Source organism: Arthrobacter alkaliphilus, assembly GCF_021483235.1.
Lineage (GTDB): Bacteria > Actinomycetota > Actinomycetes > Actinomycetales > Micrococcaceae > Arthrobacter > Arthrobacter alkaliphilus.
Genome location: NZ_JAKEEC010000033.1, coordinates 1 through 46,335, shown reverse-complemented (window position 1 = coordinate 46,335; position 46,335 = coordinate 1). Strand labels below are relative to the sequence as shown.

The 46,335-nt window shown below is 65.1% G+C and carries 46 protein-coding genes, 1 tRNA gene and 1 pseudogene; 30 read left to right on the top strand and 18 right to left on the bottom strand.

Translation table 11 applies throughout. The features are described from left to right. Positions 1–40 precede the first annotated feature (40 nt). Positions 41–472: pseudogene (locus L0B83_RS17940) on the bottom strand (dehydrogenase); the annotation flags it as partial. Positions 473–588: 116 nt separating this feature from the next. Between L0B83_RS17940 and L0B83_RS17935 the strand changes: the two are divergent. Next, positions 589–678 (top strand) — tRNA-Ser (locus L0B83_RS17935). A 259-nt stretch (positions 679–937) separates the two neighbouring features. Here the strand turns inward: L0B83_RS17935 and L0B83_RS17930 are convergent. Together L0B83_RS17930 and L0B83_RS17925 are read right to left on the bottom strand one after the other, a co-directional pair. Beyond that, a complete protein-coding gene (locus L0B83_RS17930) occupies positions 938–1,822 on the bottom strand; it encodes an NAD(P)-dependent oxidoreductase (protein ID WP_234759913.1) in 885 nt (294 codons plus the stop codon). Between the two features lie 334 nt (positions 1,823–2,156). After that, positions 2,157–2,567 carry a hypothetical protein gene (locus tag L0B83_RS17925; protein WP_234759912.1) on the bottom strand — a complete coding sequence of 137 codons (411 nt, stop codon included), beginning with the start codon at positions 2,565–2,567 and terminating at the stop codon, positions 2,157–2,159. 210 nt (positions 2,568–2,777) lie between these two features. On the opposite strand from L0B83_RS17925, the gene L0B83_RS17920 reads away from it, so the two are divergent. Beyond that, the gene (locus L0B83_RS17920; RefSeq protein ID WP_234759911.1) at positions 2,778–3,197 is read left to right on the top strand and encodes a hypothetical protein; all 420 of its coding nucleotides are present in this window, start codon (positions 2,778–2,780) and stop codon (positions 3,195–3,197) included. 116 nt (positions 3,198–3,313) lie between these two features. After that, positions 3,314–3,838, top strand: coding sequence for a P-loop nucleotide/nucleoside kinase family protein (locus tag L0B83_RS17915; RefSeq protein WP_234759910.1), 525 nt, complete (start codon positions 3,314–3,316; stop codon positions 3,836–3,838). 65 nt (positions 3,839–3,903) lie between these two features. Here the strand turns inward: L0B83_RS17915 and L0B83_RS17910 are convergent, their stop codons facing one another. From L0B83_RS17910 to L0B83_RS17900, 3 genes are all read right to left on the bottom strand, one after another. After that, the gene (locus L0B83_RS17910) at positions 3,904–4,755 is read right to left on the bottom strand and encodes an NAD-dependent epimerase/dehydratase family protein (protein ID WP_234759909.1); all 852 of its coding nucleotides are present in this window, start codon (positions 4,753–4,755) and stop codon (positions 3,904–3,906) included. 246 nt (positions 4,756–5,001) lie between these two features. Further along, positions 5,002–5,547 carry an NAD(P)H-dependent oxidoreductase gene (locus tag L0B83_RS17905; RefSeq protein ID WP_234759908.1) on the bottom strand — a complete coding sequence of 182 codons (546 nt, stop codon included), beginning with the start codon at positions 5,545–5,547 and terminating at the stop codon, positions 5,002–5,004. 15 nt (positions 5,548–5,562) lie between these two features. Beyond that, positions 5,563–6,240: an NADPH-dependent F420 reductase gene (locus L0B83_RS17900; protein ID WP_234759907.1), complete on the bottom strand. Its 678-nt coding sequence runs from the start codon at positions 6,238–6,240 to the stop codon at positions 5,563–5,565. 121 nt (positions 6,241–6,361) lie between these two features. On the opposite strand from L0B83_RS17900, the gene L0B83_RS17895 reads away from it, so the two are divergent. The 3 genes from L0B83_RS17895 to L0B83_RS17885 all read left to right on the top strand — a co-directional run bounded on the left by L0B83_RS17895 (position 6,362) and on the right by L0B83_RS17885 (position 8,664). Then, positions 6,362–6,946 carry a TetR/AcrR family transcriptional regulator gene (locus tag L0B83_RS17895; RefSeq protein WP_234759906.1) on the top strand — a complete coding sequence of 195 codons (585 nt, stop codon included), beginning with the start codon at positions 6,362–6,364 and terminating at the stop codon, positions 6,944–6,946. A gap of 255 nt (positions 6,947–7,201) precedes the next feature. Next, complete coding sequence (gene moaA, locus L0B83_RS17890; RefSeq protein ID WP_234759905.1) at positions 7,202–8,239, top strand: GTP 3',8-cyclase MoaA; 1,038 nt, start codon at positions 7,202–7,204, stop codon at positions 8,237–8,239. 170 nt (positions 8,240–8,409) lie between these two features. Continuing rightward, positions 8,410–8,664 carry a hypothetical protein gene (locus L0B83_RS17885; protein ID WP_234759904.1) on the top strand — a complete coding sequence of 85 codons (255 nt, stop codon included), beginning with the start codon at positions 8,410–8,412 and terminating at the stop codon, positions 8,662–8,664. 16 nt (positions 8,665–8,680) lie between these two features. On the opposite strand, the gene L0B83_RS17880 is transcribed toward L0B83_RS17885, so the two are convergent. Beyond that, positions 8,681–9,148, bottom strand: a complete 468-nt coding sequence (locus L0B83_RS17880; protein ID WP_234759903.1) for a MarR family winged helix-turn-helix transcriptional regulator — start codon at positions 9,146–9,148, stop codon at positions 8,681–8,683. 130 nt (positions 9,149–9,278) lie between these two features. On the opposite strand from L0B83_RS17880, the gene L0B83_RS17875 reads away from it, so the two are divergent. Further along, complete coding sequence (locus tag L0B83_RS17875; RefSeq protein WP_234759902.1) at positions 9,279–9,920, top strand: dihydrofolate reductase family protein; 642 nt, start codon at positions 9,279–9,281, stop codon at positions 9,918–9,920. Between the two features lie 25 nt (positions 9,921–9,945). Here the strand turns inward: L0B83_RS17875 and L0B83_RS17870 are convergent, their stop codons facing one another. Then, a complete protein-coding gene (locus tag L0B83_RS17870; RefSeq protein ID WP_234759901.1) occupies positions 9,946–10,599 on the bottom strand; it encodes a DUF1254 domain-containing protein in 654 nt (217 codons plus the stop codon). Position 10,600: 1 nt separating this feature from the next. Continuing rightward, entirely contained in the window at positions 10,601–11,203 is a 603-nt protein-coding gene (locus L0B83_RS17865; RefSeq protein ID WP_234759900.1) for a DUF1214 domain-containing protein, read from the bottom strand. Between the two features lie 470 nt (positions 11,204–11,673). Here L0B83_RS17865 and L0B83_RS17860 point away from each other — a divergent pair, with 470 nt between their 5' ends. The 9 genes from L0B83_RS17860 to L0B83_RS17820 all read left to right on the top strand — a co-directional run bounded on the left by L0B83_RS17860 (position 11,674) and on the right by L0B83_RS17820 (position 23,332). Continuing rightward, positions 11,674–12,819, top strand: coding sequence for a sulfite oxidase (locus L0B83_RS17860; RefSeq protein ID WP_234759899.1), 1,146 nt, complete (start codon positions 11,674–11,676; stop codon positions 12,817–12,819). A 5-nt stretch (positions 12,820–12,824) separates the two neighbouring features. Continuing rightward, positions 12,825–13,397: an SRPBCC family protein gene (locus tag L0B83_RS17855; protein ID WP_234759898.1), complete on the top strand. Its 573-nt coding sequence runs from the start codon at positions 12,825–12,827 to the stop codon at positions 13,395–13,397. Then, positions 13,390–13,785, top strand: coding sequence for a hypothetical protein (locus tag L0B83_RS17850; protein WP_234759897.1), 396 nt, complete (start codon positions 13,390–13,392; stop codon positions 13,783–13,785). The genes L0B83_RS17855 and L0B83_RS17850 overlap by 8 nt, the downstream gene beginning before the upstream one ends. 42 nt (positions 13,786–13,827) lie before the next feature. After that, the gene (locus tag L0B83_RS17845; RefSeq protein WP_234759896.1) at positions 13,828–15,054 is read left to right on the top strand and encodes a cation:proton antiporter; all 1,227 of its coding nucleotides are present in this window, start codon (positions 13,828–13,830) and stop codon (positions 15,052–15,054) included. A 74-nt stretch (positions 15,055–15,128) separates the two neighbouring features. Further along, positions 15,129–15,752: a hypothetical protein gene (locus L0B83_RS17840; protein WP_234759895.1), complete on the top strand. Its 624-nt coding sequence runs from the start codon at positions 15,129–15,131 to the stop codon at positions 15,750–15,752. 86 nt (positions 15,753–15,838) lie between these two features. Further along, positions 15,839–16,579, top strand: a complete 741-nt coding sequence (locus L0B83_RS17835) for a YcnI family copper-binding membrane protein (protein WP_234759894.1) — start codon at positions 15,839–15,841, stop codon at positions 16,577–16,579. Positions 16,580–16,684: 105 nt separating this feature from the next. Next, positions 16,685–17,341, top strand: a complete 657-nt coding sequence (locus L0B83_RS17830; RefSeq protein ID WP_234759893.1) for a DUF4232 domain-containing protein — start codon at positions 16,685–16,687, stop codon at positions 17,339–17,341. 95 nt (positions 17,342–17,436) lie between these two features. Continuing rightward, positions 17,437–22,440 carry a DNA glycosylase AlkZ-like family protein gene (locus L0B83_RS17825; protein WP_234759892.1) on the top strand — a complete coding sequence of 1,668 codons (5,004 nt, stop codon included), beginning with the start codon at positions 17,437–17,439 and terminating at the stop codon, positions 22,438–22,440. Next, on the top strand, positions 22,433–23,332 hold the full coding sequence (locus L0B83_RS17820; protein WP_234759891.1) for a DNA-formamidopyrimidine glycosylase family protein: 900 nt from the start codon (positions 22,433–22,435) through the stop codon (positions 23,330–23,332). The genes L0B83_RS17825 and L0B83_RS17820 overlap by 8 nt, the downstream gene beginning before the upstream one ends. Positions 23,333–23,427: 95 nt before the next feature. Here the strand turns inward: L0B83_RS17820 and yczE are convergent, their stop codons facing one another. Beyond that, on the bottom strand, positions 23,428–24,048 hold the full coding sequence (yczE, locus tag L0B83_RS17815) for a membrane protein YczE (protein WP_234759890.1): 621 nt from the start codon (positions 24,046–24,048) through the stop codon (positions 23,428–23,430). A gap of 60 nt (positions 24,049–24,108) precedes the next feature. Between yczE and yczR the strand changes: the two genes are divergently transcribed. After that, positions 24,109–25,605: a MocR-like transcription factor YczR gene (gene yczR / locus L0B83_RS17810; protein ID WP_234759889.1), complete on the top strand. Its 1,497-nt coding sequence runs from the start codon at positions 24,109–24,111 to the stop codon at positions 25,603–25,605. 12 nt (positions 25,606–25,617) lie between these two features. Here yczR and L0B83_RS17805 read toward each other — a convergent pair whose 3' ends face one another. Both L0B83_RS17805 and L0B83_RS17800 read right to left on the bottom strand, forming a co-directional pair. Further along, positions 25,618–26,310 (bottom strand): SRPBCC family protein, encoded by a 693-nt coding sequence (locus tag L0B83_RS17805; RefSeq protein ID WP_234759888.1) that lies wholly within the window; start codon positions 26,308–26,310, stop codon positions 25,618–25,620. After that, positions 26,303–26,935, bottom strand: coding sequence for an ArsR/SmtB family transcription factor (locus L0B83_RS17800; RefSeq protein ID WP_234759887.1), 633 nt, complete (start codon positions 26,933–26,935; stop codon positions 26,303–26,305). Before L0B83_RS17800 ends, L0B83_RS17805 begins: the two co-directional genes overlap by 8 nt. A gap of 164 nt (positions 26,936–27,099) precedes the next feature. Here L0B83_RS17800 and L0B83_RS17795 point away from each other — a divergent pair, with 164 nt between their 5' ends. Further along, entirely contained in the window at positions 27,100–28,047 is a 948-nt protein-coding gene (locus L0B83_RS17795; RefSeq protein WP_234759914.1) for an RluA family pseudouridine synthase, read from the top strand. 326 nt (positions 28,048–28,373) lie between these two features. Next, positions 28,374–28,814 carry an SRPBCC family protein gene (locus tag L0B83_RS17790; protein ID WP_234759886.1) on the top strand — a complete coding sequence of 147 codons (441 nt, stop codon included), beginning with the start codon at positions 28,374–28,376 and terminating at the stop codon, positions 28,812–28,814. 14 nt (positions 28,815–28,828) lie between these two features. Here L0B83_RS17790 and L0B83_RS17785 read toward each other — a convergent pair whose 3' ends face one another. Continuing rightward, positions 28,829–29,344, bottom strand: coding sequence for an O-acetyl-ADP-ribose deacetylase (locus tag L0B83_RS17785; protein WP_234759885.1), 516 nt, complete (start codon positions 29,342–29,344; stop codon positions 28,829–28,831). A gap of 57 nt (positions 29,345–29,401) precedes the next feature. Here L0B83_RS17785 and L0B83_RS17780 point away from each other — a divergent pair, with 57 nt between their 5' ends. After that, on the top strand, positions 29,402–30,025 hold the full coding sequence (locus L0B83_RS17780; protein ID WP_234759884.1) for a DedA family protein: 624 nt from the start codon (positions 29,402–29,404) through the stop codon (positions 30,023–30,025). A 19-nt stretch (positions 30,026–30,044) separates the two neighbouring features. Here L0B83_RS17780 and L0B83_RS17775 read toward each other — a convergent pair whose 3' ends face one another. Beyond that, on the bottom strand, positions 30,045–30,350 hold the full coding sequence (locus L0B83_RS17775) for a hypothetical protein (RefSeq protein WP_234759883.1): 306 nt from the start codon (positions 30,348–30,350) through the stop codon (positions 30,045–30,047). Between the two features lie 16 nt (positions 30,351–30,366). After that, a complete protein-coding gene (ppc, locus tag L0B83_RS17770; RefSeq protein WP_234759882.1) occupies positions 30,367–33,165 on the bottom strand; it encodes a phosphoenolpyruvate carboxylase in 2,799 nt (932 codons plus the stop codon). 209 nt (positions 33,166–33,374) lie between these two features. Between ppc and L0B83_RS17765 the strand changes: the two genes are divergently transcribed. Next, on the top strand, positions 33,375–34,211 hold the full coding sequence (locus tag L0B83_RS17765) for a DUF1684 domain-containing protein (RefSeq protein WP_234759881.1): 837 nt from the start codon (positions 33,375–33,377) through the stop codon (positions 34,209–34,211). A 4-nt stretch (positions 34,212–34,215) separates the two neighbouring features. On the opposite strand, the gene L0B83_RS17760 is transcribed toward L0B83_RS17765, so the two are convergent. Both L0B83_RS17760 and L0B83_RS17755 read right to left on the bottom strand, forming a co-directional pair. Then, positions 34,216–35,478: an acyl-CoA dehydrogenase family protein gene (locus L0B83_RS17760; protein WP_234759880.1), complete on the bottom strand. Its 1,263-nt coding sequence runs from the start codon at positions 35,476–35,478 to the stop codon at positions 34,216–34,218. Then, on the bottom strand, positions 35,475–36,266 hold the full coding sequence (locus tag L0B83_RS17755; RefSeq protein ID WP_234759879.1) for an SDR family NAD(P)-dependent oxidoreductase: 792 nt from the start codon (positions 36,264–36,266) through the stop codon (positions 35,475–35,477). Before L0B83_RS17755 ends, L0B83_RS17760 begins: the two co-directional genes overlap by 4 nt. A 110-nt stretch (positions 36,267–36,376) precedes the next feature. Here L0B83_RS17755 and L0B83_RS17750 point away from each other — a divergent pair, with 110 nt between their 5' ends. Further along, complete coding sequence (locus tag L0B83_RS17750) at positions 36,377–37,558, top strand: glycoside hydrolase family 76 protein (protein WP_234759878.1); 1,182 nt, start codon at positions 36,377–36,379, stop codon at positions 37,556–37,558. Positions 37,559–37,604: 46 nt separating this feature from the next. After that, positions 37,605–38,114: a hypothetical protein gene (locus L0B83_RS17745; protein WP_234759877.1), complete on the top strand. Its 510-nt coding sequence runs from the start codon at positions 37,605–37,607 to the stop codon at positions 38,112–38,114. A 7-nt stretch (positions 38,115–38,121) separates the two neighbouring features. Here the strand turns inward: L0B83_RS17745 and L0B83_RS17740 are convergent, their stop codons facing one another. Further along, on the bottom strand, positions 38,122–38,724 hold the full coding sequence (locus L0B83_RS17740) for a YdeI/OmpD-associated family protein (protein WP_234759876.1): 603 nt from the start codon (positions 38,722–38,724) through the stop codon (positions 38,122–38,124). 60 nt (positions 38,725–38,784) lie between these two features. On the opposite strand from L0B83_RS17740, the gene L0B83_RS17735 reads away from it, so the two are divergent. The 7 genes from L0B83_RS17735 (at position 38,785) to L0B83_RS17705 (ending at position 46,225) form a co-directional block, all read left to right on the top strand. Next, on the top strand, positions 38,785–39,588 hold the full coding sequence (locus L0B83_RS17735; protein ID WP_234759875.1) for a VOC family protein: 804 nt from the start codon (positions 38,785–38,787) through the stop codon (positions 39,586–39,588). A gap of 932 nt (positions 39,589–40,520) precedes the next feature. After that, positions 40,521–41,060, top strand: a complete 540-nt coding sequence (locus tag L0B83_RS17730) for an NUDIX hydrolase family protein (RefSeq protein ID WP_234759874.1) — start codon at positions 40,521–40,523, stop codon at positions 41,058–41,060. Between the two features lie 101 nt (positions 41,061–41,161). Beyond that, entirely contained in the window at positions 41,162–42,112 is a 951-nt protein-coding gene (locus L0B83_RS17725) for a DUF6707 family protein (RefSeq protein ID WP_234759873.1), read from the top strand. 61 nt (positions 42,113–42,173) lie between these two features. Further along, the gene (locus tag L0B83_RS17720; protein WP_234759872.1) at positions 42,174–42,899 is read left to right on the top strand and encodes an SRPBCC family protein; all 726 of its coding nucleotides are present in this window, start codon (positions 42,174–42,176) and stop codon (positions 42,897–42,899) included. 33 nt (positions 42,900–42,932) lie between these two features. Further along, positions 42,933–44,246 carry a tRNA guanosine(34) transglycosylase Tgt gene (tgt, locus tag L0B83_RS17715; protein ID WP_234759871.1) on the top strand — a complete coding sequence of 438 codons (1,314 nt, stop codon included), beginning with the start codon at positions 42,933–42,935 and terminating at the stop codon, positions 44,244–44,246. A gap of 147 nt (positions 44,247–44,393) precedes the next feature. Further along, positions 44,394–45,323 carry a type IV toxin-antitoxin system AbiEi family antitoxin domain-containing protein gene (locus tag L0B83_RS17710; RefSeq protein WP_234759870.1) on the top strand — a complete coding sequence of 310 codons (930 nt, stop codon included), beginning with the start codon at positions 44,394–44,396 and terminating at the stop codon, positions 45,321–45,323. Positions 45,324–45,508: 185 nt separating this feature from the next. Beyond that, a complete protein-coding gene (locus L0B83_RS17705) occupies positions 45,509–46,225 on the top strand; it encodes a queuosine precursor transporter (RefSeq protein ID WP_372461215.1) in 717 nt (238 codons plus the stop codon). Positions 46,226–46,335: the final 110 nt, after the last annotated feature.

The window sequence follows — 46,335 nt, the reverse complement described above, 5'->3', positions numbered from 1 at the left end:
ATAACCGTCCTGCCGGGGCCATATAAACCTGTCACAGCCAGGTGAGCACAGCGCGGCGTGCCGGCACGCCGTCGGGAATCCGGGTAAGCGAGCTAACGGGCACGACGTAGCGGTCCTGGTGCGGATGCAGGCAGAAGACATTCCGGCCGATCCAGTCTTCGGGCCCCTCTTCAACGACGCCGACCGACAGATAGCCGAACTTGACCGGCGCGGGAAAATCCCCGGTCTGATGGGGTGCCCGCATCGCTTCCGCGATCCGCGGCGGGACATTGGCTTCGTGGACCACCAGTTCGGTGCCCCTGCTGATACCGGAATACAACGTCCGGACCAGAGCCTCGTCCTCCTTCGGAGCCGAAAGTTCCTCGCTCCGGAGCTCACCTTGGCAGGGGCCCACGGTCCAGTAGGCCAGCGCGGTTTGCGTGTCCGTGGTCCCGGTGTCCGTGGTCTGGGGTTCATCTTGTGTGTGAGTCATCGTGCTTGCGAATCTAGTCGTGCGGCTGCAATAACGAAAGCGAAGCCTACTTACTAAGCGGCCGCCGCCCGCCCGTTTTGGGGAACAGGCCACCACTCCGGTACCCTATTTCAGTTGGTGACGTGTCCGAGCGGCCGAAGGTGCAACACTCGAAATGTTGTTTGGTGTAAAAGCCAACGTGGGTTCAAATCCCACCGTCACCGCCAAATAGCGAGGCCCCTGCTTCCCTTTGTTTACAAGGGAAGCAGGGGCCTTTTGCTTTGCCTTGGTTAGGTCCCTTAGCAAAGAATCGGCAAATCTTAGCTACGAGCACCTCCGGCGACGAACAACCTTACGGTCCATCCCGGCGTCCGCCCTCGGGTGTCAGATCTGCAGCGTCGGAAGAGCCGTAAATCCGCGTAGATGCGGGGTTCGACGACAGTCCGTGCGCCGCACCCGCGTTACCGGGAGGTCAGCCTTCGCACCCTATGCGATGAAGCTGGCAAAGTATGCCGCAGCCATGTCCTCGTCGCCGCGTCCCGCGTCAGTGACCCTACGCAGTCTTGCTGCCCCCGCCTCAGCGAGGTCGAGTCGAATACCCTTCGCGTGGGCGGCGTCGACGATGAGGCGTGCGTCTTTTGCGGCGGTCTTGGCGGCGAAGGACGCCGGGCTGAGCGCGTCGTCGAGGATGAGTCCGGCCTTCAGGCGAAGGTAGGGCATGTCGAGTCCGCCACCGCCGATGGCATCGAAGAAGGATTGCGGGTCGACGCCGAGTGCCTGGGCGAGTGCGATGGTCTCACCCGCGGCGTTGGTGGCCGCGATGACCCAGCTGTTGGCGACGAGTTTCAGACGAGTCCCGGTGCCGGCGGTCCCGTCCTCACCGGTCCATACGGTCCGGGCGCCGATCGCGTCGAACACGGGCCCGATGCTCGGACGAACCTCGGTGGGCCCGGCGGCGAGGATGATGAGTTGGCCAGCTTCGGCAGGCTGTCGGGTGCCGAGCACCGGTGCGTCGACGAGTGTGAGCTCGTACTCGGCAGCGAGTTCGCCGAGCGCTCCGATGTCATCGATCCCCACGGTGGTGGACTGGATCCATATGGCACCCGGCTTAAACCCGGGATGCGCGGCGTCCATTGCAGCACGTACCGCGTCGCCGTCGTAGAGCATCGTCAGGATGAAGTCGGCGCCGGCAACTGCTTCAGCGGCGGTCGCCATGACTGTGATGCCGTCATTTCGGAGCGGTTCGGCTTTCTGCAGGGTGCGGTTCCAGGCGCGGACGGTGATGCCTGCGCGGCGGACAGACCGAGCCATGGCCGCGCCCATGATCCCGGTCCCGAGGACGGCGACTGTCGGCGTGCCGGTTACGCTCATCGTGGCGCCTGCCCGTTTGCGTTCCCAGCCGGGCCGTACGCCTTGTTGGCTAGGAGGTTCGGCACGCTGTTCCAGATGGTGATGGGCTCGGGTTCAGACATGGAGTCATCATATCCAAGGGCCACCTCTCCCAGGGAAAATCCCTGTGCGTAAAACCAAGGGCTTCAAGCGGGATAGTGCCGCGGTGCTTACTGCTGAACAGTGCTGCGTTTAGGCCGCCCGAAAGTGAGCAAATCGCCTAATTGCGAATGCTTAGGGGCTTGGACCTGCCCGTTGCCCTTATCGGTTTTTGTCCGAACTTTGTGCGTGGACCGATCAGACACCCGCCGCCCGGCTAGTCTTCCAGAACTGCTCGCGCCGCTGCTGTGTCGTGGAGGTCGGACAGGTGCTTCTCCTGTTCCTCGATCTTGCGCCGGTAGAAGTCATAGGCGGCTTGTTTGGTAATCCCCAAAGCTTCGCCGATCTGGGCCCATGTCGCGCCGGCTTCACGCGCCGATTTCATGACGTACCAGCGCCTGGCCGTGAGCAGTTCGACGGCCTTCGCGTTCGCCCGCAGCGCCTGCAGCGCTGCAACTTCCCTGACCCCCGCAAGGAAGTGTGCTGCGGCCTCCCGTGCCTCGTCGCCTCCGATGGCAGAGGCTTCGCGCCAGGTTTCGCCGCGATTGAAGTCTTCCCACACGGTAAGCAACTCATGCACGTCACCACCGCTGAGCGCCTTCTCCACCGACAGGCCGTCATCTCCCATGCGGTCAAGTTAGCTTGACACCGGACAAGGGTCAAGAGTGCTGGCGCCCTTGGGTGCAAGATGTTTCACGTGATAGACAGCTATCTCTTCCGCTCCGATGTGAACAATGCTACGTTCCCCATCAAGTGGCTTTGAGAAGGGGCACATGTCCAGCATGCGTTCAACTAACATCGCGCGGTACGCGGCCTGATCAAACGGCATAGGGGAACCATGAAGAAGACCTTCAACCCAAGGAAGCTCGCAATCACCGCAGTATTGGCCATTGCTCTCTCAGCTGGGACGATCGGCGTTGCACTTGCCCAAACCTCCACCAGCCAACCCGTGACGACTGCACAGAAAGCCACCGGGACGCCGCACCCCCTGGGCACTGCGTTCCAGGGACTCACCTACGGTTCTCCGGCAAGCAAGGCAGGACAGGACGACCCCGAGCTCATAACCGTTCTGATCAACGGCAACCAGCTGGGCTATATCAAACGGGACGAACTACGCCGCGAACAGGGATACCCGACGATGTTCAAGTCACCGGAAGAAGCTCTTGCTTGGCAAGCCTCAACCAAAGGGAAACCGACATCGGTCAATGTCTACGACCTCCAGGGCAACGTGATTGGCTCGTTCCCTGTCAAGCGCTGACGGTCCCGACTGCACCTAAAAAGGATGGTTGGCGTGGAAAGCGGCGCGTACACGGCTTTCATGTTCGGGATTAGTTGAACATTACAAGGACACCTCGTGGCACTAGAGTTCGGCCCATGATCATATGGCTCAACGGCACCCACGGCGCAGGAAAGACAACGACGAGCGCGCTCTTGCAGCAACTGCTGCCCGATGCGCAAGTCCTCGACGCCGAGAAGGTCGGGGAGGTGCTCATGGACATCAAGCCCGGACTTCCTGCAACGGACAACTTCCAGCACTGGGACCCGTGGCGGCCGCTCGTCGTCGAAACCGCCCGACGGGTGCTTGAGTACACCGGAGGCACCCTCGTGATGCCAATGACTGTCCTAGTCGAGAGCTACTGGCGGGAAATCAGCAATGGCCTCGCCGGGCACGGCATCCCGATCCAGCACTTCGTGCTCCACGCCGACCAGGAAACACTGCGCAACCGCATACAGAACGACAAAGATCTCGGCCCCTCGACGTTCCGCTTTGCGTACTTGGAGCCATACGCTGAAGCAGCCCGCACCTGGCTGCACAACGAAGCCGAAGTCATCGACACCGCGGACATCACACCAGACCAAGCTGCGCAACAGATCGCGGACTCAGTGCTTGGTCGGTGAGAGTGCCGTGCACGCGGTGTTCACGCGGTAGGTGCCGTACCCTCAGTCCCTTCTCCGCGGATCATTCACGACGAGTGGCTGGTGCGCCAGGTGTGTTTGGGTTCGAAACCAAGCAGCCGCCGGGCCTTGTCGATGGAGAGCATGGTTTCGTGTTCACCCAGGTCCTTGACCACCTTCACCTTGGGGTAAACCTCTGCCGCGAGGCTGGCGCTGGAGCGGCTCATGACGGTGTCCGCGTTTGCAATGATGAATGCTTCGAACCCCGGTTTGCCGTTCTCTAGAGCACGGAGCACGGCCTGCGCGCCGTCCCGGCCGTCGATGTAGCCCCAGAGGTTCCACTTGCGCAGCATGGCGTCGGAGTCGAAGGAGGGAAAGGCTTCGTAGTCTTCAGGATCCATGACGTTTGAGAACCGCAGCCCGACGATGCTCAGCTCCGGGTCCCAGCGCGTCAACTCGATGGCCATCTGTTCCTCAAGATGTTTCACGAGCGAATACGTGGTCTGTGGCTTGGCCGCGTACTCCTCGTCCACCGGGATATAGGGCGGGTCGACGTCGAACGGCGTGCCCAGCACAGTCTCACTGGAGGCGTACACGATCTTCTTGATCCCGGCCCGGCGGGCCGCCTGAAACACGTTGTACGTGGAGAGCATGTTGTTCTCGAACGTCGCTGCGTCCGGCATAAGCCCCGGAGCCGGGATTGCGCCGAGGTGGACGACGGCGTCAAAGCCCGTGTGCCGGCGGTCCACGCCCAGGAGAGCATCAACGACCTGGCCGTAGTCCCGCAGATCCAAAACCACCAGACCGGGGCCTCGTTCACCGGCCCGGTCAAGGTTCAGCACCCAGTGCCCCTCCTCCGTAAGGGTCCGAACGACGTGTCGGCCCAGCTTGCCGCTGCCACCAGTCACTGCAATTTTCATCAATACTCCGCTCAACGTTGTTCGAATGCTCCCGCGCAAGGCCCCGAAGCGCGCCGCGTGGGAACCTGGCCGCCCTGATGGGACCAGCCATCACCAAGCCCAACCTAGACCGCATGCCGCGCCCGGCGCGTGGCCCTTTCAGTCCTAGGAAAACCCGACCTACCGACGGCGGTCCGCTCCAGCGGGAGTGCACGCGTCATTCCACCAATCCTGGGCGGGAGGATTGGTGGAATGACCCGTGGCCACTCAGTGTGCGGCGGCAGGGACGGCCGACAGGAGCTCCCGGTAGCGCGCGATATGAGCCGCCAGCTCCTCCGGCGCCACCCGGTGTGCCGAGTGGAGAATCAGGGGCTCCGCCATATCCAGGCCGCAGAGGTGCGCTGTGGCTTCCAGCGGGCGAAGCAGTTCGGCCATGGTGAAGCGGTTATGCCCCGTCGGCGTATACGAGGATTCGGGACCACCGGTTGAGATGACCAGTTGCAGGCGCTTACCGTGCAACTGGTCTCCGCCGTTGCCGTAGGCGAAACCGTGGGTGAGGACCTGGTCCATCCATTCCTTCAGGACGCCGGGGACGGAGTACCAGTGCCAGGGGAATTGCAGGACGATGGTGTCGTGGTCTCGCAGTAGCTGTTGCTCAACAGCGGTGTCGACGCGCCGGTCGGGGTAGGCCGAGGCGAGATCCCGGATGGTCACCCCGTCAAGGTCCCGGATGCCGGCGGTTAGGTGCGCCGTGATGCGGGACGTTGTCAGGTCCGGGTGGGCGACGATGACGAGGATGCGCGGTGCGGTCATTGAAGGTCCGTTACTTCAGCGGACGATCTTGAAGTTGAAGGCAGGGGTCCCGAGCGCGCCCCACAGGCGGAGCCAGACCGGCAGGAGCATTTCGGTGCCCCGCGCAGTGCTGATGTCGCCAAGGTCGATCACGTCCTGATGGCCGAAGTCCTTCAGGAGCACGGTGACGGTTTCCTTCGCGTCACTGTCGTTCCCGGACACAAAAACCGTCCCGGGATCGGCCAGCTGTCCGGGGTGCGCCATCAGGTCGGCGTTCATGGTGTTCAGGGACTTCACCACCCGGGCGGCGGGAAAGGCGCGCTGGATCTGCTCAGCGAGGGAATCGGTGTCCTTGACGAACAGGGTCGGAGGCATCCCGTTGCTGAAGTCCAGAGGGTTGGCAATGTCGAGGATGATCTTGCCATCAAGGTTTGCCGCCCCGGCATGGGTCAACACCTCGAGCGAGGCACCGCCGTTGGTTGCATTGACAATGAGGTCAGCCCCGCTTGCGGCATCGGCGAAACGGGCAAGAGTTACATCGCCGTTCTCAGCGGCCCAGCCCGCGAAGGGCTGAGCGCCCATGGCGTCGGCCTCAGTCCGGGCCAGTGTTGCCTCCGGATCGCGCGTGCCCATGGTCACGCTATGGCCCAGCTCGACCAGTCGTGCTGCGATGGTCCGGCCAACCATGCCGGTACCGAAAACTGCTGCCTTCATAACGTTCTCCTCTTCTCGTCCGGGCTGCCCGGATCAAATGTGACGAATCGTTCTCAAGTTTGTGACGGATCGTTCCGTCTGTCAAACTGGTGTCAGGAAACGATTCAGAAGGAGTGGTTTGGTGGCGCGCAAATCAGGCGAAGAGAACCGCCGCAACGTTCTCGAAGTGGCTACCCGGTTGTTTTATCAGCAGGGCATCCGCGCAGTGGGGATGGACACTGTGGTGAAGGAGTGCGGGGTTGGCAATGCCACGCTCTACCGCCAGTTTCCCACCAAGGACTCACTCGCCACTGCCTATGTCCAGGGCCGCGCTGATGCCTGGTTCGAGCGTATGCAACAGGCCGCCGATGAGCGGCGTGAACCCCAGGACAAACTCCTTGCCGTCTTCGAGGTATTGGCTACGGACTGTGCCGGGCCGACCTACCGGGGCTGCCCAATGCTGAACACGAACACCGAGTTCCCCGGCGGCGCACACCCGGCCCACATCGCAGCCGTCACCCACAAGCAGCAAGTCCGCGACTGGTTCTACTCCCTCGCGGTTGACGCCGCGGCCGACGACGCCGCGCAGCTCGCCGAAGAACTCCTCATCATCCTCAACGGGGCCTACGCCACGGCCGCTGTCCTGGATGGGGCCACGTATGGGAAACGCGCCGTCGATTTTGCCCGCCGCATCATCACCGACGCCTGCGGCGCGCACGCTGCATGACCTAGCACCGGATGCCTTCGTACCGCACGTCCGTCCTGACCTTGTTTGGCGCATAATCACCCCGGAATGACGCGACGTAAGCGCTTTCCAAAACCAAAGAAGGTCAGGACGGCGCGTCGCCCCATGCCGCAGGCCGACGGCGCGTCCCCAACGGGAGAGCCCCACCCGGACCTCCATTGTGGGCGCCGGGAAGCCGGGCATACTCTGGGAGTGGCACAAGCGGTTGGCACTACTACCGCGTTGAGAGGGCGCTGCATGGACGCCAATCCCATCACTGACACCTTCCACCGGCCCTTGAGGGACCTGCGGATTTCCGTCACGGACAGATGCAATTTCCGGTGTGTCTACTGCATGCCCAAGGAGATTTTCGGCAGGGACTTCGCTTTCATGCCCAAGGACCAGCTGCTCACCTTCGAGGAAATCACCCGGCTGGCGTCCACCGCGGTGGACCACGGCGTCCGGAAGATCCGGCTGACCGGCGGTGAGCCCCTGCTGCGGAAGGACATCGAGGAACTGGTGCGGATGCTGGCCCGGTTGCGCACTCCCGACGGGCTGGCACCGGACCTGGCCATGACGACCAACGGCTCAGTTCTCGCACAGAAGGCACAGGCCCTCAAGGAGGCAGGGCTGAACCGAGTGACAGTCTCGCTGGACTCCCTGCGGGAGGAGACCTTCCAAGCCATGAACGGCGTCGGCTATTCCGTGGCGAAGGTCCTGCACGCGGCGGATGTTGCCCAGGCCGCGGGACTAGGGCCGGTGAAGATCAACATGGTGGTCAAGCGCGGCACGAACGACCAGGACATTCTTCCGATGGCGAGCCACTTCAAGGGATCCGGCTTCATTCTGCGGTTCATCGAATACATGGACGTAGGTGCGTCCAACGGCTGGAAAATGGATGAAGTGGTGCCTTCAGCCGAGGTCCTGGCCCGCGTCGGGGCGGTATTCCCGCTGGAGCCAGTGGCGCCCAACTACCCCGGCGAGACCTCGGACCGCTGGCGCTACGCGGATGGCAGCGGCGAAATCGGCGTCATTTCGAGCGTGACGCAGGCGTTTTGCCGCGGATGTACGCGTGCCCGGCTTTCCGCAGACGGCAAGTTGTTCACTTGCCTTTTCGCCACAGCCGGCACGGACTTGAGGGCGCTGCTCCGCAGCGGCGCGTCCGACGTCGAGCTTTCGACGGCGTTATCCGCCCTGTGGGGCGGGCGCACGGACCGCTACTCGGAACTGCGCAGTTCGTACACACACAAGCAAGCCGCGGCTCGCAAGATCGAGATGTCATACATCGGCGGATAGCCCTGCACGGCCGGGCGCAGTCTTGCCGCGCGGCCGGGCGCGTCGATATCATCAGAGAGGGTTATGCAGAGGCTCTAGGAACTCTTTCCATGGAGGGACCCCATGACCCGCCAGACCCCCCTCTCTTCCAAGGCTTCTTGCGTGGCCGCCGTTATGCCTGGAGCCGCGCTGTGAACGCCCTGCTGACCTCGTGCCTGGAAAACGAAATGGACCCGGTCCAGGGCCTTGCGAATTTGTCCGATACGGAGCTCAACTTTTTGGCCGACGCGCTCTTCAAGCTGCTCGACGCCGAGAAGCCAGAGTTCGGAGTCAAGTCCTGGTACGACGCGGTCCTGGATGAGCTGGCTGCCCGCGGCGGGCGCTCCGCGCGCGGTGATGAGGCTGCGTCCGGCGAGCAGGCCGCCGTCGACGTTTCGTCGGAATAGACGACGTCTTGTCGGATTAGTCGTCCTGTGCCGCAGAGGTCAACGCGGTGGTATCTGCCCCGGCCGATTGCCGGTCTGCCAGCTCGCTCACGACTATTTTCAATTCCTGCCTGAACATCGAGGTATCGATGGAAACTTGGGCGAGAACCAGCCGTTCCGATTCCGCCGCCCCCTCTAGGGCTTCCTTGCCGGCGTCGGTCAGCGAAACGACGAACACCCGACGGTCCTCGGAACTTCGGCTGCGGCTTACGTGGCCGTGGGCCTCGAGCCTACTGATGGTCTGGCCCATGGTCTGGGCCTGTACGCGCACGATCTGCGCCAACGTGGTCTGGGTGATGGGGCCAGTGGCTGCAAGAACCTCCAGCGCGATGACACCGGCGTGGGTGAGCCCGATTGCCCTGAGATTCTCGTCCCAAGCATGTTCCACTAGTCGGGCTGCTGTAGACAGCAACCTTCCGGTTGGCCAACGCTCGATGTCCGGCATATGTCTCATTGTAGCGGGACGGGAATTTAGCGCCTCGTTACACGAATTCTTCCGTGAGTTCTTCGGCGACGGCGATCCCACCGCCAGTATGGTGGTTGCAAAGCTCGGGCACTGATTTGAGGGGACCACCATGGCTGTTCGCGTTGACCTGAATATCTCGCTTGACGGTTTCGCCACCACAACGGACGCAACTCCGGAGAATCCGTTCGGCTCCGATTGGGGCCGCTTGGTTGATGCATATACGTCCACCCGCACGTTCCGTGAGCGGGTCTTGCATGACACGAGCGGAGAAGGAACGTCCGGCGTCGACGACAAATACGCAGCGGCCTACTTCGAGGGTGTCGGAGCCGAGATTATGGGTGCCGGCATGTTCGGGTTCCATACCTTCCCCGATGACCCCGATTGGAAGGGCTGGTGGGGCGATGAGCCGCCCTTCCGCGTCCCGGTGTTCGTCCTGACCCACACGCCCCGTCCTGCCCTCACGATGGCGGGCGGTACGACCTTCCACTTCGTCAAGGGCAGCCCCGAAGAAGTACTTGAACAAGCGCTCAGCGCGGCGGGTGACGAGGACGTGCGAATCGGCGGTGGCCCTACAGTCGTGCGCGACTACCTCAGGGCCGGGCTTGTCGACCGGCTACACGTCGCCATCACACCGATCCTGCTCGGTAGCGGAATACGGCTTTGGGACGACCTCCGCGGGCTGGAAAGCGGCTACTCCGTCACGTCGGAGACGGCCGAAAGCGGCGTCATCCACGTCACCTTCCGCCGATAGCCGTCAGGGCCGGTCCAGTCGAAGGCTACTGCTTCAGCGGCGCGAGCTGTATTTGCTTTGCGAGCGCGTACGCCGTCGGAAGGTCACTGTCGCCCTCGACGAAGACCCGGCCGATGACGAGCGCGGATTGGTTTGGCGAAGAAATCTCTGCCATGCCGTCCGGCACGGTTCCCTTCCAACCCGGTCCGCTGAGGAGATAGTCGCCCGCTTTGGTTCCCGTGGCGCGTTTGCCCACATAGGCGAAATTGCTGCTCCTCGACGGGTCCGTGAACTGCACGCTGAAGTAACGGCCTGCCATGTCCGGTACGTGCAGGACTTGCGGTCCCTTGCTCAGGTCGAGCCAGCCGCCGACGTACAGCAAATCGTCGGCCCCGGTTGCCATAAGGCTCCCGCGCGGGTTCGACGGCGATGACGTGCCGGGGACGGCGTACAGAGTGTTGACGGGGATGGGGCCTTCACCGAAACCATGCTTGAGAATCGCTCTCTTGTACCCATTGACCGTGAGGCGCGGCCAAAGGTAAATGAGAGCCGGCGCGCCGAGCGCCCAGATGATGACCGCAGCTATGACGAGGGGAAAGATCCCGTCCCCGCTGGCGATCCGCCGGTAGATGACCCAAGCGAAGATCGCCAGTATGACGGCGGTAAGCGGGCGTCCGTACTTCAAGATGAGGCGGTTCATGTCACTGCGCCCTGACAATGCCCGGCAATTGGTACGTTCCATCAAGAATCGCCTCACCGGGCAGATAGACGCGGAACATCAGCTTGAACTTGCCGGACGGAACGGGCAGCCAGTTCTGCTCGTGCCCGCTCGGAGGCTCGTGCTGGAGATAGATATCGACGGAACCATCCGCGTTCTGGGCCAGAGGCGAACGGTCACCAATGCTGTAGCGATGGGCGGGGTTGTCCACCATGTACCCGGCGGTATCGGTCGGAGTCAGCGACCAGAAGGCGTCATGCGGCGGGAGCTGCCCGGCGGGAAAATGCAGGAGGTAGCGGCGGCCGCCGCTCAGGGCTTCCCGTGAGCTATCCGCGGTGGCGGTCCAGTACGCAGCCTCTTCAAAGACATTGACGAGAGGCAGGGCTTTTGCGCAGGCAGCCCGTACGAGGACTCCGTTGCCTGGCTGCCCACATTTGCGGATCGCACTCCAACCGTTAACGGTGCTCGTGACCGCCCTGCCCACGGCGTTCATCACGAGGATCGCCGTTAAGAACGCCAGCACGGCACCGAGAAGCAACCCCTGGACAACACCAGACTGCGACAACCATGCGAGGGCATTTGCCATGACCGCAAACTACCACTGAACCGGAAGGGTTGAATGGTAAGGCGCAGCTTCCGTCCGCAGTGCAGTCCTGTCCGTCAGGAGCGCGAACGCCCGCCCGCGGAACGGCGGCGGAACCACCCAACAACGCCCCATAACGCGACGATCAAACATACGGCAGAGACGATGCCCCGCCACCATATGAATGGTTGCCAAAGCCCGAATATCAGCGCCCAAACAAGGAGAACGCCACTCACGTCGAGTCGTGGGGCTCGGATCTTCATGGAGGCTCTCCTTTTTTCATTCCACCCGGTCCCGGAGCACGAGCACCAAAGACCAACTCAACGAACAATACTTGCCCAACAGCCCGACGCCGGACGCGTGCCCGGCGTCGGACGCCCAGCATCCCCGTCGCCGAACGCTCCCCGGAACAAGCACCTCGCTGCCGGGCAAAGTCCAGTGACACTGCCGCGCCGGGCGCCCATACTGGGAGCATGAGCGTCAACACCCGCCGAACAGCGGAAGTCGCTGCTGTTGCCGCCCCGGCCTCCACGGCCCCCGCCGCTCCGGCAGAACCCGCACCATCGACTCCAACAACAGGTCCCATCACCCGCGAAGAACTGCAACTCGCTTCGCGCAACCATGCCATGCCGTTGGAGATGCTCCAATGGCCCGTCACACCGCTCGGCATGCACTATCTCCTGGTCCATTTCGACGTTCCCAAGATCGATCCTGTCTCGTGGCGGCTGAAAATCGGCGGGCTCGTGGACCATCCGCACGAGTACACCCTGCCTGACCTACAGCAACGCGAGCGGCGCACCCAAGCCGTCACGATGGAGTGCGCCGGCAACGGCCGCTCCCGGCTGGAACCGCGGCCTGTGAGCCAGCCATGGGACCAAGGCGGAGTGGGGACCGCCGAGTGGACCGGCACCCCGCTCGCTCCGTTGCTGCTCGACGCCGGCGTGTCACCGGACGCCGTCGAGCTCGTCTTCACCGGTGCGGACCGCGGGATCCAAGGCGGCGTGGAGCATCAGTACGCGCGCAGCCTGACGCTCGCAGAAGCAATGTCCGACGACGTCCTGCTCGCCTATGAGGTCAACGGGCAAGCCCTGCCGCCGCAGCATGGCTACCCTCTCCGGTTGCTCGTCCCGGGCTGGTACGGCATGACAAGCGTCAAATGGCTGCAATCCATCGACGCAATCGACCACAGCTTCGAGGGTTACCAACAGCTCCATTCCTACCGCTACACACAAGCCGCAGACGATCCCGGCGAGCCCGTCCAGCGGATCAAAGTACGCTCCCTCATGGCTCCCCCCGGCATTCCCGACTTCCTCACGAGGCAACGCACCGTGCACGCCGGGCCGGTCCAGTTGAGCGGCCGGGCCTGGTCCGGCCAAGGAACTGTGGACAGCGTGGAAGTCTGCGTGGACGGGATCTGGGAACAGGCCCACCTTCAGGCTCCCACCGGACGGCATGCATGGCGCGGATGGACGTTCACGTGGATAGCAACTCCCGGTTCCCACGAGCTGGCATGCCGTGCGACAGATTCCACCGGCCACACCCAGCCGGAGGCGCCCGAGTGGACCTATCTCGGCATGGGCAACAATGACATCCAGCGACTGACCGTAACGGTCCGGTAATTGCAATGGGCGGCGTTTCGAAGAGCAAAGCCGACTACGAGTTCCGCACCGTGTGGCGCGTCGCGGGAACCCCGCGCGAGGTCGTGGATATCTTGGGCGACGCCGGAACGTTGCCCCGATGGTGGCCTTCGGTCTACTTGAGGGTTATTCCGCTGGATCCCGGTAATGCGGACGGTACGGGGAAATCCTTCTCCCTGCACACCAAGGGCTGGTTGCCGTACACGCTGCGTTGGAGATTCACGGTCACCGAACCGATCACGGAGCAGGGTTTCGCGATCGCGGCGAGTGGTGACTTGCGGGGCACCGGGCGGTGGACGTTCGAACAGGACGGCCCGGAAACCGTGATCACCTATGACTGGCGGGTCAGCGTATCGAAACCGCTGCTCCGGCGGCTAAGCTGGCTGCTCAAACCGGCTTTCGCCGCGAATCACCGTTGGGCGATGGCGCGCGGCCAAGAAAGCCTCGCACTTGAATTGCGACGGCGACGGCCCGGCACGGACCGCTCCAAGGTCCCACGGCCGGCGCCGCCGACGTTCGCAAGCCGATACCGCTGGCCTAGGAGTACAACGCATGCCTGATGGCAACAAACACGAAGTCCGCTGGTTGGCGCAGCCCGAGGACCAGGACTATCCGAGCGCGGCTGACTACCTATCGCTGTTGGAAGCGGACGACGTCGTTGCCTCCGTTGTCGCTGCATTCAAGGTTGCGCCCGTCCAACACCGCAAGGCCAAGGACATTCTCCGTGCCGCGCGGCTGGCACTGTTGCCGGAGGACAACGTCCACGTCGCCTCGGACCTGAAGAAGATCAAGGAAGGCAAGAAACTCTCGCCTATCCTCATCGTCAAGGGCGACCTCGCCCGCGGCATTCCCGCACAGGTGGCCGATGGCTACCACCGGGTGTGCGCAAGCTACTACACGGACGAGAACACGGATATCCCCCTGAAACTGGCTGATGCGCCCCGCTGATCATCCGAGGCCAACCGTCATGCCCGGTGGAAGGAGGATCGCGTGTCGTTCTTTCAGCTTTCGCTGATCGCCGCGGTCGCGCTCCTCGGACCGTTGCTTGCGCTGCCCCGGAAATGGCATCTTCCCGTCGTCCTGGGACAGTTGCTGGCGGGCATCGTCATCGGACGTACGGGCCTGGGCCTGGTGGACTCTTCGGATCCCACCTTCTCCTTCGTGGCGGACGTCGGATTCGCCCTCATCATGTTCGTTGCAGGGACGCATGTGCCGGTTCGGGACAAAGCGATCCGCCCCGCACTGGGGAGCGGATCGCTGCGCGCCGGCACCGCCGCGGTGCTGGCCGCCGTCGTCGGGATCGTCATCGCTTTTGCCTTCGGCACCGGACATGCTCCCCTTTACATCGTGCTGCTCGCTTCCTCCTCGGCGGCACTGGTCCTCCCGATCGTCGACTCGCTTCGGCTGACAGGGCCGAAGGTCCTGACGACGACGGCGCAAGTGGCGATCGCTGACATCGCCTGCATAGTGGCGCTTCCCTTAGCCGTTGACCCGCCCAACGCCGGCCGGGCGGCGGTGGGGGCAGCCGTCGTCGCGGCTTGCGCGCTGGTCCTGTTCTTTGTGCTTCGCTGGCTGGAGAACAGCGGTAACCGCGGACAGTTGCATGACATCTCCGAAGACCGGAAGTTCGCCTTGGAACTGCGGATCCAACTTGCTTTGCTCTTCGCTCTGTCCGGACTCGCCGTCCTGGGCCACGTGTCCATCATGCTGGCGGGGTTCTCCTTCGGACTGGTGGTCTCGGCGGTAGGCGAACCCCGTCGCCTCGCGCACCAGCTCTTCGCCGTGAGCGACGGTTTCCTCGGGCCGGTGTTCTTCGTCTGGCTGGGTGCGTCGCTGGACCTGCGGACCCTCGCGGGCAGCCCGCGGATGATCCTCCTCGGGATCTGCCTTGGCTTCGGAACGCTCCTGGTGCATGGAAGCATCCGGGCCCTCGGCCAGCCCTTGCCGCTTGCAATACTGGCGGCGTCGCAATTGGGAGTACCCGTTGCGGCCGCCACCATCGGCTCCCAATTGCACTTGCTGGAGCCGGGAGAAGCCGCCGCCATGATCCTCGGTGCCCTCATCAGCATCGGGGCAAGCACCATCGCCGGTTCGAGGGCGGCACGCAGGTATTCAGAAGGGGCGCCGGAACCGGGCGGAGAAGGGCCACAGTCCGGTGGAGCGGCCCACCAAGGCCAAGTCACACGACCCATCCCACCGCGGCGCGGCCACGAATAATAGGTAGAATTTCAGGGTTGACCAGCCGGTCGGACGGTCGACCAGCCGCTTGAACGCTACAGAGGGAGGGACCCGTGCGCGCATCGCATGCCCGGACGCCCTTCCATGCCATGCGTTCGGGGGCCTTGGCGGTCGCCATTGTCGCACTCGCCGCAGCCGCCCACGTCCTCTCCGGCGGCGCGCTTCCGGTCGCTCCGGTCCTGTTGGCCGTCCTCGCCTTGACCGGGCTCGCCACCACTCTTGCCACCCGGTCCAAGCTCGGATTCCCGGTCATTGCCGCGCTTCTGGGAGTCGGCCAGCTGGTCCTGCACCAGGCATTCACGGCGTTCGGTCCGCTCACTGTCCCGGCCCCGGGGTCGCCGGCACACCATTTGGCCGCGGAGCACCTTTCACCGCCATTGGGAGCGGAAACAGTGCATTTTCATGAGGCGGACACTCCGCTTAGCTGGCTGATGTTGGCAGGGCACGCCCTCGCGACGGCTGCTTCGGCTTTGCTCCTGGCCAAGGGCGAGCAGGCACTGTGGCAGCTCGCTGCGTGGCTCCGTCCGCTCCTGCAGCTCCTCCGCCTGATTTTCAGGCCCGACGCCGGCAGCTCAGCTGTCGTGTTGAGCGAGCCTGCCGTATTCATCCCCCGTCCCTGGCGGAACCTCAGGCAGGACAGCAGACGCGGGCCGCCCGCCGTCGTCGTACCCTCCTGACTCCGCCCGGCACCGCCTTCTACCGGTGGCGGGCATATCCCCGCACTTTGGCGCGCCTTCGCGCCGCCCGTTGAAAGGCAACAACCATGAACAAGTCCTCCCTCCGCCGCGCCGTCTCGGCCACCGCAATCGCCGGCGGCACCGCCGCACTGATGATGGCCGGCCTCGCTGGCGCATCTGCCCATGTGTCCATCAACCCGGACAAAACCACGGCCAATTCGTACGCCTTGCTGACTTTCGGCGTTCCCCACGGCTGCGACGCTTCGGGCACCACCAAGGTGACCATCAACTTGCCGGATGAACTGACGGACGCCACGCCCACGGTGAACCCCAACTGGACAGTGGAGAAGGTGACGCAGACGCTCCCCGAACCCAAGAAGCTGGCCGACGGCACATCGATCACCAAGCGCACCAGCCAAGTTGTGTACACCGCCAAGACCCCGCTGGACCCGCACCTGCGCGATGCCCTGGTGCTGTCCGTGAAACTGCCCGACACAGCCGGCAAGACCCTCTACTTCCCCACGCTCCAGAGCTGCGAGCAAGGGCAGACAAACTGGGCTGAAATTCCGAAGGACGGCCAGGACCCGCACTCGCTCAAGGCCCCGGCTCCGTCGGTGGCGGTCACGGCCGAGGGTGCCGCCGCGGGTGCACCCGCGGCCGATGGCCACATGGCGGCTTCAATCTCCACGGAGCAAGCAGCTTCCGTGACCGACGACGGCTCGCAGGCTCGCAGCTGGGCCGGCTTGATCGCCGGCGTGGCAGGCCTGGGGCTGGGTGGCGCGGCATTCTTCCGCAGCCGTAACGCGAAGGCTTCCGAGGCCAAGTAACGGGTCGGCCGGGTTGGCGTCCGGAACATTACGATCCGGACGCCAATCCGGCGCCCCTGCCGCGCCGCAGTTGACTCCGGCATACGACGACGAAATGCTGTGCGCATGACGAATATGCGAGTCAAGAACGGTCTCCTGCTCACGATGGCAGCAGCCTCGGTATTCCTGCTCTCAGGGTGTTTCCAAAGCCAGGCCCAGCCCTCGGGCTCAGCCGTAAGCAACGCCACGGCTTCGGCGTCGCCGTCGGCCACGGCAACGCCCACGCCGTCGGCTTCGGCCTCGGCTACTTCTAGCCCAACAGGCAGCACCACACCGTCGAGCACGGGCACGACGGCATCCGGCACCCCTCTCTGCAAGTCGGACTCGCTGACGGCTTCGCTCGACTCCAAAGGGGGTGGAGCGGCCGGCAGCGTCTACATGAAGCTCATCCTGACCAACTCCGGTTCCCAACCCTGCATCCTCAATGGCTTCCCGGGCGTGTCGCTCACGTCCGGGCCCACCGGTGATCCGATCGGTGCGGCTGCCGCGCGCGACGCCTCCCAGCCTGTGGCACAAGTACTTCTCGAACCGGGGAAGTCCGGTTTCGCCCAACTCCGGTACACCCAGGCCGGGAACTACCCCGAGTGCACCCAGGTCCCGGCCGCCGGCTTCCGGGTCTACCCACCCGGCGACACTGCCTCGCTGTTCATCCCGCAACAACAAACAGCCTGCAGCAACACCAATATCAATCTCCTGACCGTCCAGGCGTTCCAAGCGGGGTAGGGCGGCCGGGGGCCTAGCCCCTGATCCGCATTGCCTCCTGTTCCTTCTTGTGGGCTGTCCCTTATTGTGTCGGTGCCGTGAGGCATGATGGAGGAATGCAGGAACAGGAGGTACCGGGCGGTCCTGGCAATTCGGCCATGGACCGCTTCAGCCGCGCCACGCGCGAATGGTTCCTCGGTGCTTTCTCCACGCCCACCCCTGCCCAGGACGGTGCATGGAAGGCTATTTCTTCCGGATCGCACGCACTCGTCGTGGCGCCCACCGGTTCCGGCAAGACGCTCGCAGCCTTCCTGTGGGCGCTGGACCGGCTCCTGTCGGTGGCCCCGGACTCTTCGGCGGACGCCCTTCCGGGGCTTGAGGACACACCCGCCCGCGGACGCGCCAAATCCCCTAAGCGCAAGACCCGCGTCTTGTACATCTCACCCCTCAAGGCGCTCGGCGTCGACGTCGAACGGAACCTCCGCTCTCCCCTGATCGGTATCACGCAGACCGCCAAGCGGCTCGGGTTGCCGGCCCCGCTGGTGAGCGTCGGCGTCCGGTCGGGAGATACGACGACGGCGGACCGCCGCGCGCTGCTCAGCCACCCGCCGGACATCCTCATCACCACGCCCGAGTCGTTGTTCCTCATGCTGACATCGAAGGCCCGGGAGACGCTGAGCGAAGTGGACACCGTGATCGTCGACGAGGTCCATGCCGTGGCAGGAACCAAGCGTGGCGCGCACCTCGCGGTGTCATTGGAGCGGCTTGACGCGTTGCTGCCGAAACCTGCCCAAAGGATCGGCCTCTCGGCCACCGTGGAGCCGCGCGAGCTCGTCGCGCAATTCCTCGCGGGCTCGGCACCCGTCGAAATCGTCGCGCCGCCGTCGCACAAGAACTGGGACCTGGTGGTCAGCGTACCTGTGGAGGACATGTCGGACCTCGCGGGAGCCGCCGGCGCGTTCGACTCCGGACCAGCCTCAGGGCTGCAACCGCAAGCGTCCATTTGGCCGCACGTCGAGGAGAAGATCGTTGACCTCGTCCTCTCGAAGCAGTCCACCATTGTGTTTGCCAACTCCCGGCGGCTCGCGGAGCGACTCACCGCCCGGTTGAACGAGATCTTCGCGGAACGCCAGCTCATGGCGGTGGATGTGTTTTCCGCTGCCGTGGATTCGGTACCTGATTTCGGGCCGCCCGCGTCCACGGCGACCCCAGCGCACATGATGGCCCAAGCCGGGAGCACGAGCGGGGCCGATCCGGTCCTGGCCCGCGCACACCACGGATCCGTGTCCAAAGACCAGCGGGCACTCATCGAAGACGATCTCAAGTCCGGCCGGCTGCGGTGCGTTGTTGCCACATCATCCCTGGAACTCGGCATCGACATGGGTGCCGTGGACCTCGTGGTCCAGGTTGAGTCGCCCCCATCGGTGGCCAGCGGACTGCAAAGGGTCGGCCGGGCAGGCCACCAAGTCGGTGAGATCTCCGAGGGCGTGCTCTTCCCCAAGCACCGGGCGGACCTGGTCCACACGGCCATCACTGTGGAACGGATGCTGAGCGGGAAGATCGAACGCCTCCATATTCCCGCCAACCCCCTGGACATCCTGGCCCAACAAACGGTCGCCGCCACCGCACTGGGAAGCATCGACGTCGAGGAATGGTTCGCCACCGTGCGCCGCTCCGCTCCGTTCGCCACGTTGCCCCGGTCCGCTTTCGAAGCCACCTTGGACCTCCTGGCCGGCCGGTATCCCTCCGACGAATTCGCCGAACTCCGGCCACGCATCGTCTGGGACCGCAACGGCGGCACCATTGAAGGGCGTCCGGGAGCTCAACGCCTCGCTGTGACCTCAGGCGGAACCATCCCCGACCGCGGGCTCTTCGGCGTCTACATCATCGGCACGGAAACCGAAGGTACCGGTTCCGGTTCCGGTTCGGGAGGGGCCGGTTCCGGCTCCGGCGGTGGGGCATCGGCACAGGAGCCCAGTCCGGCGTCGCGCGCTGCCAAAGGCGGCCGGCGCGTCGGCGAGCTCGACGAAGAAATGGTCTACGAATCACGCGTTGGCGACGTCTTCGCCTTGGGCGCCACCAGCTGGAAGATCGAGGACATCACGCATGACCGCGTCCTTGTTTCGCCCGCCTTCGGCCAGCCCGGGAAACTTCCGTTCTGGAAGGGCGATTCCCTCGGGAGGCCAGTGGACCTTGGCCGGGCGCTCGGAGCATTCGTGCGTGAGCTCTCCGCCTCGGACCAAGAGCCAGCGCTGGAACGCTGCGAAGCCAGCGGGCTGGACGACTACGCTGCCCGGAACCTGATCCAGTATCTGGCTGAGCAGAAACAAGCCACCGAAGTGGTTCCGAACGACCGGACGCTCGTCGTCGAGCGGTTCCACGACGAGCTCGGTGACTGGCGGGTAGTGCTGCACAGCCCCTTCGGGATGCCGGTCCACGCGCCGTGGGCCCTCGCCGTCGGGCAGCGGCTACAGCAGCGCTACGGGCTGGACGGATCCGCCATGGCAGCAGACGACGGCATCGTCCTGCGCGTGCCGATGATGGAGGACGAACCTCCCGGAGCCGAATTGTTCCTTTTCGACCCCGAGGAACTCGAGCAGATCGTGACGGCGGAGGTGGGCGGCAGCGCGTTGTTCGCGTCCCGCTTCCGTGAGTGCGCCGCCCGCGCCCTACTGCTGCCGCGGCAGAATCCGGCGAAGAGGCAGCCGCTATGGCAGCAACGGCAGCGTTCGGCGCAGTTGTTGGATGTCGCCAAGAAATACCCTTCCTTCCCGATCGTCCTTGAGACCGTGCGCGAATGCCTGCAGGACGTTTACGATCTGCCCGCGTTGAAGGACATTGCCGCCTCGATCGAGCGCCGGGAACTGCGCTTGGTGCAAACCACCACGCAGCAGCCCTCCCCCTTCGCCAAGTCGCTGCTCTTTGGCTACGTGGCGCAGTACTTGTACGAGGGCGATTCACCGCTCGCCGAACGCAGGGCCGCGGCTTTGGCGCTCGATTCCACGCTCCTGAACGAGCTCCTGGGCAGGGTGGAACTGCGCGAGCTCCTGGACGCGAAGGTCATTGAGGCCACCGAGCTGGAGCTCCAGCGGTTGGCACCGGACAGGCGGGTGCGGGGCATGGAAGGCGTTGCGGACTTGCTGCGCCTGCTCGGACCCCTGAGTGTGGAAGAAGTGGCCGCCCGTTTGCAATCCGAGGACGCGGTAGCACCCTCCTCGGAGGCGCCCGCACCGGAGATGGATGCGTCCACAGAGCTTGCGGCCGCATCGCACCTAGCCGCACTGCGGAAAGCCAACCGCGCCCTCACGGTCACCCTCGGGGGGGTGGAACGGTTCGCGGCCATCGAGGACGCGGCCCGGCTTCGGGACGCTATCGGCGTTCCGTTGCCCATGGGCGTTCCCCTCGCCTTCATCGAACCGGTCAACGACCCGCTCGGCGACCTCGTCTCCCGCTACGCCCGGACCCACGGACCCTTCACGGCCGAGGAGGCCGCGACGAGGCTGGGACTGGGTGTCGCCGTCGTGGGCACCGCGCTGAAGCGTTTGGCGGCAGACGGCAGGGTCGTGGAGGGCGAGTTCCGGCCGCACCCTACTGCGCCTGACTCCGGACCTGGTGCGGAAGCCCCCGTAGCTCCGGAGCTTCCGGCGGCTCCGGAGCTTCCGGCGGCTCCGCCGGCCAGCGAGTGGTGCGATTCCGAAGTGCTGCGCAAGCTCCGGCGTCGTTCGCTTGCCGCGTTGCGGGCCGAAGTAGAGCCGGTGGACGCCGCAGCGTACGGCCGGTTCCTCCCCGCATGGCAAAACGTCTCCGTGCCCACCGCCGGCCGCTCCCGCGGGGCTCCGGCATTGCGTGGGCTGGACGGGATCATGACGGTGGTCGATCAGCTCTCCGGCGTGCCTGTGCCGGCGTCGGCGTGGGAGCCTTTGGTGCTGGCCGGCCGGATCGCCGACTATCAGCCAGCCATGCTGGACGAACTCATGGCCGCGGGCGAGATCCTCTGGTCCGGAGCCGGATCCTTGCCCGGGAACGACGGTTGGATCAGCCTCCATGTGGCCGAGGCCGCGGAACTGACGCTCAACCCGGACCCTGATTTCGAGCCCGGCGACGCGCAATTGCGCCTCCTGGAATACCTGCAGACCGGCGGGGGCGCGTATTTCTTCCGGCAACTCACCGAGGTCGCGGGCGGCATGGATGCTGTCCTCAGCGACGACGCCGTGGTGGCCGCCTTGTGGGATCTCGTCTGGGCCGGACGCATCACCGGCGATACTTTTGCCCCCGTCCGCGCCATGATTGCCGGCGGCCGTACTGCCCACAAACAGCCCGCCCGGGCTCCACGGGCCAGGTCCCTGCGCATGGGCAGGCTCGGACGCTCGCACGGCACGGGCTTGATGGGATCGCCAGGACTCACGGGCGGACGTTATGGCTCAGCGACGGCTCCCACTCCCCCGCTCGCCGTCGGGCGCTGGTCCGCGTTGCCGTCTCCTGAACTCGACCCCACCATCCATGCGCGCGGCACCGCCGAACTACTCCTCGACAGGTACGGCATCGTGACCCGCGGCTCCGTCATGGTGGAGAACATCCTGGGCGGATTCGGGCTGATGTACAAGGTCCTCGCCCGGCTCGAAGAGGCCGGGCGGTGCCGGCGCGGCTACTTCATCGAGCACCTCGGCGCCGCGCAATTTGCCGTGCCGGCAACGGTGGACCGTTTGCGTTCCTTCACGGAAGACGCTCAACTCGCCAAGGCCGAGCCGGTCGCGTTGGCCCTTGCCGCAACGGATCCCGCCAACCCGTACGGCGCGGCGCTCCCATGGCCTGCCTTGGCGGTCGACGCAGGATCGGGTCACCGTCCCGGGCGGAAAGCAGGGGCCTTGGTGGTTATGGTCGACGGCGCCTTGGCCTTATATGTCGAACGCGGAGGGAAAACCCTGCTCGTCTTCAGCGATGACGACGCCGTCCTGGCGGCTGCCGCTACTGCTTTGGTGGGAGTAGTCCGCCGGGGAGCCGTGGACAAATTGATCATGGAGAAGGTCAACGGCCATGACCTTCTGGACACACCCGTGGCTACTGCGCTAGCGGCTGCCGGGGCGTACTCCACGCCGAAGGGATTGCGGATCCGTGCCTGAAGGCGACTCGGTCTGGCGGGCCGCCGCGGAGTTGCACAAGGCCCTCGCCGGACAGACGCTGCTCTCCTCGGACTTCCGGGTACCCAGGTTTGCCACGCTGAACCTAGCCGGATGGACCGTGTCCGAGGTGGTGCCACGGGGAAAGCACCTGCTCATGCGGCTGCTAGAGCCGGCGGAGGATGCCGCGGACGACGCCGCGGCGAACGCCGGTTCGGCGGACGCCGGTTCGGCGGCGGGGGTTTCGCCCCGCCGCGCCCTGACCATCCATTCACACTTGAAAATGGAAGGAAGCTGGCAGGTCTATGCCCCCGGCGGCCGCTGGAGGAAGCCCGGCCACACGGCAAGGTGCGTCCTTCGCACGGCGACGGCCGACGTCGTCGGCTTTTCCCTGGGAATCCTGGAAGTGATTCCGACCCCGGATGAGTCCCGGGTGGTAGGACACCTCGGCCCGGACCTGCTCGGGCCGGACTGGGACGCGGAAAAGGCCGTTCGTCGGCTGCTGGCCGCGCCGGACACACCGGTTGGCATCGCACTGCTGGACCAGCGGAACCTTGCCGGGCTGGGCAATATCTACCGTTGCGAGGCGTGTTTCCTGGCCGGGGTGCATCCGGCCGCGCCGGTATCGGCCGTGCCGGACCTGCCGGCGATGCTCGCGGAAGCGAAGGTCCTGCTCGAGGCCAATCTGGGACCAGGGCGAAGGATCACCCGTGGCGCCGCATTTCCTGGAGTACGGGGGATGCCCCGCTCCGGCTACTGGGTGTACGGCCGCGAGCACCAGCCGTGCCTTCGCTGCCGTACACCGATTCGCCGCGGGGTGCTGGGACCGGCGTCGGGGATGGAAGACCGGATCATCTACTTCTGCCCGCAGTGCCAGCCCGGGGCGCCCGCCTGACGCCACGGAAATTTTCTGACGCTACGAAAAATTCCTGACGCCCCCGGAATTCCGGGAGCGTCAGGAATTCAGCGAGTCGCCAGGAAGAATCGGTGTCACGGAGCGGCCGGCACCGCCTCGGAAGCAGCCTGGGAAGCCCTCGCCGGAACCGTGAACAGGGGCAGCAAGAGCTGAACCAGCGGACCGATGGCCAAGGCGTAGACAACGGTTCCCACACCAACGGATCCGCCCAGCAGCCAACCCACACCGAGCACAACAACCTCGATCAAAGTCCGGGACAAACGCACCGACCACCCGGTGCGGCGAGCAAGACCAGTCATGAGCCCGTCGCGGGCGCCCGGGCCAAGGCGCGCGCCGATGTAGCAAGCCGAGGCGATGCCGTTGAGCACCACGGCGCCGGCGAGCATGGCGATCTGGCCACCCAGGTGCGAGAACGCAGGGATCAGGGCCAGGCCTACATCCGCGAAGACACCCACCAAAACTGCGTTGGCGAGGGTTCCGAAGCCGGGCATCTGCCGCAACGGGATCCAGAGGAGCAGGACCAGGAAGCTGACCACCACGACGACCGTGCCGATGCTCCACCCGATCTTCGTCGCCACGCCTTGGTGGAAAACATCCCAAGGGTCCAGGCCAAGGCCGGCCCGGATGAAGATGGCCAGGGAGAGCCCATACAACGCGAGGCCAATCAGGAGCTGGGTGATTCTGCGAGTCATCATGAAACCATGCTCGCCGAAAACTGGCATTGCTTTCCATAGCCAGTTTGCAATACTGGTCTTATGCCCGGATCCCTTAACCCCTCGGCCATGGTCCGTCTCCTCGGCCCATGGAACGCTGGCACCGCTCCCGCCTATCGCGAGCTTGCCGACGTCGTGCGCCTTCTGGTGATGGACGGGCGGATCCCGCTCGATGTCGCGCTGCCCAGTGAGCGGGCGCTTGCCGTCGCACTGGGCGTCAGCCGGACCACCGTCACCGCCGCTTACGCCAGCCTGCGCGAACAGGGATTCCTCAGCGGTGGCCAGGGCAGCCGCGGCCGCACGGGGATTCCGCACCGGGCGGTTCCGGTCAGCGGACCGGGCCTGGCCGTTCCGGAGGGGATCCTCGACCTCGCCTATGCTTCATTGCCGGCCACGGGCGAGGTGGTGCACCGGGCATTCGCTGATGCGTTGATTGACCTGCCGGCACTGTTGCCCGGTTTTGGCTACGACGCGGTCGGCCTCCCGCCCCTCCGGGAAGCCATCGCGGAGCGCTACACGGCGGCCGGCATACCCACCACGGCCGCGCAGATACTGGTGACCTCCGGTGCCCAGCACGCGTTGAACATCATCCTGAAGACACTCGCCGGGCGCCAACAGAAGGTCCTCGTGGAGCACCCCAGCTACCCCAATGCCCTCGACGCAATCCGGGCTTCGGGCTCCCGCACAGTTCCGGTGCCGATGCCGCCTGCCGCGGGGCCGACGTCGGGCGGTGGCACGGCGCCGGCCGCGGAGCCGACGGCGGGCGGCTGGGATATCGACGGCATGGTGGCGGCGATGCGCCACCAACGCCCGGCCATGGCGTACATCGTTCCGGACTTCCACAACCCCACAGGGCGGATCATGTCCAACCTCCAGCGCCGCCGCCTGGTCCGCGAGGCGGCGGGGACGGGAACTGTCCTGGTGGTCGATGAAACGCTGCGGGAGCTGAACCTCGACGGCGTCAACACCTCACCGCTCGCGGCGTTCAGTCCGGCCGTGGTGACCATCGGCTCGCTCAGCAAATCGCACTGGGCTGGGCTCCGGACCGGGTGGATCCGCGCCGAAGAGGACCTGATCAGCCGCTTCGTGCAGGTCCGGACTACGATGGACTTGGGCGGGCCCGTCGTCGAGCAATTGGCCGCCGCCCGGTTGCTCAGGGCCTTCGCCGAACCGCTGGACGCCAGGCTTGCGAAGCTGCGGCGGAACCGGGAAGCGCTCCTCGGACTACTGGCCGAACATTTGCCCGAGTGGAACGTGGAACGTCCGAGCGGCGGGCTGACGGCATGGTGCAGGTTGCCGACGCCGTCGAGTACCGCGCTCACTGTCGTCGCCCCGGATTTCGGCCTGCGGCTGGCGGCCGGGCCGCGCTTCGGCGTGGGCGGAGCTTTCGAACACTTCATGCGCGTCCCGTACACGCTCGCGCCGGCCCAGCTCGAAACGGCGGTGCTTGCATTGCGCGATGCCCAAGCGCGGATCGACGCGTCGCCGCAGCTCCGAACGACCTTGAAGGCTCCCAAGGAACCCGCCGCAGTCGCGTAGCGCGTCGCGGGTTTAGGCGTACACCTTCTCCAGGAACGCACCCCAGGCCTTGGCGGTCAGCTCGGAATCGCCGCTACCGCTGAAATCGTGCACGGTCATGCCCACCGGGGCACCGAAGGAATTGCGGCCGAAGAAGCGGTACATGGCATCAGCCGTTCGCAGGCCCAGGAAGTGCTGGTTGGAGAAGTCGAGTTCCCCGCTCAGCCGCCCCACGCCGTCGACGTCCACCTCAACAGGGGACCCCTGCGCAACGCCATCCACACCGAGGGCCTTCTTCAGCTGTATAAACCCCTCGGGGGTCTGCGAGGCGGCAGGTCCCTGGATGTCCGTGAAGATCACGGGCTTACCGTCAAAGTACCGGAGGTACTGGCCCAGGGTGTGCAAGTAGAACTCGGTGTGCTTGCTGGCGCCGTCGTACTGTTCGTCCCAGTTGTCAGCAAAAATGCCGCTGTGGACATAGTGCAGTTTGGCCCGGCCGCCGTCGAGCGGTTCCAGGACGTGCTCCAGCTGGTTGAACCAGCCGTCGGGCCCCTCCATCCGGGACACGAGGTGATTGGGGTATTCCTCCACGGTGTTCACCGCCGGCCATTGATCGGTGGGGAACATCCAAGCCGAAGTGTCTTTCGTAACCGCCTGCCAGACCCGTTCAGGTGTGCCGGGCAGTTCGGTGTCGGCGACGATTTTGAATTCACGGTTGTCAGTCATTGTCCTGTTCCTTTTCTGGAGAGTGCGGTTTGCTTGCCTTGAGTGCGGGGTGGAGTACGACGACGAGCCTGTGCTTGCGTGCGCCGCCCGCCGCCGCGCTGGCTCCACCGTCGTGGTATTTGTCGACGAGCCGGGTCACCGCGACGCCGAGTTCCTCGGCAAAAGCGGCACGGTCCGACGCCGAGCGAAAGGTAATTTCGCCGTCGATCGCGAAGCTGGCTAGTTTCTTCTTGGCCGCGGCCGCCCCCGCGATCAGTTTGCCCATCTCCTGGACCGTCCGGGCGGCGAGCGCCAGGAGCCAGAAGGCGGAAAAGCGGTCCGCGAAGCGTCGCGGATCCGGTGCCACGGACGCGAGTGCCACGGGCGAGATCAGGTACGACGCCGCCGTCGCGCGCACAACGCGTTCGGTGACGTTGCCCTTCTTCCGCTCCTCCACAAGCTCGACGAGCCCATGCCGCTCAAGGGCCTTGAGATGGTAATTGACCTTCTGCCGGGGCAGGCCCACTTTGACGGATAACTGCGTGGCAGAACCGGGCTCGGCCAGCTCCTGCAGGATGCGGGTCCGGATCGGGTCCAGCGACGCTTCCGCCGCGGCGGGGTCCTCGATCACTTCGATGTCCAACATGCTTCCATTGTGCTCACCGACAACTTTTCTTGTCAATAAGTTTTTTCTTGTCCGTTGGCCATTTAGACGGCTCCCTGCAGGCTAGGTGCTTTCGGACGTCGAGCGTGCAGGGAACCGTCGAAACGGGCGGGGAGCCAGGTCGCCCCCGGTAGAATGGACCGGTGATGCAATCCCCCCTGCCCGTGCGCGACGGCGTGAACGCCACCCGCCTGCGCCTCCCGGACGAGGGGCCGTGGGACACCGCCATGGACTACATGATGCACCGTTGGGGCCATATCGACCCCCAGGGAATCGAGGACAGGTTCGACGCCGGCGAGATCGTGGGCGAGGGCGGCGCGCCGCTCGATCGGACCACCCGGCTCGAAGAACACACCTTCATTTGGTACTACCGCACGCTCCCGCCCGAGACGCGAATGCCCGTGGAGATCAACATCCTGCACCAGGACGAGCACCTTCTCGTGGTCGACAAGCCCCATTTCCTGCCCACCACGCCCGGCGGAACCTACATCCAGGAGTCGGCGCTGGTCCGGCTCCGGAACCAGCTGGACCTGCCGGACCTCATCCCGATGCACCGGCTCGACCGCATGACGGCCGGGGTGCTGCTGTTCTCCACCAACCCGCAGACGCGCGGCAAGTACCAGGTGCTCTTCGAGAAGCGGCAAGTGCAGAAGGAGTACGAGTGCGTCTCGGCCGCGGCACCTGCCGATGGCTATGCCGGCGTCGAGTTCCCCGCCGTCGTCCGCAACCGGATGACGAAGTCCCGCAGCTACCTCCTCGCCGAAGTCGTCGACGGCGAACCGAACACCGAGACGCGCATCGAGTTGCTGAGAACGTTCGACGGCGGCGCTGACGACGGCGGCGCAGCTCGCCGGGCGCTCTACCGGCTTGAGCCGCACACCGGCAAGACCCACCAACTCCGGGTGCACATGGCGTCGCTCGGGCTGGGGATAGTCAACGACGCCTTCTACCCCAAACTCCTGGACAAGGCCCCGGACGACTATTCCAAACCGCTGCAGTTGCTGGCTCGCGGCATCCGTTTCGTCGACCCCATCACCAAGCAAGCCGTGGAATACCGGAGCCGCCTCGAGCTGAGCGAAGCCCGCCCCGCCTAACGCCCACACACATCAGGCACCCTCCCCCAGACGCCCACTCACATAAAACCGGCATCCCCCAGACGCCCACTCACATAAAACCGGCATCCCGTCCAACACCCCCACACCTGACCGGGCATCCCGTCCAACACCCCCACAACTGACCGGGCATCCCGTCCAACACCCCCACAACTGACCGGGCGTCACAGCAAACACCCCCAGAAGTGACCGGGCGTCACAGCAAACACCCCCAGAAGTGACCGGGCGTCGGGGAGGGTTGGACGTATATGCTCAGTCTTGCCGGCCCGATAACCGCGGGCGGTGTTCGGTCTTGCGAAAGGAACCACATGGCCCACGCTGAAAACGAAGTCTCGATCAACCGCCCCGCAAATGTCGTCTACGCCTTCCTGGCGGACGGGCTGAACACTAAGCGGTGGCGTCCGGCGGTGAAGACTGTCGCCCTCGCAAGCGGAGAAGCCGGCAGCAAGGGTGCCGTGTACTCGCAAACAATGGCCGGTCCCGGCGGCCGCACGATCGCCGGCGACTACGAGATCGTCGAAGCCCAACCAGGCAAACGTCTCGATTTCCAGGTCATTGCGGGCCCCGCCCGACCGACCGGATCCTTCACGCTGCACGAGACCGACGGTGCCACCACTGTCCGGTTTGCCCTGGATCTCCAGCCCAAGGGTTTCATGAAGCTCATGGGGCCGATGATCACGAAGACCATGGAGTCCGAAGTCGGACAGCTTGGGGAGCTTAAAGCCATTCTTGAAAGGGACCTGGCCTAACGGGCAAGAGTCCGCTAAACCCCGAATACGCTCCGGAATACTTCCGTCGTCTCCGCGCTGAACAGCACGAATTCGACGAGTTCCAGCCCAGCGGAGACGTCGGGCCGGCGGACGACGTCGAGCGCTATCGTGGCGACCTCGCGCGCGTCCCAGCCGTAAATGCCCGCACTGATCGCGGGAAAGGCGACAGAACGCGCTCCGAGGGACGCTGCCACTTTCAGGCTCTCGCGGAAACACGATGCCAGCAGTTCCGGATCGGTCTGGCCAGCGTGCCGGTTGGGGCCGACCGTGTGGATCACCCACCTGGCAGGCAAGTTGAATCCCGGCGTGGCCACCGCCTGCCCTACCGGCAAACCGTCCGGCAACGAGTTCCGGCGAAGCTCCCTGCAAGCGTCCAGAAGTTCCGGACCCGCGGCGCGATGGATCGCGCCGTCCACTCCCCCGCCGCCCATCAAAGACGAGTTGGCGGCGTTGACGATCGCGTCGACGTCGCGCGTGGTGATGTCCCCTTGCAGAATTTCGAGCCGCATTGCGCCAGTCTTGCACTACACTCCGGCGGATGCACCAAAGTGGGGTAATTTGTGCCCATGGACATCACCGCCGCCGATGGCTGGGGAGCCGCGATCTATGCCTGGATCATCCCCATGGTGGTGGGCGATGCCTTCTTCCCGCCCATCCCCTCCGAGATGCTGGTGATCACGGGTGGCGCCTTGGCAGCCGAGGGCCGGGTCAACCCGTGGCTCGTGGGTTTGCTGGCCGCCGTCGGCTCCTGGGTGGGCGACCTTCTGGTGTTCCAGCTCTTCAAGCGACGCCTGAGCCACATCTTGGACCGCTGGGCGTGGGGCCGCAAGGTCCATCAAGGCATCCACCGGGCCATCGCCAAGGCCGGACGTTCCTCCACCTACGGCGCGATCATCGGCGCCCGGTTCATCCCGGCCGGGCGGCTTGCTTCCTCGGCCGCAGCCGGGATCGCCGAGGTTTCCACCCGCGGTTTCAGCCTGTGCGCTGGTTTGGGTGGGCTGCTGTGGGCCACGTGGCAAGCGGGGCTCGGTTACTTTGCCGGCTCGACGACGGGGCTTCCGTTCTGGGCAAGCTCACTCATCGGCGCCGGCGTGGGGCTGCTGATCGGCGTCGTGGTGGGCGTGATCGTCACGCGTCGTCGGGGCGACCGTTCGCCGGTGGACGAGCCGGGCGAGCCGCCGCACCTTTAAGCGCGTCCCGCCGTCGGACTCAAACCGGCGACCATTTCCCCCGTTTGCGGCGCAGCACGTATAGGTTCCCTGTGAGCGCGACGCGTTCGACGGCGTCGCGCATCATGGCTGCCGACGCGCGGGCCTCGCTGTTCTCACCAGGGTAGTCCCGGGCCTCCACCATGAATCGGAGGCTGATCTGGGGGACGCCGCCGACGATGTCCAACTGGTTGGACTCAACGTGGTGCCGCGTTTCCAGGGCTTCAATCGCGGCAGCCATGACCGACTCCGGTGGATTCCCTGGCTTGAGCCCGGTGATCTTCAACTTGGTCTGGAACGAGGGCATCCCTCAACCCTAGTAGCTACCCCGTGTTGCGGAGGCCGGCGGCCACTCCGTTGACGGTGATGAGCATGGCCCGCTGGAGCCGTTCGTCGATCTCGGCGCCGGAAATGGACGCTTCGCGGACGCGGCGCAGCAGCTCCACCTGCAAATAGCTGATGGGGTCCAGGTACTGGTCGCGGATTTCGAGGGACCGCTTGAGGGTCGGCTGGGCTTCCAGGAGCTCGGTCTCGCCGCTCAGGAGTTCCACCTCGGCAACGGTGAGGTCGTATTCCGTGCGGATTGCCTTGAACAGGTGGTGCAGCTCGTTCGGAACGAGGGACGACACGTAGTGCCCGGCGATGTCCATGTCCGTCTTGGCGAGGGTCATCTCCACGTTGGAAATGACGGACTGGAAGAAGTGCCAGCGCTTCATCATCTCGGCGAGTTCGGCGGTGTGGCCGGCCTCGCGGGCTGCCTTCAGCCCTGAGCCCACGCCGAACCAACCGGGAACGATCTGCCGCGATTGGGTCCAGCCGAAGACCCACGGAATGGCGCGCAACCCGCCCAGCCCGGCACCGGAATCCGGCCGTTTGGAGGGACGGGATCCGATGTTCAGGGAGCCAAGCTGCTCCACCGGCGTCGAAGCCATGAAGTACGCGGGCAGATCGGGATCATCGATCAGCGAACGGTATTGGGCGAAGGCCGCGTCGGAGATGATCTCCATGACCTGGCCATACCGTTCGCGCTCATCGTCGGAAGTGCGCGGGTCGCGGTGCAGCGCGGAACCCTGCATCACCGCAGCCAGGGACAGCTCGAGGTTCTCGCGGGCAAGCTCCGGCAGGGAGTACTTGTCCGAAATGACTTCGCCTTGCTCGGTGAACTTGATGGCGCCTTCAAGCACGCCGTTCGGCTGGGCCATGATGGCGTCGTAGGTTGGTCCGCCACCCCGGCCGACGGAACCGCCGCGGCCGTGGAACAAACGGACGTTGACGCCGTGTTTCGCGGCGACGTCGCGCAGCTTTCGCTGGGTCTTGTGGATCTCCCACTGGCTGGTCATGACGCCGGATTCCTTGTTGGAGTCCGAGTATCCCAGCATGATTTCCTGGACATCGCCACGCAGCCGGACCAGTGCACGATAGGACGGATCCGAGAGCAGCAGGTCAACGATTTCGGCCGAGGCCCGCAGCTCCTCGACGGTCTCCAGGAGCGGGGCGAAGCCGATCTTGGCATACGGGGCCGCTCCGAAGAGCTCGATGAGCCCGGCTTCGCGGGCCAGCACCGCTGCGGCCAGGACGTCGTCGGCGCCCCGCGTCATGGAGATGATGTAGGTTTCGACGACGTCGGGCCCGTACGTCTGGATGGCGTGGCGGATGCTGCGGAAGACGTCGTAGGTGCGGTCGCCGTCGCCATCGAGCTTGATGGGGTGGCCGGACAACGGGCGGCGCGAAGCCAGCTCCTCGCTGAGCCGCTTGAAGCGCTCGGCGCGGCTCAACTCGCCGTAGGGAGTTCCGACGCCGATCCGGTCCACCAGCTGCCCGACGGCGTCGTGGTGGTAGTCGGCGTGTTCGCGGATGTCTAGGGTGGCCAGGTGCAGCCCGAAGGAAGCGATGGCGCGGCGGACGCGGGCCAGGGCGCCGTTGGCCACGAGCACGGCCGAGTGCTTCCGCAACGAAGTCTCCAACAGGTCGAGCTCTGACAAGAGCTCCGAGGTGGATGCGTAGTCGCGGCCGGGTTCGTGATGGCTGGACGCGGACACGCGGCGGCCCGTATTGAGGAGCTTGGCCTTGATACAGGTCAGTTTGAGGCGGTACGGCTCCTGCGCGTTCAGCTCCAGGATGCGCTTGTCCAGGCCGGGCAGGTTCTTGAGGTCGACGTCGATCGAGTCCAGGAGGTCCTTTTCCGCGTCCACCAAGGCAGTGGAGTTGGAGAGGACGGAAATCAGCTCGTCGATCATCGAGATGCTGATCCGCACAGCATGCTGGTTTTGCAGCTGCAAGATCTCGCGGGTGACCGAGGGTGTGACGTTCGGGTTGCCGTCGCGGTCTCCGCCGATCCAGGAACCGAAGCGGACGGGGGCGTTGTGGGAGGGCAGCACGACGCCTTGTTCGCCGAGCAGCTCGGAAAGGTCCGTGAGCATTTCCGGCATGGCGTCGGTCAGAATGCTGCTCAGGTAATAGATGGCGTTGCGGGCTTCGTCCACGGGGGTCGGGCGGACTTGGCGGAGTTCGTCGGTCTGCCACATCTGGTCGATGATCTCGGCGAGCTGGCGGTCCTGCCGGCGGCGGGCGGCCGTGCCTTCAGGGGTGGATTCCGCCAGGACGTCGGAGAGCTTGCGGATCTTGTCCAGCACCGAACGGCGGGAGGCTTCGGTGGGGTGCGCGGTGAAAATAGGACGAACGTCCAGCCCATTGACCACATCCTGCAGGGCTTTGGTCCCGGCCTCTTCGGCGATCTCGGCCACGGCTTTGGCCAACCAGCCGTCCTTTTCCTTCCGGGTGCGGAGCGTACGGACCCGGTGCACCTGTTCGGCGGCGTTGGCGAGGTGGAAGTAGAACGCGAAGGCGCGGACCAGTTCGGTGGCTTCCTCAAGGGGCAGGGAGGCGAGCAATTCGCGGACCTGGGCGACGACGTCGTGCGCGCTCCAGGGGCCAGTAGCGTCGGCGCCGCCGCGCGCGGCTTCCTTGGATTCCTTGGTGAGCAGGCGCACCTGTTCCACAAGCCGGAGCAGCTCGGGGCCATGCTGGCGCACCAACGACTCTCCGAGAAGCGTGGAGACGCGGCGGACATCGGCCCGCAGTTCCGCGGCAAGGTCTGTGCTGAGATGTGCAGTGTCAACCATGAAAAATACCTTCTGGCGTTGGGTGTGGCCCGTACACTGCGCTGGATACTGTGAGCCGGATTACTGATATTTCCAAAGGAATCCTACCCGCAGCCATCAGCCGTGAGGCAACCCGTGTGCCATGTTGCAGCGCACCTGCCGGTTTGCCGGGAATGGCCGCGACGTGTGCATGGTTAAGCCAACGAACACCGCCCGAGCCTGGAGGAAAAATGAGCGCACCGGCCCCCGCAAGCAACGCCCAGCTGGAGCGCTGGCAGCGTTTCCGCAACGGACGCAACGCTGCCCTCGCCGCGGACCACGGCTGGCTGACCCTCACCTCCTTCCAGTGGCTCGAATCCACGCCCGCCGCCGTCGAACTCGTCCCGGGACTGTGGTCAACGGACGGTACGACGGCGACACTCACCGCGAGCGCGGCGGACGGACTCACGCTCGTGGAGACCGGAGCCCCGGTGGACGGCACCGTTTCGGCTACCCTCCAGGACGAGGAATCGCTCATGTGGGTGCAGTTCGGCGGCCCGGACGGCACGCAGGTGGTGGTGGAACTCGCGATGCGGGCGGACAAGTACGCGATCCGCACCAGGGACAACTCCTCGCCCGTACTAACGGAATTCGATGCCGTTCCCACCTTTGACTACAACCCGGACTGGGTGCTCGGGGGCCGCTTCGAGGCCTACCCTGAGCCCGTGGATGTGCCCATCGGAACAGCCAATCCCTTGGTGGACGGGGTGCACCGCTCCGTGGGCGAGGTGGTTTTCAGGGTTCCGGGCCTTCCCCACGAGGTCCGGCTGCACGCCGAGGAAGAGAAACTCGGAGCCCTCACCGTCACTTTCCACGACGAAACAAACGGCAACACCACGGACGAATGGCGCAAGCTGGCAGTCTCCCGCCCGAGGCCGGACGGCTCGGTAGTCCTGGACTTCAACCGCGCCATCAACTATCCGAGCGCCTTCACGCCATATGGCACCTGCCCCATGCCGGTGCCGGGAAACTCGATCGACGCAGCGGTCGAGGCCGGGGAGAAGCTGCCGGCAGGACGGATCGTCTAGGCCCTCAAACGATCGCGGAAACCCCTGTCACCGCCCGGCCCACGATGAGCGAGTTGATCTCGAACGATCCTTCGTAGGTGTAGATAGCCTCGGCGTCGGCAAAGATCTTGGCCATCCGGTGATCGGTCACGATGCCGTTTCCGCCGAGGATGGACCGGCCGATCGCTACGGTTTCGCGCATCCGGGCGCTGCAATAGGACTTTGCGAGTGCTACCTGGGCCATGTTGGCGCCCCTGTGCCGCACGCCGTTGCTGTCCGTGTACAGGTCTTCCTGCAGTTGGGCGATCCGGACCATCATGCCCATGCTTGCCACGGCATTGCCGAGCATGTCCACTAGTTGCTGCTGGATGAGCTGGAACTTCGCCAACGGGCGGCCGAACTGGGTGCGTTCGAGCGCGTACTGGCGGGCGACGTCGAAAGCCGCCAACTGCTGCCCGACGGCTTGCCAGGCGACCATGAGCCTCGAGCCGCGCAGCAGGTGGTTGGTGTCGGTGAAGCTGTTGATCCCTGCGAAGCGGTCCGCCTCCGCAATCCGGACGTCCTTGAGGACGATGTCGGCGTTTTGCACGGTGCGCAGGGCGATCTTGTTTTCGATCTTGGTGCGGGTCACGCCGGGCAGGGTTGCGTCCAGGATGAAGCCGCGTATGGCGCCGTCGGACTCGTCCTTGGCCCAGACCAGCATGTGGTCGCAGAACGTCCCGTTGCCGATCCAGCGCTTGGCGCCGTTCAGGACCCAGTAGTCACCGCCGTCGTCCGCTCCCCCGGCGACCCGCCGGGCCACCGTCTGCAGGCCGCCGGCCACGTCGGATCCGTGGTCCGGTTCGGTGAGCGCGAAAGCCCCGGTGGTCCGCAGGTTGGAGGCGTCATCGAGGTAGCGGTCCCGCTGTTCCTTGGACCCGAATTCGTAGAGCGCCTCGACGAAAAGGTCGTGGTGGACCATGAAGAACGTGGCGATGGAGGTGTCCACGCGGGTCATTTCCGCGATGACCAATCCCGCGAAAAGGTTGCTGTAGCCGCGGTGCGTGGGAGTGCTCAGGCGCAGGGCCGCGAGTTTGGGCAGGATGTGCGCGGGGAATTCGGCCTTATCCCACCAGTCTTTGGCGTTGGGGGCGATTTCCGTGGCCAGGAATTCGCGGAGCTCGTTGAGCTTGCGCTGCTCCTGCACGCTGAGGAGTGATTCGAATTCGAAAAAGTCCGCCCCGGGCAATGAGGGCGGCGGCGCAGCCGGGAATTCGACGGCGGCGGCCAGTTTGTGCGCCTGGCTCACTTTGGTGCCATCCGGATAGCACCGTCGAGGCGGATGGTTTCACCGTTCAGCATGGCATTTTCAACGATGTGCGCCACGAGGTTGGCGTACTCGGCGGGACGGCCAAGGCGGGCTGGGTGCGGTACTTGCTGGCCCAGCGAGATCTGTGCTTCGTGGGGCAGTGCAGCCAGCATCGGGGTCTCGAAGATCCCCGGTGCGATGGCCATGACCCGGACCAGCCAGCGGGCGAATTCACGGGCCAGGGGCAACGTCATCGCGGCCACGGCTCCCTTGGACGCGGCGTACGCAGGCTGACCGATCTGGCCGTCGAAGGCCGCCACGGAGGCTGTGTTGATGATGACTCCGCGTTCCTCGCCGCCGAGTTCGGTGGAAGCGGGTTCGTTCGCGGCCATCGCTGCGGCAGCCAGGCGGATCACATTGAAGGTACCCACGAGGTTGATCTGGACGACCCTGTTGAAGTTCTCGAGCGGCAGCACGCCGTCTTTGCCGAGCACCTTGCCCGGGGTTGCGACGCCGGCGCAGTTGACGAGGATCCGGAGCGGGCCCAGGGCGACGGCCGCGTCGACCGCTGCCTGCACCTGCTCTTCGTTCGTGACATCGGCGGCAACGAACACGGCCCTTCCGTCGGCCCGAGAGGCATTGAGTTCGGCAGCGAGGGACTCGCCCGCAGATGAGTGGAGGTCAAGCAGCACTACCGACGCTCCGGCGTCGAGCAGTCGCCTGGCGGTTGCCGCCCCCAACCCCGAAGCACCGCCGGTTATCAACGCAACTGCGCCCTTGATGTCCATCCATCCTCCTCGATGCAGAACCAAAATCCGTTAATGCATGTTAACTGAATCACTTTGATTGTGCACTGGGGAGGGGCTTGCGGCCAAGCGCGGAGCGTTAGGCTTTCACCATGTCCGTCCCCGACACCCGGCAGGCGGCCCCCGGAACGCCGGATTGGGCCGCGCGAGCCGGCCACGCCGCACGCTCGGTGACCCGCCATTTCGGACATCGCCTCCTTTTCCTTCCGGGAACCCACCTCGCTGCTTCGGTCCGGCCGTCCGGCGGGCTTCCGTTTCGGCCGTGGAACTACTGGTGGCAGGCGCACTACGTCGATTGCCTCGTGGACGCGGGGTTGCGCGAACTGGCCCCGGGATCCCGGTTCGACGGCGGTGATCGCCCGGGTGCCGGCCGGCTCGCTTCGCGGTTGGTCACCACCATTGGGCTACGTAACGGCCTGCGCTACGTCAACAACTACTACGACGACATGGCCTGGCTGGCCCTCGCTGTCCTGCGCCTGGATGCCTTGGCCGGGCGTGCCCGCACGCCGGGGCGCCGACGCAACGCATTCCTGCAGAGAACCCTGTCTCCGCAGTTCGAATCGGCCTCCACTGCTGACCTGGGCGGCGGCACGTTCTGGAGCACCAAACGCGATTTCAAGAACACCCCGGCCACGGCGCCTGTGGCCTTGTACTTCGCCCGGACCGGGAAGCGGGAACGGGCCCAAGGACTTCTGGACTGGCTCGACACCACGCTCTTCGACCCCGCGTTGGGCCTGTACCTTGATGGCGCCTGGCTCAAGGAAGGCAAGCTCGTCCTCGCTCAGGAGATCTACACCTACAACCAAGGCCCGGTGCTCGGCGCCTTGTTGGAACTCGGGGGCGACGCGAACCTCGCACGAGCGGCAGCGGTAGTGGGCTCGGTGGCGGAGCATCTGACCGTCCCCGGACCCGACGGCCCGCGGAGGCTGGTCCTGCGCGGCGAGGGCACCGGCGATCGTGGGCTGTTCACGGGGATCCTCGTCAGGTATCTGGCCCTTGCTGCCGGAGACGTGCGGTTGCCCGCACCCGCCCGCGCTACGGCCACGCAGCTTGTGCTCGACACCGCCGGGGCGCTGTGGGCGGGGCGGACTACCCGCGCCGGCGGTGCCAACTCCCGAAAGCACGACGATGGCTGGCTCGTCTTCTCGACGGAACCACAGCGTCCGGCGTCGGACACGTACCCGGACGGAACCGCCGTCGAACTCTCCACCCAACTGCAGGCATGGATGGCGCTGGAAGCCGCCGCACGCATCCGCGCGTCCGTTGCTGGGTGACGGGTGTGCACGTCAAAACGTCGGGGCCAGGACCTAGGCTTGGATCGTGAATCCATACCCGAGTCCTATGCCCGTGACCGTGGTCGGCGCGGCGCCGGAATGGTGGCAAATCGTTGGCGCGCTGAGCCCGCTCGCTGTCCTGGTCGCGGCGATTGTTGCCGCGGTGGTTGGCCTCCTCACGCTGCGGCAAAAGGCCCGGGCGGATGACAGATCAGAGTGGTGGCGCCGCGCTCAATGGGCGCTTGACGCATCGTTGTCCCGCAGCCGGTCCGAGGCCGAAATGGGCCAGAAGGCCATCGAAATTTTGGGACAAAGCGAGCTCGCGTCGCGGGAAGACCTGGCGCTCCTCAAGGTCGGGACCGAGGACGCGCTCCTGGCGGCCGCCAATGTGTCCGGCGCCCGCACGGTCGCGCCCTCCCCCAGTCCCGAGCCGGTGAGCGCCGAGGACCGCAAAGTGCAGATCGCCGCTGCAAAGGCCCGGGTCTTGCTCGACAGGCGGCTAGGCGAGGACACTCCTGCGTGGATCGTCGCTCTGTCCGCCGAGAGGCCCGGGTAGTTCCGGGTTACTCCGCCGCGGCAGGCTTTTTCTTCTGTGGATACGGAGTCTCGTGGCGTGCCAGCATCTCGACAAAACCAGCGATCTTCCTGGCCCGGGTTTCCGCCTTTTTCACGGAGTTGGTGCGGTAGATCAGGGCGAAGCGGTTGACCGCCGTCAGCACGTCGAACATCGCCTGGGCCTCGGGAACGGCGGCGATCGCGGCCGCGAGATCCTCGGGAACTTCCGCATCAGCCTGGCCCGCGTAGGCTGCGTCCCACCGACCGTCCGCCTTGGCACTTTCGACGGCTGCCCAACCGGCGGGGGTCATCTTGCCCTCGGCTTCGAGACGGGCGATGTGGCCCACGTTCCTTTTGGACCACGGGCTCTTGGGGCCGCGGCGGGTCATGCGCTGGAAGACGCTTTCGTCGTCGCGCCTTCTGCCTTGGCCGTCGATCCAGCCGAAACACAGGGCCTCATCCAAAGCGGCGGCGTAATCCAGTTCCGTGACGTTGCCGCCTTTCTTGTGCAGCACGAGCCACACGCCCGGGCTATCGGCGCCGTTCTTCTCGAGCCAGGACCGCCACTCGGCAGCATCTTTGACGATCAGTTCCTCAAGTTCAACAGCCATGGCCCCATTCTTGTGCCAGCTAGGCTATGGCGAAAGCCCACTGATTTCTGCGGAGTTTCCATGTTGCGTGTCCGACCCGTCCAGTTCACGTCCGACGTCGCCGGCTGGAAGCGCCTCCTTGGGGCGCTAGGCCTCGTATGCACCGAAGACCACGGCGGCCGGGTGGAATTCGACGCCGGCTCGGGCAGGGTGGCCTTGCGCAGTGCCGCACCTGGCGCGCCCGACGACGGAACTGTCGCGTTCGGCGTCGAGGTCGGGGACCTGGCGGAGTTCGCCCGACGTACTGTGGCGGACGGAACACGCGCCGAACTGTTCGACGCCGATCACGGCCAGGCCGTCCGCGTCACCGCCCGGGACGGCTTCACCTTCGTTGCCGATAAGGCGATCAGCCGCACGACCAGACCCGAGGCGGACCCGGGGCTCGCCGTCGTCGGGACCTGGCTGACCCCGGACGTGTCCGGGGCGGCGCAGGAACTGCGCAACATCGGTGCGCGTCCGCGGCATGCGTACACGGACCTCGCGGAGTTCAGCACGAAGAACGGCGGCATCCTGTCGGTCCGAAAGGCTCCTGCGACTGCCGCGGGAGGCCTCGCTTTCGAGTACGACGGCGACCTCGCGGCCCTGGAGGCCCGCCTCGCCGCCGCGGGACTTACCGCAGCCCTGGCCGCCGGGTCCGCAGCCTTGGCCACCGGGTCCGGCGGCGCCCGGTTCGGCCAGGTCCTCGACGCCTGGTCCGGCCCGGTCCTCGACGCCGGGTCCGGGTCCGCAGCCGGGTCCGCCGGGTCCGGGTCCGGCCAGGTCCTCACGGTCCAGGCCCCGGGCGGCGGAACCATCACGATCTCAAGCCGCGTCCCCGAAAAATAACTCCCCCACGGACGCGTACTCACGTATCGGCCAATATCTCCCGACCCCCTCTCACATATCGCCCCATATCCCCCAACCCCCTCTCACGTTTGGGGGTGTCCCGGGCCATCGCTCGTTCAGATCTTCTGACCGGGCGTCGCCCCATTCACCCCCAAACCTGACCGGGCGTCGCCCCATTCACCCCCAAACCTGACCGGGCGTCGCCCCATTCACCCCCAAACCTGACCGGGCGTCGCCCCATTCACCCCCAAACCTGACCGGGCGTCGCCCCATTCACCCCCAAACCTGACCGGGCGTCGCCCCATTCACCCCCAAACCTGACCGGGCGTCGCCCCATTCACCCCCAAACCTGACCGGGCGTCGCCCCATTCACCCCCAAACCTGACCGGGCGTCGCCCCATTCACCCCCAAACCTGACCGGGCGTCGCCCCATTCACCCCCAAACCTGACCGGGCGTCGCCCCATTCACCCCCAAACCTGACCGGGCGTCGCCCCATTCACCCCCAAACCTGACCGGGCGTCGCCCCATTCACCCCCAAACCTGACCGGGCGTCGCCCCATTCACCCCCAAACCTGACCGGGCGTCGCCCCATTCACCCCCAAACCTGACCGGGCGTCGCCCCATTCACCCCCAAACCTGACCGGGCGTCGCCCCATTCACCCCCAAACCTGACCGGGCGTCGCCCCATTCACCCCCAAACCTGACCGGGCGTCGCCCCATTCACCCCCAAACCTGACCGGGCGTCGCCCCATTCACCCCCAAACCTGACCGGGCGTCGCCCCATTCACCCCCAAACCTGACCGGGCGTCGCCCCATTCACCCCCAAACCTGACCGGGCGTCGCCCCATTCACCCCCAAACCTGACCGGGCGTCGGCCCGAGTCGCTGACGGGTACGGCATGGATCGGCATGGGATGGGGTAGAACTTAACCATGAGTGTTCGTACCCCTGACCCGTACTCCGGCTGGCTTTCCGATGAAGACCTCTTTGAAGCCCGCGGACGCCTCCCGATGGTTTACGTGGAGGCGGTTCCCGTTCGACTCGATCCGCTCGGATTCGTCAACGAGGTAGGTACCCTTCTGCAAGGCGACGCCGACGGCACCATGGTCCGCTCGTTCGTTTCCGGTCGCGTGCTGTACCGCGAAACCATCCGCGCGGCCCTGTTGCGGCACATGGAAAAGGACCTCGGGCCGCTCGCCTTCCCGCAACTGCCTGTCAGTCCTGTTCCGTTCACCGTGGCCGAATACTTCCCTGCACCGTCGCAGACCGGTTTCACGGACGACCGGCAACACGCCGTGTCGCTCGTCTATGTCATCCCCGTGACGGGCGAGTGCGAACCGCGCCAAGACGCCCTCGAGCTGACGTGGATGACGCCGCACGAAATCCTCAGCGACGACGTCCAGCAGGAATTCAGCGGCGGTCGCGGCAATCTGGTGCGCCAGGCCCTGGCTTTCGCCGGCGTCGGTCAGTAGCGCCGTCACCAACGGCAGCGCGGTCAGGAGCCGCCTCCCCGATTTGTTCGGCGGGTTTTATAGACTGTTGGGCGGACCCCAAGAGAACCAAAGGACTTCCGATGACTCACAGCCCGGCTGACCAGCAGTACCGTGAAAAGCAGGCTGGGGCCCTGCAAATCGGGGACTACCTGTACCTTCCCGGGGATGGTCCCGCGGAACAAATCACGCAAATCGAGCTGGAACACGACGATTTTGGCGTGCCCGCGCTCGTCGTGGTGACCACGCTGGACGGCGGAAACGTCCGGATCGCGGTTGGCTCCAGTGTCCCGGTGGGCGAAACGACTGCCGTCCCGGACGACGTCGACACGCCCGCGGAGGGGACTCCCGCCGTCGTCGTTCCTCCTTTGCCTGCAGTGGCACCGACCGTCAGCAGGTCGGCAGAGCCGGATCCTGCGCAGCTTGCCCTGATCCCCGAACCCACCGGTTCGCCCGAGAACGTGGTGGCCGCCGCTGCCGAGTCGCACCCGGGACGAACCGGCGTCGCGGTGCTCAGCGAACGCCTCGTGAAGGGCGTCAATACGAAGTCGGGAAGCTGCCTGCGGGACCTGAGCGACCTCGCCCACGAGCTTTTCATCGAACAGCGCGATGCTGACAACGCTCTCGCCGTAGCGGATATCCTCAATGTGCTCCCCTTCGACGGAAACCGCGACCGGTGGATGTCCGTTGAACGTTCCCTCGCACTGTCAAGCTTCATTTGCCGGGAACTCGGCCAAACTGAACGCGCGGAAGTCTATGATCAGCTTCTGCGGGCCCCGGACAGCGTGGAGACGGACCCGTTCAAGGCCCGCATCGCCGCCAAAGTCAGGCAGCGCGCGCTCAACGAACCCAACCTGTACGACAAGGAAATTTTCCGGTCCATCGACAACGGCAACCGCGATGCCGAGCGCGAATGGCGGCTGCTGCGGCTCGAAACCCTGTTGTTCCTTCGCTCGCACGGCGGCTCGCACACCCTTGGCGAGGCTGAACTCGATCACCGGATCGCGAACGAACTCGAGGCTGTGCGGGCCTAGGCGCTCCCGGAGGATTCCGCAAGCCCTGTCGTGTTGGCTTCAAGGGCGGTAGATTCGCCCCATGACGAACAATCTGAGCGTTGTTGTTAATGCCGACGCGCAGCAAGTTTGGAATTCGCTGCGCGAACCGTCGCTCGTAGCTCAGTGGCACGGCTGGGAGGCCGATGAGCTCGGCGACGAGATCAACCAAATCTACTTCAGCACCGACGTGGTCGAGAGCCCCGACCACACAAGCCTCACAGTGAACGGCGGCGACGTCTTCGAGCTCACCCCAGTCACCGGAGGCACCGAGGTCCGTGTCACACGTGCAGCCCTGGACCACGATTCCGAATGGGCTGCATGGGACGAGGACATCACCCAAGGCTGGTTGACGTTCCTGCACCAGCTGCGGTTCGCCTTGGAACACCATCCGCATGGTCACCGGCGCACGCATTTCGTTTCCCTGCCGGGCGGCAGTGGATCCGGCATCCAGAAACTCGGCCTGGCCGACGTCCCCGCGCCCGGGGAAGATTGCTCGCTGACGTTGCCCACGGGCGAAGAGATCTCCGGCAAGGTCTGGTTCCGCAGCAACCACCAAGTGGGCCTCACGGTGCGCAGTTACGCGGAACACGGTGACGGGCTGCTGATTGTGGCTGACCAGCCGGTGGTCCCGGAGAAACGGCCCGACGGCGGCACGATCGTCATCGTTTCGACCTACGACCTGGGCGCGGCCAGCCTGGACTCGATCCGCTCCCATTGGGACAGCTGGAAGGCTGAGAACTACCCCACAGAGGTGCATTCGCACTGACGATCCGGGCCGCCGGGCTGGCAGACTGTAACGGTGCCAGCCGATTCTTCCGTGCCCAACCCAGATCCTAGCTCCGCGTTCTCCTTCGAGGTGGGCACGAGGCTCAGCGAAACGCACTCGCCGTCGTCGGGTTCCTTGAACGACGACGGCGGCAACCGTCGCGACGGCGCTCCGCGCGGAGAGTTCCTGGGCAGAACCGGCACCATCACCACGCCGCACGGGCAGATCCAGACGCCGGCGTTCATCGCCGTCGGGACCAAAGCCACGGTCAAGGCCGTGCTGCCCGAATCCATGAAGGAACTCGGCGCGCAGGCTTTGTTGGCAAACGCCTACCACCTGTACCTGCAGCCGGGACCGGAGATCCTGGACGCGGCCGGGGGGCTCGGGGCCTTCATGAACTGGGACGGGCCCACTTTCACGGACTCGGGGGGATTCCAGGTGATGAGCCTGGGTTCGGGGTTCAAAAAGGTCATCGACATGACCTCCGTGGACGCCTCCGGGCCAGACGATGCAGTGGCGCCGGGCAAGGAACGGCTGGCGCATGTGGACGAGGACGGCGTCTGGTTCAAGTCGCACCTCAACGGGGACAGGCACCGGTTTTCGCCGGAGATTTCCATGCAGGTGCAGCACCAGATCGGCGCCGACATCATGTTCGCCTTCGATGAGCTGACCACGCTGCAGAACTCCCGCGCCTACCAGGAGGAGTCCTTGGAGCGGACGCGTCGCTGGGCCGAGCGCTGCGTGGTGGAACATGAGCGGCTGACTTTGGAGCGGGTGGGCAAGCCGTACCAGGCCCTCTTCGGCGTCATCCAGGGGGCACAGTACGAGGACCTTCGCCGCAAGGCCTGCCGGGATCTTGGCGGAATGCCGTTTGACGGCTTCGGCATAGGCGGAGCGTTGGAAAAGGAGAACCTCGGCACTATTGTGCGTTGGTGCAACGAGGAACTTCCCGAGAACAAGCCCCGGCACCTTCTGGGCATCTCCGAGCCGGACGACATCTTCACGGCCATCGAAAACGGCGCGGACACGTTCGATTGCGTATCCCCCACCCGGGTGGCCCGCAACTCGGCGTTCTACACTCCGTCGGGTCGGTTCAACCTCTCCGGGGCACGCTACAAGAAGGATTTCGGACCTTTGCAGGATGGTTGCGATTGCTACACCTGCGCCAATTATTCGCGCGCGTATATCCACCACCTGTACAAGGCGCACGAGATGGTCTCGGCCACGCTGATCTCCATCCACAACGAGCGATTCGTAGTGAAAATGGTGGACGATGCCCGCCTGGCCATCGAATCCGGGGACTTCTTCGAGTTCAAGGCCGAGACCCTGGGGCGGTACTATTCGTAGGCTGCCGGCGGGCGCGCCGGGTTCGCCGGAACGGTGCCCGTTCGCCGGAGCTTTCAGGCGATCCGGCGTCGTTCCGGCGAGCTCGGGTTTTCCACATGGGTGAACACTTGGCTTCCGTCGTTCGTGTCCGCTGGCGAGGCTGGATAAATGACGCTTTCCCGGCCACCTTCGCTTCCTGAGATGGGAAACCTTTGGCGCACCGATCAGCTCCACGCATACGGGCTCAATTCCCGTGCAATCCTGCGGCTGGTGCGCGATGGCAAGCTTGTGCGGCTACGATACGGCTGCTACATCCGCGGCGCGATCTGGAAGAAGCAATCCGAGTGGGTCCGCAGCAGGCAATTGATCTACGCACATGCGCATGGAACGCTCACGACGTCGGACGGAGACTTCGCATATAGCCACACCTCCGCAGCGCGGCTCCACCGCCTCTTCCTCTGGAATGTTGACGACCTCATCCACATCCTGCTGCGGGTCCGGCCGTCCAGCGAGCGCCTTGGCAAGGACGTCCGCGGACACACCAGGCCTTTCGACGAGACGGACATCGTGACAATCGGGAACTTGCGGGTCACGTCCTTGGAGCGGACAGTAACGGATTGCGCCATGCTGCTGAGCTACAAGCAGACGCTGGTGCTCATGGATCATGCACTCAGGCTTGGCGCCGATCGTGGGCTACTGCAGGCCATGGCTGACGCGCTGGATGGTCGACGCGGCGTCAGGAACCTTCGAAAAGCCCTGCTCAACGCCGATCCGCGATCCGAGTCGGCCGGCGAAACCTTGTGCCGCGAACTCAACTCGCGGCTAAACCTGCCTGTGCCTGAACCGCAAGTCAGGGTGCAGAGCCGGGCAGGTCGCCATCGACTCGACTTCGCCTGGCGGGAGGAAAAGGTCGCGTTGGAATTCGATGGCGAAACCAAGTACTTCGATTACAAGCCAACCGCCGAGGTGATCTTCGAGGAGCGACGCCGGGAGAAGGCCCTGATCGAGGACGGTTGGCGGTTCGTCCGTGTGGAGTGGAGGCACCTCTTTCGCGAGCAGGAATTCAAGAACCGGGTGCTGAATGCGCTCCGTCGGTAGGCCCGAATCGCCGGAACCGGCCCGGGTCGCCGGAAAGTTGCGGCGAGCCGGCACCGTTCCAGCGAGCTCGCGGCCGGGAACCGGCGATGCGAAAATGGGTGAGGTTCCGCGCATCGCGGGCGGAGCCACCGCCAGTGCTAATACAGCGGGGCGCCGTTTCAGTCCGGCCGCCTGCGCGAACCACTATGAACGGACAAGCGACGATGTCAGCATCAGAACCCCAGACCCTGAGTAAACCCGCGCCGCGTTTCGCATCGATAGGCTCCCCATACTTTGGCATCATGCTGGCATGCATGGCCGTCGTGCTGATCCTGTCGAATATTGGCGCTGCCAAGGGAGTCATCTTCGGTCCGATCATCACTGACGGCGGATTCTTCCTCTTTCCGCTCGCCTACATTCTTGGCGACGTCATGAGTGAGATCTACGGATTTAAGGTTGCCCGCAAGGCGATCATCACCTCGTTCGCACTGTCGGCGTTCGCCTCGCTCTGCTACTGGATCATCATCGCCCTGCCTGGTTTCAATAATGACTACGGCAACGCAAAGCAAGCAGCGATCGAGGGTGCGCTGGGGCCGGTTCCGCAGATCGTCCTGGCTTCGCTTCTCGAATTCCTCGCGGGCCAGACCATCAATTCGCTGATCCTGGTCAGGATGAAAGCCCGTTCGGGCGAGAAAACTCTCTGGGCGCGGCTCATGGGTTCATCCGGCGTGGGCGAATTTGTGGACACGCTCATCTTCTGCAGCATCGCGGCATCGGTCATCGGAATCACGGACTTCGGAAGCTTCGTCAACTACGTGCTCGTCGGATTCTTCTACAAAGTCGCAGTGCAGTACATCCTGGTGCCCGTGACGTCCTTGGTCATCGGCTGGATCAAGAAGCGCGAACCCAGTTACTGGGTGTGAGCCGGATACCAGCTGACACATCTGACCGGGCATCACGGGAAACCCCGCAACTTCTGACCGGGCGTCACGGGCGGGTTCAGGGGGTCGTTGCAACGCCTGAGTGCTGGGTG

Coding starts and splice junctions, on each gene's coding strand:
- yczR (WP_234759889.1), top strand. CDS start 24,109: ATGCCCGGATCCCTTAACCCCTCGGCCATGGTCCGTCTCCTCGGCCCA.
- L0B83_RS17850 (WP_234759897.1), top strand. CDS start 13,390: ATGCCTGATGGCAACAAACACGAAGTCCGCTGGTTGGCGCAGCCCGAG.
- L0B83_RS17780 (WP_234759884.1), top strand. CDS start 29,402: ATGGACATCACCGCCGCCGATGGCTGGGGAGCCGCGATCTATGCCTGG.
- L0B83_RS17705 (WP_372461215.1), top strand. CDS start 45,509: ATGAACGGACAAGCGACGATGTCAGCATCAGAACCCCAGACCCTGAGT.
- L0B83_RS17785 (WP_234759885.1), bottom strand. CDS start 29,344: ATGCGGCTCGAAATTCTGCAAGGGGACATCACCACGCGCGACGTCGAC.
- L0B83_RS17920 (WP_234759911.1), top strand. CDS start 2,778: ATGAAGAAGACCTTCAACCCAAGGAAGCTCGCAATCACCGCAGTATTG.
- L0B83_RS17910 (WP_234759909.1), bottom strand. CDS start 4,755: ATGAAAATTGCAGTGACTGGTGGCAGCGGCAAGCTGGGCCGACACGTC.
- L0B83_RS17750 (WP_234759878.1), top strand. CDS start 36,377: ATGTCCGTCCCCGACACCCGGCAGGCGGCCCCCGGAACGCCGGATTGG.
- ppc (WP_234759882.1), bottom strand. CDS start 33,165: ATGGTTGACACTGCACATCTCAGCACAGACCTTGCCGCGGAACTGCGG.
- moaA (WP_234759905.1), top strand. CDS start 7,202: ATGGACGCCAATCCCATCACTGACACCTTCCACCGGCCCTTGAGGGAC.
- L0B83_RS17880 (WP_234759903.1), bottom strand. CDS start 9,148: ATGCCGGACATCGAGCGTTGGCCAACCGGAAGGTTGCTGTCTACAGCA.
- yczE (WP_234759890.1), bottom strand. CDS start 24,048: ATGATGACTCGCAGAATCACCCAGCTCCTGATTGGCCTCGCGTTGTAT.
- L0B83_RS17740 (WP_234759876.1), bottom strand. CDS start 38,724: ATGGCTGTTGAACTTGAGGAACTGATCGTCAAAGATGCTGCCGAGTGG.
- L0B83_RS17725 (WP_234759873.1), top strand. CDS start 41,162: ATGACTCACAGCCCGGCTGACCAGCAGTACCGTGAAAAGCAGGCTGGG.
- L0B83_RS17870 (WP_234759901.1), bottom strand. CDS start 10,599: ATGAACCGCCTCATCTTGAAGTACGGACGCCCGCTTACCGCCGTCATA.
- L0B83_RS17805 (WP_234759888.1), bottom strand. CDS start 26,310: ATGACTGACAACCGTGAATTCAAAATCGTCGCCGACACCGAACTGCCC.
- L0B83_RS17735 (WP_234759875.1), top strand. CDS start 38,785: ATGTTGCGTGTCCGACCCGTCCAGTTCACGTCCGACGTCGCCGGCTGG.
- L0B83_RS17795 (WP_234759914.1), top strand. CDS start 27,100: ATGCAATCCCCCCTGCCCGTGCGCGACGGCGTGAACGCCACCCGCCTG.
- L0B83_RS17860 (WP_234759899.1), top strand. CDS start 11,674: ATGAGCGTCAACACCCGCCGAACAGCGGAAGTCGCTGCTGTTGCCGCC.
- L0B83_RS17790 (WP_234759886.1), top strand. CDS start 28,374: ATGGCCCACGCTGAAAACGAAGTCTCGATCAACCGCCCCGCAAATGTC.
- L0B83_RS17825 (WP_234759892.1), top strand. CDS start 17,437: ATGCAGGAACAGGAGGTACCGGGCGGTCCTGGCAATTCGGCCATGGAC.
- L0B83_RS17855 (WP_234759898.1), top strand. CDS start 12,825: ATGGGCGGCGTTTCGAAGAGCAAAGCCGACTACGAGTTCCGCACCGTG.
- L0B83_RS17900 (WP_234759907.1), bottom strand. CDS start 6,240: ATGAAGGCAGCAGTTTTCGGTACCGGCATGGTTGGCCGGACCATCGCA.
- L0B83_RS17755 (WP_234759879.1), bottom strand. CDS start 36,266: ATGGACATCAAGGGCGCAGTTGCGTTGATAACCGGCGGTGCTTCGGGG.
- L0B83_RS17925 (WP_234759912.1), bottom strand. CDS start 2,567: ATGGGAGATGACGGCCTGTCGGTGGAGAAGGCGCTCAGCGGTGGTGAC.
- L0B83_RS17800 (WP_234759887.1), bottom strand. CDS start 26,935: ATGTTGGACATCGAAGTGATCGAGGACCCCGCCGCGGCGGAAGCGTCG.
- L0B83_RS17930 (WP_234759913.1), bottom strand. CDS start 1,822: ATGAGCGTAACCGGCACGCCGACAGTCGCCGTCCTCGGGACCGGGATC.
- L0B83_RS17765 (WP_234759881.1), top strand. CDS start 33,375: ATGAGCGCACCGGCCCCCGCAAGCAACGCCCAGCTGGAGCGCTGGCAG.
- L0B83_RS17835 (WP_234759894.1), top strand. CDS start 15,839: ATGAACAAGTCCTCCCTCCGCCGCGCCGTCTCGGCCACCGCAATCGCC.
- L0B83_RS17830 (WP_234759893.1), top strand. CDS start 16,685: ATGACGAATATGCGAGTCAAGAACGGTCTCCTGCTCACGATGGCAGCA.
- L0B83_RS17775 (WP_234759883.1), bottom strand. CDS start 30,350: ATGCCCTCGTTCCAGACCAAGTTGAAGATCACCGGGCTCAAGCCAGGG.
- L0B83_RS17915 (WP_234759910.1), top strand. CDS start 3,314: ATGATCATATGGCTCAACGGCACCCACGGCGCAGGAAAGACAACGACG.
- L0B83_RS17865 (WP_234759900.1), bottom strand. CDS start 11,203: ATGGCAAATGCCCTCGCATGGTTGTCGCAGTCTGGTGTTGTCCAGGGG.
- L0B83_RS17710 (WP_234759870.1), top strand. CDS start 44,394: ATGACGCTTTCCCGGCCACCTTCGCTTCCTGAGATGGGAAACCTTTGG.
- L0B83_RS17875 (WP_234759902.1), top strand. CDS start 9,279: ATGGCTGTTCGCGTTGACCTGAATATCTCGCTTGACGGTTTCGCCACC.
- L0B83_RS17720 (WP_234759872.1), top strand. CDS start 42,174: ATGACGAACAATCTGAGCGTTGTTGTTAATGCCGACGCGCAGCAAGTT.
- L0B83_RS17730 (WP_234759874.1), top strand. CDS start 40,521: ATGAGTGTTCGTACCCCTGACCCGTACTCCGGCTGGCTTTCCGATGAA.
- L0B83_RS17905 (WP_234759908.1), bottom strand. CDS start 5,547: ATGACCGCACCGCGCATCCTCGTCATCGTCGCCCACCCGGACCTGACA.